Consider the following 57,528-nt stretch of genomic DNA (forward strand, 5'->3'; position numbering starts at 1 on the left):
ACAACAACACATATGACTTTCCTCCCTTAAACACCCATCATCCCTTTAAAGACAGTTTATTGCGGCGTTCCCGACAATAAAATACACGCCGAATTCTATCGACGAGCATAGATCTCTTTCAAGAAAAATACGCCAAGTATTTTTTTATTTTTATTCCCACACACTGAAAAAGGATATCAATAAGCTAAAAATGGTACAAAAATACTACTTGAAAAATCAAAAATAGATTTTCTTCCATTAACCTAAAAGACAGACAAGCTTAGACGAAAACTTTCACACAAAAAAACGAAAAAAATTAAAAACCCAGAAAACCTTGAGCAAATTCAACAGGAACAATTAAACACCCCACTCAAACCACCATCAAAAATTAAGAGACTCCTGCCATTTAAAAAAACCAAAACACAAAAATAATTAACCCGAATAAAAAATATCTTATATTTTCAACACCCTAAAAACATAGCAACATCAAAAAATTATATATAGAACCTTTAAGCACGGAGCAGGCACCAGCACTAAAGTTAATCACACTCAACCTTAAAGATTAAAAAATGTAATCTCATAAATCTTGCAATTAAAACAGCCTTCAGTAGTAGAGAAATGTAGTAGGGAAATACTTCGGGAGAGATACGCGCTACTTAAAAGTAACGCGCAATAAATCTAGCGGCCTAAAAATAAAACCAAAATAGCAATAACCAAACCAAGCAACAACACCCATACTCCTCGAAGCATCAAAGAGCGAGCATACTCCGCTTCTTTATAACGCAACGCATAGGGAATCCCGGTAATAGGGCCAAGAAATATAGTGACAACTCCCCAAACCCAGTGCTTATTACCCAAAGCAGTCAATGCAGCCATTAGGCCCCCAAACCAACACAGGGTTACACCTATGACACATACCACCAAGGCAATGATGGCCCACCACTGATTGGCTAGGAAAATTTCTACTATCTGTGTTTCTGTCATGGCGCTCTGCCACTCCTTATTACCACTTGATCATTCCACATTATTTAGGCCCTTTTCACAGCTTGATAAGACTGCTTCTAGATAGCCAAAATTACCCACGAATTTTACTATGGGTGCAGCCGCCTTTAGACTGCGAGCGCTGTTAGCAACCAATAGTAACCTTAAAGGGGGACAAATGGTCCCCAAAAAAGAAATCAGAAGTATGTGATCACTCACTCTCCGGAAAATTCAGTGACCAATTCCAGGCCGGTTATGTTTCTGGTTTCATTGGCAAAATCGTAATAACCAGGCTTTTCATCAATAAAAATCTGATGCGTCATAGCTACTCCTGGAGGGAGATCTAAAATACCGGCAGGAACCGAGTACTGCTGGGTTTCCTTTAATCGGTAGAAGAGATGGGAGCCACAATTGGAACAGAAACCGCGCTCAGCCCAGTCCGAAGAGTCAAATACAGATACATGCTCTTCACCGGAAATCTCCACACTGGTCTGGCAGTCTACCGCCAACAGTGGACCACCGCTCCACTTCTTACACATGCTACAGTGACAGACTCCAAGGTCAGAGGAAGGCAGCTCAGCCTTAATGGTCACAGAACCGCACAGGCAGCTTCCCTGGACTTGATTAGATTCGTTCATATTTTTCTCTCTCTTCTGTAAAGCTATAGAAGCGTACACTTACTAACTCTTGCCGTGGGGCTATCTAAGATTCATAAGACTTGCAGCGTCGCTTGAACCAATTCATTCTTTTTGTGTGATTCAGCGGGCAATTTTCCATGCACAACCGCCCCAGATCTTCCAGGGTGGTTGCCTCTGGGTAATTTGCGACTTCCTCACCAGCAATAATGTGGCGAAAACCCCGCTCATCCGCTGTAATCAAGAAGTGATTTTCCTTATCACCAATTAAGATCTTCTCCCTGGCCATTGCGTAAACCTGGAATTCCCACATACCCCAGGCACTCCATTTATTCATTACCAAACACGTTGACATAGTTTTCAGAGGCTGCTGCTGTTCAACAGCAAATACAGAGGTTGAAAACAGCAATAGGAAAAACAGGATTAATCTCATATTCATTCCCTAAATACTGATGTTTAATTATGTATAGATAGTGGCAATGTTGGTGGTAAATAGCACTACCCAAAAAGAGGTATTTCTACGCTAACCATGCCATAGAATTAAGAACCGCATCAAGCCAACCTAACATCGTTAAAGCGCTTAATTTTTGGAAGCTGCACGTGCAAAATCATTGCAGAAAATTTCTCACCTGCTTGTCAACACATAGAGTTTGAAATGGTTCTAATTCTGGATAAGAAAACCCATTCCATATAGTAGCTAAGTACATTTTTTCCACAGGGTGTGAGGAGAACTTTATGGAAATGGTGCGTTTCTCAAAATATAATCTGCGTTAATACCTTTTGGTTTCAATGAAGCTTCTTTTCTTTTATATTTTTAGAATCAATTGGAAAATTCCACTCTCGGATCACCAAAATCTCGCCCCATATAATCCGGTGCGCAGGGAATCAGCTCTGCCGCGGGAATGCCTGAATCAATCAAGTATCGCTCAACTTTGCGACTACGCTCCTGTGCAAGTTTCTCAAACTCCTCCCGCAATGTAATGGGCGGTCGGCGATAAAAGTTCGATAGATAGCGGCGGCTACCGCGCAGTCCGATTGTGGAATTTGGATACATTGCATTCCAGTCCCTGGCATTGGCTATTCCACAAACCCCAGGACGGGCATCTGGGTGTTTGTGTAGCACCTCAACCATTTGTTGTAACTGCGCTAAAGCCAAACCATCCAATTCCGCACTGCCCGGCTGGAAATCGATAGTATCAAATGATTTGGCCATAAAACGCCCCCAGGCTAACTTAGCCAATAGATAAACCCCATAAGGGGTAAAGTAACTAAATAGCGCATCCATAATGGCTTTTTGCAGTAGTTCGCTAAATACAAACTCCATTGAAAACTTGGGGTCGCGGATATTTCCGGTGACGGGCATACCAAACTTTACATTCCCTTTTCCATCTTTTAATAACCAAAGGGCCAGGTTTAGGGGAATAAATCGCTTTTTCACTGACAGTTGATCGTCTTTTCGCACTCGCCGAACCTTGATTTTCTCCAGCACGACATCGGCAAAGGCATTCAGCTGGTTTTCGTGTACGTGAATATTCACTACTGCATCCATCTGCCCCTGTAGTATTTTGAAACCCAACAGTTGGGTCATATAAGGGGTTGCCGGGATCAGGTTTACATTGGCCAGGTAACCAGTCAGATCTGCGTTCCACTTTTTATTCCCCAGATAATCGATCGTCCCTCCCACTTGAAGATCGCCAAATCCTCCAGGGCGACCATTGGCCACCACGACCGCAGGAGGATGCTCCCCCAGATTACTGATATCACTCAGGTTAAGATTAATATCGCGCACAGGCAGGCGTGCCCGAAATTCATGTTTACGATCCACCCAGGTAAAGGTGCCGTGGCGCAGATGAATATCACCGACATGGTACAAGAGGGGTGGCCGATCTTTTTTCTTGCTGGGCATATTTCTATGAATTGGCATACCGCGAAGCTCGGCGATTTCCCAGGTTACCGGAAACTGGCCCTGCTCATCCCGCAGTAGGATAAAACGCGGTCGAAAAAAATCGATGAAATCAATCGTTAAGTACTCCCTGCGCCGATCAAAAGATAAGGCTTTTATATGTAATAGCCTGAAATCCCCTATCGTACTATGGCGCTCGAATTCCGGTGCGCTCGGATCTCGGTTAAAAAAATGAAAATGAACGGCTTCACCCCAGGCGAAATACCACTCTTTGGCATTCATAGAAAAGTGCGAGATTTCTACACTCTCCCCTTCTGCTAATAGTTCCCCGCCAGGGGAAAGCACATCAATATTCTCAACTTTGAATAGAGAGAGCGTCAATCCGTGAGTGCCGCTGAAATTGCCATCCAGTCTTACCACATCGAGATTGAAACAGTGACTGCCTTGATCAAAATATTTCGCAGGAATACAACTGGCGATACCCTGGAGTTGCAGCTGGTGTACCCCTACAGAACGGCCACTAAAGCGCAGATTTTCTACTTGAAGCCGCCCGGTTTTCAGTAGCGGTAGAGGCAGGGCCTGTGGAAAACCCGCTTCGTGCATTTGTATATCCGCCACACTGATATCTCTAAGCAGAAAATTCCGCCCTGTAGCCGTTTGTTGACTTTCCATTCCCCCCAAACGCAACTGCCCCAGCTGATAACAGGGGGCAAGTTTTTTGTCTTTAAGCAGTCCGGCGGGTAGACAGCCACTGACATTTTGTATAAGCGCGAGCGCCTCACCCTCAAGAGAAATATTATCTAGCTGAAAACTGGGGAATTTCAGTGGAGGAGAATTTTTTCCTGGAATTGACAGACCGGACATTTGTAGCGATCCCTTAAGTGCAAAGGGCCGATTCAGAGATAGCTGTTGTTTGCCGGGCATATACAGCTCATCGAGTCCGTAGCAGCGCTGTGTGTCCCCGACCCTGGCACCTTCAAGTCGCTCGACATTCACCGACTTACCAGATTCCGGCAGACAGACCCGGGTATTAAGGATTTTCAAATCAATAACGGAAAACTGCTTTCCACCCTTCCAGCTGAACCCCTGCCAACTCAGTTGCTGTAGGCCAGCTTGAAGAAAGTCGCGTCCTTTCTGCCAAAAGGCAATTGGCCCGCTTTGCACCGGCCCCAACCAGAGGCGGTCACGGTGAGGACCAAAACCAATACGGATGGGGTCACTAGTAAAGTTTATTCGTGAGGTCTCAATACAGTCAGCCAAGTTGACTCGATCAGCCTCACTGGGCAATAGGCTCCGCAGACCACAAATCAATATATTGTCCATCGATAAGTCGTAGAGATCGATGGAATCTGTCGAAAAGGACACCTGCGGTATCGCCAGTGTTTCAAATTGCCAGAGAGGCACACCGGAATCTGTTCGGGTGAACGCTGTTTGCCCCAGCGCCACACCACTGCTGCCAATAGAGCGCAGATCTTGACTGAAAACACAGTGCGGTAGCTTTTCTTGCAATCCAGTACGCGCTGGCAAGCAAGCCAGTAATGATTTCGCAGACAGCGCCTCAAACTTTACCTCTGACATTGCGGCCCCATTGCGTGACCAGAGGAATTCCATCACCGGCATGGTGAGGTCTTGTAGATCCAGCACCGGTTTTCCCCCGGCCTTAAGCAGTTGAACCTGAGCCATACTGGAATCGCTCAAGTTCGCCGAAGCCTGCTGAAGGCCAAACTCCAGGTGGAAGGCCTGTCCCAATTGAACACTGTGCAAATCCACACAGCGGATAGGCGTTTTCGACAATCTCGCAATATTCGGTAGGCAGCCATACAGCGCCTCTAGCGCACTACCCGGCAGTGCAATATAGGTACTCAATGCGGCGCTTTCTGCGCGACGGATTCTAACCAGCGGTAAATTCAAGTTTTTGATCTCCAGCAGCGAGCGGTCCTGAGCCGTACGAGCCTCGGCGCGCTCGATGAAAACCTCAGCTGTGGCAATATCCAGCCCGCCCAACCAGGCAATGCGAAGTGGTTGCTCTTGGCGCAGATCGCGCAGGTCAAAGCAGGCTGGCATTTCTTCCACGGGAAGAGTCGCGCGGTAAATTAGTCGGGCCCAAGTGTCGGGCAGGCAACCATCGAGACGCTGAAGGCTGGCATTCTGCAATTTGAAATTTGGCGCATCAACGCTAGCCAGTTGATGGCTGGCCAATGGGCCCTGATCCTGCAGCCTCCCCTTTTCGGTGCCGTAATCTTCTGAGCCAGGTCCAATATCCGATGCCTGTGCGCTGGCGGCCCAGGGATCTTCGACCGGCTCGCGCCGGAAATACCCGGCACCACTGGCCAGTTTTTGTAATAAGAGCCCGCTATTGCCGCTGGTAGAATCCCCCAGCATCAAACGCTGCACCCCCAATTTTCCGAAAATGGCATAACCCTCTTCCCCTCGCTGCCAGGCAAAGTTGCCCCGCCCCTGCAAACTATTCACTTGGGCGCACAATGGCCCCCACCCGTCCGGCAACAGACCTCGCGATAAACAACCAGATAGGGACAGCAGGGAGAAATTCTGAATTGAATAGGGCGTGCCGGATGCCAGTGTATCGATGCTTTGCCATTGCAACTTGCGCAGCCGCAACCGCTCCTCCGCCAGTCCCACCAGCTGCATCTGCGCCAGATGTACCGGTCCACTGGCGAATCCCCAGGGAATTTTCTTCTGTGACGAACCGAAGCGCAGTGCCACTTTCTCTTCTCCGCGCAGACCCGCCAGGCGTACACAATGATCGGGTTTGTGCCACAGCGCACCGGGCACACAGCCGCTAGCACTATCCACCGATAAGCTGCCCACCGACAGAATACGGCTGACAATATCGAATTCCAGCGGACCCAACCGGGCTTGTTGTGCGGTGAGGGGTTGGCGGTGCGGCTGGGCCACATCCAGATAGCGCACCTGTTGCGCACGGCTCGGCCCGGTGGATATCTTTAAACGCTGACTCCAGTCGAATTTGGTGGGGCCGGGAAGATTTAGGGTCGTGGCGCGCACACAAAAATGGCGCTCGCTGTCGCGCAGTTGTTTGGGACACCAGTCAAAAGCGGTGGCGCCAGCGCTACCCCAGCGCAACCGCTTGATCGGACGGACATAATCAAAATCGCGAATAGCGATGGTTTCTGCGCGCCAATCCTGCCAGCGCTGATCGCTGCGCCGCAGCACAACCCCTTCACCACTCGCGAGGCGCCACTGAGCCATTGCCACCCGGCCAAAATCGAACTTCAGATCTCCCGCAGCTTGTAAACGACGCGCTGCCGCGCAGTGACCAATCAAGCGCTGCAATCCCTGAATCGCATCGGCCCACTGCTGTGGCGGGCAGCTGGAGAAAAGTTCTGCACTGAAAGATTCGGCCTCGGTGCGTAAGCTGGGCCAGCGGAAATCCACCGCCTTTAAGTGCACTTCTGCCAAGGTGGTGTTATGTCGCACCGCGCTGCGCTCCCTCGCCAACAGCTCGCGCAGTTGAATCTCCGCGGCGGCAATATCCACCTCTAGGGGAACATCGCCCTTGCGCCGCAATCCCAAGGAAAAATCCCGCGCATCTACATCGCCGACATAAACACAGGAGGCCGTCGACCAGATGGGCCGGTGCAGATAGCAAAGCTCACTATTGCGTATCCGCGCCGAACCGATCATCAGGTGAAAATTCCTGTCCTTGCGCTCGCTTTGGGCCAGACTCCAACCACCCACCTCCCACGCCCTGTGCCGCTCACCGGGGGCGGATTGCAAATCCATATAGGCGCCACTGACCGAGGCCCGCGGCAAGTTGGCGCGGCCGCGCAACAGTTGCCACCAGCTGTAGTCCAGTAGGATTTCCTGAGCAGAAAAGCCCCGCCCCTCGCGGTTTATTGCCCTGGCATCCACAACCAGCACACTCAGATCGAGCAGTGACACGCGAAAGTATTGCGCCTGGAAATCCAGTCCCCGTTCGGCCATCCATGCACTGGCTTTATCGCGCACCAGTCCTGAAACGACCAGGGAAAACCCTTCCAGCAGCAATAATGCACCTATCAACCACCACAGCAGATGGCGAAAGTGATTTTTATGATCGGCAGGCTCTGTTGGCATTGTAAAAATAGCGCCGCGAAATGAGTTGAACGCAAGCTGCAACGACAGCCAAGCCCATAAAGTAAAGACCAGGCCCGTGGTTTTTTTTACCCTGGCGTCACTATTCGCGATAATGAAATCCGACGTCGTGCTATGGGTCTCGCCCCTACCCATGCTGTCTACTATTTATCCAAGAGTGAATTTGCGCGGCGGGAGTATTTGGCTGGCGGGCAAAGGCTTTACCCCGGCGACCGTTCCACAGAAACAGCAGTGAGCGAACATGCAGGAGCACCCTAATTACCAGGATATCGTTCTGGTCGGCGGCGGCCATACCCACGCCATAGTATTGCAAATGTGGGCCATGAATCCGCTGCCGGGCGCGCGTCTGACTCTGGTTTCCCCGCAGATTCAGACAGCCTATTCCGGCATGCTGCCGGGCATGGTCGCGGGACACTATTCCCTGGATGACACCCATATTGACCTGGCACGCCTGTGCCGCGCCGCCGGAGCACGATTTATTCAGGCCTGCGCCCACCATGTCGATGCCAAAATGCGCTCGGTCTCTCTACTCGGGCGCCCGCCTCTGGAATACGACCTTCTGTCTCTCGATGTCGGCGCCACCCCCGTGCGCGAGTTACCCGGCTCTGAGCTGGCCATTCCGATCAAGCCCATCGGGCATTTCTATAACTTTTGGAAAAAATTACAGAGGCACGTGCAGAAAAACCGTACGCCCCTGCGGCTCGGCATCGTCGGCGGCGGTGCCGGCGGTTGCGAGCTGGCCATGGCCATGGCTCACAGCCTGGAGGAGCAAATCTACTCCGGGCGCGTACAAATACACCTGATACACGCCGCCGATAAAATCCCCCAGGGCTATCCATTTCTCGCGCGCAAACTCGTAGCGCGCGAACTGGAAAGGCTCGGTGTGCTGCAACATCACAATTGGCCCGTGGCGGAAATTACCGAACAAGGCGTGCGCAACAAAAGTGGTGAGCTGCTCGGTTTAGACCAGGTTCTCCTCTCGACGAATGCCTGTGCCCCGCCCTGGCTCGCAGACGCCGACCTGGCACTGGATGAAAAAGGCTTCGTTTTGGTGGACCGCAAGCTGCGCGCTCGTGGACACCAGGATATTTTTGCCGCCGGTGATGTGGCCAGCTTCGCCGCCGAGCCACTGCCCAAGGCCGGTGTCTATGCAGTGCGCCAGGGGCCAGTTCTATTCCACAACCTGCGCGCCACTCTCACTGGACGCCCGCTGCAGAGTTACCGCCCACAAAAGCGCTTTTTGAGCCTGCTGTCCTGTGGCGGCAAGCGCGCGGTGGCCGTACGCAATGGCCTTGCCGCGGTGGGCGCGCCTCTGTGGCACTGGAAAGATCATATCGACCGCAGCTTTATGCAGCGCTTCGAAGATCTACCGGTCACCCTGGAAACAATGCCGACGGCCCGACCGCGCGAAGCGCTGGGCCAGCGCGAGGGGATCTCCCTGGCGGGTATGCGCTGCAATGGCTGCGGCGCCAAAGTAGGCCCGGAGGTACTGCGCCGCGCCCTGGCCAAACTACCCGCCCAGCAGTCCGACTTTCTCCTGCGCGGACTCGGTGACGACGCGGCGGTAATGGATCTGCCCGCCTCACAGTTACTGGTGCAGAGTTCTGACCAGCTGCGTGCGCCCGTTGCCGACCCCTGGCTATTCGGGCGACTCGCCGCTCTGCACGCACTCTCCGACCTGTTCGCCATGCACGCGCGGCCAGTCAGTGCGCAGATACTGGCCACCCTGCCCACCGCAGCGGAGGAAATCACCCAGCGGGATTTACAGCAGTTGCTCGCCGGCGCCATTTACGAGCTCAACCGGCATCACTGCGCCCTCTCTGGAGGACACACGGCCGAAGGCGCAGAAATGCAATTGGGCCTCACCGTAAACGGTTTGGCCGAGCGCGATCAGTTGCTGGAAAAGCGCGGAGCCCAGGCGGGAGACTGCCTGATTCTGAGCAAACCCCTAGGCGTGGGTACCATATTCGCCGCCGAGGGAATGGGGGAGGTCCAGGGGCGCTGGCTGCAGAAGGCTCTGGAGTGCATGCTGCACAGCAATGCCGCCGCCGCCGAGGCTTTCGCCCAGCATGGTGCCCACGCCCTCACGGACGTCACTGGGTTCGGGCTGCTCGGCCACCTGCTGGAAATGCTGAAACCCGATGGGCTTAACGCCACCCTGATTGCCGAACAACTCCCGCTGATTCCCGGCGCCAGCCAGTGTATAGAGCGCGGTTGGCTTTCCAGCCTGCAGCCACAAAACGCCAGTGCCTACGCCTTTGTGGAAAATCCACGGGAGTGGCAGTCGCTCCCGCACTGGGCCCTGCTCACCGATCCGCAAACCTGCGGTGGCCTGCTCGCCGCCGTACCCGAAAACACAGCCGAGGCCTGTATGCGCACACTGCTACAAAGCGGTTGCAGCCAGGCCGCCATCATTGGGGTTGTCAGCGCTGGCGGCGATGTTCAGCCCAAGATAAACCTGCGTCGGGAGGGGCACTGGCGGCAATTAATCACCCGCGACAGCGAGGCAGAACACAGCCAGGTGTGATACACAAAATACCCGCCCTGCCTCGGCTTGCCGCCCACCTCTCACCAGTTGCTATCGCCGCCCAAGGGGGAGATACTGACGCCAGAACAAACGCCGACAACCAAGTATTGCGGCGAGAGGTCTTCACAGATTGGGGAGTCGGCTTTTTAGCAATCGACAGGAAGACCACCCACCATGAAAAAAATTGTGATCGTCGGCGGCGGCGCCAGTGGCCTGCATCTAGCCACACGACTCGGGCATTATTTTAGCTTTTCCACCGTGTTGGGGCGCAAACGCGATGCCCCCACTGCACAAGTCACTCTGGTCGATAAAAACCGCACCCACATCTGGAAGCCCCTGCTCCACCAGGTCGCCGCCGGCGCACTCGACGCCAATATGGACGCTCTCAATTACCAGGTACACGCTCGCGCCAACGGCTATGAGTTCCAGCTCGGCGCCCTGCAGTCCCTCGACAGAAAGCACCGGGTTTTAACCTTGGGCGCAGTAATGGATGACGAGGGCAGCGAGTTGGTGCCGGCGCGCGAGCTGGAGTACGACTACCTGGTACTCTGTATCGGCAGTAAGAGTAACGATTTCCACACCCACGGTGTGCGCGAGCATTGTGTCTTTCTCGACAGCAGCGAGCAGGCACAAAAATTCCACCAGCAGCTACTCAATCACTTTCTGCGCCTTGAGACGCACACCAATAAAACGCTGCAGATTGCCATAGTCGGCGGCGGTGCCACCGGAGTAGAGCTATCGGCGGAATTGATTGGTGCAAGTAAACAGATGGGAAACTATGGGCGAATCGGCGCCGATGCCATTGACATTACGGTCGTCGAAGCCGGACCGCACCTACTCCCGGCTCTACCCGCGCGGCTGGGCAACAACGCCGAGCGCGAACTGAGTAAAATGGGGGTCCGTGTACTCACCGGCTGCAGTATCGCCAGCGCCAGCGACAGCGGCCTCACCACCGGCGACGGCAGAGAGATCCCCGCGGCAATTCGCGTCTGGGCTGCCGGTGTCAAAGCACCGGAGTTCCTCACTCGCCTCGACGGCCTCGCCACTAACCGCCTCAACCAGATCGAGGTCAAAACCACCCTGCAAACCCAGAGCGATCCGCATATCTTTGCCATGGGAGACTGTGCCAGTTGTATCGACGGTAACGAACAGCGTGTGCCACCGCGAGCCCAGGCGGCACAGCAAATGGCCAAGCTCACCGCGTCCAATTTGATTGCCCTGATCGAGGAAAAGCCACTGGGACATTTCTATTACCGCGATCGCGGTTCACTGGTTTCCCTGAGTAAATACACCGCGGTGGGCAACCTAATGGGCACTCTGGTAAAAGGCAGTCTCACCGTGGAGGGGCGTATTGCCGGCCTCGCCTATCGCTCCCTCTACCGCATGCACCTGGCGGCTATTCACGGCTGGCCCAAAGCTATGCTGCTCTACCTGATCGGCCAGGCCAATCGCGCGGTCAACCCCCGGCTTAAATTGCACTGATAAAATTATCCCCATAAAAAGGGCGGCCACCTCCGGCCGTCTTTTCCAGTTGGCCTTTAAACTGCAAACTGCGCCCTGGCCACCCAGGGAATAATTGCCTTTAGTGAAACAATACAGCTGTTCAACCTTTAGATGTAAGGTTTATCGCCGTACACTTCCTCAGATACTTAAAATAATTCGACCGCTAATGACGGCAGCTTGGCGAAAGACATCCTTATGCAATATCAACGTATCGTGGTACTCACCGGTGCCGGTATTTCGGCTGAATCCGGCATCCGCACATTTCGCGGGACCGACGGCCTGTGGGAAAACCAGCGTATTGAAGATGTCGCCACGCCCGAGGCCTTTGCACGCAACCCACAATTAGTGCAACGCTTCTACAATGAACGGCGTCGCCATCTGCTGTCTGCGCAGATCAGTCCCAACGCAGCCCATCGCGCCCTGGCCAAATTGGAGAGGGAGTTCACCGGAGAATTTTTATTAGTCACGCAAAATATTGATGACCTGCATGAACGCGCAGGCACTCAAAAACTGATTCATATGCATGGTGAATTGCTCAAAGCGCGCTGTAGTGCCAGTGGCCAATTATTTCCTCAACAAGGAGACTTACACACCGATGATCCCTGTAATTGCTGTAGCCAACTCGGGACTTTGCGCCCCGATATCGTTTGGTTTGGAGAAATGCCTCTACAGATGGATACCATTTACGCAGCCTTGAGCCGTTGCGATCTGTTTATAAGCATCGGCACATCCGGCAATGTTTACCCAGCCGCGGGTTTTGTGGAGTGCGCCAATCAAGCGGGAGCCCAGAGTGTGGAATTAAATCTCGAGTCCAGCAGTGTTGGCGATGCCTTTGCCGAGCATCGCTATGGATTAGCCTCAACAGTTGTCGATCATTTTGTGCGGGAAATCCTCGGCTGAGTAACCCCAGAATAGTTTTACAGGACTCAAAGGTCGCACTTAAATAGCCCACAGAAGCCTAATTACGGTGTCTTCGTATTCACAGTCGCGGGCTTTGCCGTGCTATCAGCACCGTAGCGCTGCAATAAGGTGGTCACTTGGTCGCGATCACGGATAACAATATAGAGGCGATCATATTCATCCGACTCCCTGATTGCTTTCCCCTTCTGCCCGCCGAGCAACGCCACCAGCTGTGGAGTAGTATTGCTATGCCCCACCACCAGTATTCGATCACCGGCCCCGCTCAGCTGCTCGGCCAGTTCTTTGAGTTTGCGGGGGTCATAGGTCTGTATTGATAAGTTACGCAGCTCGGCCAGCGGTCGAGCAGTTTCTTTTGTGCGGATATAGTCGGTGCTGTAAATCGCATCAATACCCACCTCCTCAAGCATCCATGCTAATTGTCTCGCACGCGCTTGGCCCTGCTCAGAAAGATTCGGATTGCTACCGGTGTCGGGCCCCCGCTGTTTTTCCCCGTGGCGCACCAGATAAATAACCTGACTGGCGGACTGCGAAGCGGGTGCTTCGGCCCAAACAAAGACTGCGGGTAAAGCGATAGCGATGCAGGTTAACAGGCGGGCGATACGGGTAAACACAGATACATTCTCACAATCCAATAATCGGTTGGGAGTTATGCAAAAGATAGGCGAGCAAGTAAACCTATATGCGATGAAATACAGGAATATACGTTTAACAAGTAAAGAAAAGTAAATTTTGTAAGGGAAGGGGAAAGCACAACCCAGCACCGGTATTACCGGCGCTGGGTTGAAAGGCAAAGTGGATTAGATTTTCCACTCTTTAACGGTATCGAGGCTGTACTCGTCGATCCACTGACTCAACGCTTTGGGATTGCGCTTTTTCTTTTCTACCGTGGCACCGGTATAAGGGTTGCGATAGTGGCCGGTCTCCAGCTTGGGTTCAGCAGACTTGCTTACGACGCCAGCGCGTCGGCCACGGCGGGGAGAATCGCCTTCTTTCTTCAGATGGCGGGCAACACGCGATTTGAGCGTCTGGATGTAGTCCGGAGCCTCTTCATCGTTCAGTTGAGAAACCAACCATTCAACGATTTGGGGGCCGCGCGCAACGAAGAATTCCTCTTCTTCCATCTGATATTCGGCTGCCAGGTTAACCAACGCCTTATCAAAAGCGATGACGCCATCTTTTTTACGCTCTGCCTGAGCCATTTGCTCCTGTAGTTCTTCTATTCTTGCCTGGTGTTCGGCAATTTGCTGTTCGAGTTGTTCAAATTCCTGGAACATTCAATAAACCTCAACGACGGTTATTAAAAATACAGAGAAAACACTGTGGCGGAAGCCGACACAGAGTCGTGCCCGGTTATTCAAAATATCAAAACTGTTAACCACATCACTAGCCGATTACAGGCGGTTAAGCGATGTTATATTCGGCATATTACGAATTGACCGAATCAAAAAATGAGATATCTCTGCGCCGGTCGACCCCAGCGTTCGATATATTCGGCAAATACATTATTAAAAACTAGCCAACGTCAGCCATTTGCGGCAATGGGACCGAACCACTGTTTATATTTCGCGGCTGAGGTCGCGAATAATAATCCTTCGCCAACAAATATCAACTGTTTACACCCTATCCTTTGAATATAATAGGATTCTCCACTCATATTGCTATCAAAATGTAACAAAGGCGGGGATATTCGCCTCTCTAAAAGGATATTCAAACACTTCTGTTTTGACTATATTGTATTCGTAGTCGCCAATTGCAAATTTATTGCGCTGGCTTTTGTTATAGCGCCCATTGCCAAAAACCATTGGATACCCACCGTTAGCTATGTCGTCCAATACCCACAATATTCATCATATGCCCACTTTGGCAGCACTGATGACGCCTTTTCCCTACCATATCGATATCGATGCCACTGTCGAGGAAGCCCTAGCGCTCATGGCCGAGCACAAGGTGCGCCACTTGCCGGTTACCCGCGCCGGTGACCTGGAAACGGTTATCTCCAAAGGGGATATTGAAAGGGCCAATGCGCCTGGGCACCGCCTGGAAGAACAACAGCTCTATGTGCACGATCTCTGCGCGCGTCGGCCTTTTATTGCCGATATTCACGATCCGTTGGACAAGATACTGATGGCCATGGCGGATACTGGCATTGGCTCAGTACTGGTCATGCGCGAAGGGGAACTGGTGGGCATCATCACCGTGACCGATATCCTGCGTTTTTGCAGCAGCTATCTGGCAGAACTGGCCCAGCCAGTGGATGACTCCGTCGCCTGAACTCAGAGGGGCCAAACCCACAACAACATAGGGATACTCACAATGACCACCAGTATCTCCAGGGGCAGGCCCATACGCCAGTAATCGCCAAAGTCGAAGCCTCCAGGCCCCAAAATCAAAGTGTTGTTCTGGTGGCCCACCGGCGTAAGGAAAGCACAGGAGGCACCGATGGCCACCGCCATCAGGAAGCTGTCTGGGTTGACCGCCAGCTGCTCGGCCGTACTGATAGCGATTGAACACATCACCGCCGCGGTGGCCACATTGTTCATAACGTCAGACAGCATCATGGTGACGATCAATATCAATCCCAGCGCCACCACCGAGCTACCCTGGGCCAGGTTATCCAGTAATAGTTGCGCCACCAGGTCCGCGGCACCCGTGCTCTCCATAACCTCCGCCACCGCAATTAACGTCCCCAACAGAACGATAACCGAACCATCCAAAGCCTCGTACATAGTGCGCAGCGGCACAACTTTTAATGCCATAAACGCCAGCACACAGGTGGCGAATGAGACTGCCGCGGGCACCAAGCCGAAGGCGGCACCTGCCACCCCCAACGCCATGGCTATCAGGGCGATGGCGGCCTTTTCCTTATTGGGCATACCGATATCTCGTTGAGCCAGCGGGACGCAACCCTGCTCCCGCGCAAAGCTGTTGAGATTGTCATCGGGGCCCATCATCAGCAGAGCGTCGCCGGCTTGCAGCGGCGTTGAGCGCAGGCGCCGCACCGAGCGACGCCCGCGCCGGGACAGAGCCAGCAGGTTGATCTGGTAGCGGGTCGAAAGGTGTAAAAACTGAATTGCGCGCCCCACCAAAGACGAGTCGGGCATCACCACCAGCTCGCGCAGTTGCATTTCCTCACCGGCGGGAACACTCTTTTCTTTACTCCGATTTTTGTCTCGCCCATCGGCATCCTGCAGCGGCCGCGCACCGCCATATTGGACCACGACCTTTTTATCCCTCTCGGCCTCAACACCTCCAACCATCTTAAGCCCGAGGCTGGACAGGCTTGCCGCCAGGGATTCCGGCTCTGCCTCAATCACCAGAATATCCCCGCTGCTCACCCGCCGCCAGGGCGCGGCTGCCGTCACCCGCGTATCGTTGTGGACCAAGCCAACCACCTGCGCATCCTCGGCACCCAGCAACTTACTGATTTCCCCCAGGCTCTTGCCCACTGCGGAACTCTTTTCCCCCACCAGCGCTTCGGTGAGGTAGGTTCCGGTGTCAAAACTGGCCACACCCGCCTGGCCGCGGCCGGGCACCAAGCGCCAACCGAGCAGACCGATAAACAACAAACCCACCAGCGTTACCACTAATCCCACCGGGGTGAAATCGAACATGCCGTAACTGCCGGCCCCGGCGCTGTCGCGAAAGCCCGAGACCACCAGATTTGGCGGGGTGCCAATCAATGTGGTCATACCGCCGAGAATCGTGGCAAAGGACAATGGCATCAGTACCTTCCCAGGAGGCAGTCCCTGCCTTTCCGCCAGATCCGCCGCTACCGGCATCAACAGCGCCAGCGCACCCACATTGTTCATAAAACCAGATAACAGGGCGCCGAGGCCGGTGAGCAACAACATAGCAACGGTGATATTGCCGCTACGCGGTATCACCCGCTGTGCCAGGGCGCCCATAGCGCCGGTGTTCTGCAGACCGCGACTGAGAATCAGCACGCAGGCCACGGTGACCACCGCAGGGTGACCAAACCCCACGAAAGCTCTCTCCGGAGGAATTAATCCGCAAAATACACAGGCGAGCAAAGAAGAGAGCGCCACTATATCGTGGCGCCACGGTCCCCAGATAAACAGCGCAATCGTAATCGTGAGAATGATCAAAATCAGCAGCTGGTCGAGGGTCATGGGGGGGGATTTCCTGAAAACCGTGCCTGTGGGAATTCGCACACAGCCACCCATTCAGGGTATACAAGGATCCAAGGTTGAGGAGACAACGGCTGCCAGAACACCCACTCCAGTCAATGACCTTGATGCGAAATCCCCACCAGCTTTTAATAGGAACGATTCTCTACCAGCTTGAATCAAAAGGGGGAGAAGAGTTCTCGCGATATTCACCGATACCGCTCTGAGCGGCCCCCATATCCTCAATACTCCCTTAGAGAACCGGGCTTCTAAAGAAAAGATCAACACCAATAGAGATACCTGTATCCAACTTGCGGATAAATCACCCCAAAAAACTACGCTCGGCGAAACCAGCAAACAGCTTATCCACTCGGACGCTCAGCCAGATTCCAAGGTCGTTTTATATGACGCACCCAACCACAAAGGTATATTTCAGACACCAGAAAGAGTACCTGTATATCACAGCGGTTTAATCATATATGACCATCCCCTGAAGTAGCTTATCGACATTATCGCGGTTAAACGATCCAATAAACTTTTACGTTAAACCCGGCAATCACCACGTATTGCTTGAAAAAACACCATTAAATGGCCGATATAAATACCAAACTTTAAAGTTCCGCGCACTCCCCCACAATCAACAAGAAAATAAAGAATGGATAAAACAATTCACAGGTTTCGTTTTAACCGTCCTCTATTTTTAATCTTTCCTTGAGTGTCAAATGTGACTCTTTTGATTATTACAGGCGAAAGATGTGGAAAAAATGCTTATCCATAAGATAAACAAAAGCACATGAATTTATTACACACAGTTAATACCTTCGCTCCACAAGGTTATCCACAATTCATAGATTTGCGTAATCACCGGTGGTCCTCTGTGCTTACACAGCGATTAACTTGATAGTAAAGTCGATATATCCTCATCAATTTCGCTGCCCAGGATCGATAACCGGAGCAAAAGCCTTACAATCTGGCCCTACGCTTTGCATGACCAAGTCTCAATAGCGAACATCATACGAAATTTTGGAGATCTCCCTTGCGGCAAAATACTGCGGATTACCGCGCACTCTTTCTCAATGATATTCCGCTACTGGATGTGCGCGCGGCGATCGAGTTCCAGCGCGGTGCCTTCCCCTATGCGCAAAATTTTCCACTATTAGATGACCGTCAGCGGGAAATAATTGGTATCGAGTACAAACAAAAAGGGCAGCAAGCCGCTATCGACTTGGGTTGGCAGCTGGCCACTACCGATGTGGTGAAGCAAAGACTAAATAGATGGTGCCAATTTATTCGCCAGCACCCTCAGGGTTACCTCTACTGTTTTCGCGGTGGCCTGCGCTCCCGTACAACACAGCAGTTACTGCGCGATGCAGGGGTGGACTACCCACTGGTTGAGGGGGGCTACAAGGCCATGCGCAATTACCTGCTTACCGAACTGGAAAATCTCAGCCAACAGTTACCAATGATTGTCATTGCCGGACATACCGGCAGTGGTAAAACAGAACTGATTCAGGGAATCAATCGCTCGCTCGATCTCGAAGCCATTGCCCGGCATCGCGGTTCCAGTTTTGGTAGCACCGATGGTAAGCAGCCGGCGCAAATCGATTTTGAAAACCAGCTGAGTATCAACTTGCTCAAATTGTCACAAGCTGCTGGGCCAGTTTTTATTGAGGATGAGAGCCGTCTTATCGGCCGCTGTGCCCTGCCGCCACTGCTGCAAAGTGCCATGAAAAAGGCCCCCAGGGTCCTGGTGGAAGAACCTTTGGAACAACGCGCACAACGTATTGTGCGCGACTATGTCTGCGAAGCTCTGCCACGCTTTGGCGGGGAAGCGATTTCCGCCAAAGCGCTGGGGGATAAGCTGCGCAACAATCTCAACAAAATCCGCAAGCGTCTCGGGGGGCTGCGCTATCAACAGCTGGATGCGCAACTGGTCGAAGCCAATGGCGAGTTAGAGCGCAGCGGTCATCATGACGCCTATATCCCACTGGTGATTAACCTGTTGCGAGAGTATTACGACGGCAGCTACAGCTACCTGATGGAAAAGCGCGAGAGCGCTATTTTATTTCGCGGTAATTATGACGAGGTAAAAGAGTGGCTGGAGAAAGCAGTATTACACGGCATCGAAGAAAGCGCTTAATCAAACACCCCCTCTATGCCGTACTATTTCGTTTACTGATTCATTTGCGAATCAGTAAAACTAAAGTGACAAACCACAGTGCCGGTTAGGGTTTGTGCGCCAGGCGATGCAATTTAAAACGGCGCAATAAAATCCAATCGCATAAATTGCGCGGCAACCAGCGCGCTAGCCAGGGCAGCAGGCTACTGCGATTACCGATACGAACCAGGGTGCGCGGGCGCTTGCGCAACAGTTCCCGCACCAGCTTGCGCGCCAGGGAACTGGCCAGTGTGGCATTTTGCTGGGACTCCTGAGCGCGGGCTCGCACCACCTCTTCCTGGCGCTTATACAGTGAGTCCGGCGGTAAGAGGCCGCGCAGTGATACCTCGGCATGGCGGCCAAACTCCGAGGCGATGGCTCCCGGCTGAACCGTCATTACCCGAATCCCAAAAGGCTTTAATTCGAGGCGCAATACTTCCGACAGCGTGTGCAGAGCGGCCTTGGAAGCACAATAAGCACCGGAAAAAGGCGTCGCCAAAACGCCGGACACAGAACCGATATTACAAATCACGGCCCCTTTACCAGAGCGCATCAGCGGCACACTGGCGCGGGCGAGAGCCAAAGGCGCGAACACATTGGTGCGGAACTGATTCTCCAAGGAGCGGGTATCCAATTCCAGCAGCGGGCCCATCTGCCCGTAACCGGCATTGTTAATCAATATATCCAGGCGTCCATAGGCGGCTTTAAGGGCGTGTAACACACGGTTGATATCCGCCTGGCAATTGACATCCAGGGCCTCGGTGGCGATGCCCTGGTCAGCCAGATCCTGCAGGCTTTCCGGGCGACGCGCGGTGGCAATAACAATGGTGCCGCGGCGGTGCAGCGTCAGAGCCAGTTCGCGGCCGATACCGCTGGAACAGCCGGTGATCAGTGCGACTCGGTCGGGCGCCACATAGCCTCGCCCGATTTGCGCGAGGCTCTCTGCTGCAAAACTATCGGCAGATATTCGAAAACTGGAAACTGGCGGTTTGTTCACGGGGACTGCTCCGTTACTGGTTCGAATCCTCCGGCTGGACCTGTGGTTGCTCGATCAACCCGAAGATATTGCCGTAAGGGTCGAGAAAACTCGCCATAAGCACGCCCTCGCCAACATCCACCACTTCACTGTGTTGTCGCGCACCCATGGCTCCGAGACGCTCAACCTGCGCGGCTATATCCGCAACCGCCCAGTAGGCGATGACCCCATCAGCGCGGCTGATTGCACTGCGGGCATCCGGATTCAGGCCCAGTTCACTGTGGCCGAGCCGAAAACCCACGTAGCAATCACTGTCAAAATAGGGTTCCTGTTGCAGCAGCTGCGCATACCAGGCACGCGCCTCTGTAATATCCGCCACACCGTAAATAACGGTGTGCAGGCCGAGAATCTGCCCCATTTGAGACACCCTGTTGTTGAATTTTTATCCGCTCTCTGAGGCACTCTGGCGTGGCTTACTGCAGCTCCTGCTCCAATTGTTCCAGCAGGTCGATCGGCTCCAGTTCCACACCTTCCAAATCATCATTCCAATTCAGCCCCACCAACAGTACATCCTCGTGCATCCCAGTGAGCCAGTCGTCCATAAATTCTTCCAGGTCGATAGCCACCGCCAGGTAATCCGCCCAGTCGCCCACGCAGTGGGCCTGAGCAAACTCCTGTTGAGACCAGAAAGGCATCACCTCCGTCTGGGCGCGCTTTTCCGATTCGCACAGTGCAAAACCCTCTTCCCCCTGCAGCGCCCAGACACAGCCTTGCTCGACAGCCTCTGGTAAAAAGCGTGCGCAGTTTTCTTCAAAATCATCGGTTAGGGGTTCGCTTTGCATAACATCTTCGCTTAATAGGTTTGTCCGCAGTTTACGTCAGTTTGCCCGCGGCACCAATGCGCAGGCCACTGTGTTGGCACCCGACAAAACCGTTTCATATTTCCGCACCGGGACGTTTTAAATGACATTCGGCCACCTGGAACAAAGGGTTCACCTCACTGGGGGTCCAGCTCAAAGACCGCCATGGATTCCACATGGGCCGTTTGCGGAAACATATCCATCACACAGACTTTTTTGAGCCGGTAACCAAACTGCGCCAGTTCGCCGGCATCCCGCGCCAGCGTGGCCGGGTTGCAGGACACGTACACAATTTTTCGCGCCTTGAAACGGGCGATACCACGCACCGCCTGCAGGGCGCCATCGCGCGGCGGGTCCAGAAGAATTTTATCGAAGCCACCGCTGGCCCAGGCTTTTTTTACCATCTCAGCATTCAGATCCGCCGTGTGAAACTGCACATTATCCAGTCGGTTGAGAATTGCGTTCTCCTTGCCCCGCTGAGTAAGAGCACCGGCGCCTTCGATACCGACGACCACTGCTGCCCGGCGCGCCAGCGGCAGGGTAAAATTGCCCAGTCCACAAAAAAGATCCAGCACGCGTTCGTCCGCTTGTGGATCGAGAAGCTGTACGGCGCGGTTCACCATCAAGCGGTTAATTTCAAAATTTACCTGGATGAAATCCATCGGCTGAAAGCGCAGAGTCAGATCAAATTCCGGCAAGTGATAACTGAGCAAGGCGTCACCACCTTCTGGCCACAAACGCTGCATAGTCGCAGCATCACCAGCTTGTATATACATGTGTATACCAGTATTTTTTGCAAAGGTCAGCCAGGCTTCCCGGTCCCTCTGCGAAAGGGGCTGCAGGTGGCGCAACACCAGGGCTGCCGCATCGTCGCCCACCGCCACTTCCAGCTGCGAAAAATACGCGCGCCCGTCACTCTGCGCCACCAATTGCTTCAGAGTGGGTATCTGCTGCGCAATAGAGGGGTGCAAAACATGGCACTCATCGATATCGGTCAAATCATTGCTGCGCTTCTCACGAAAGCCGAAAATTAGTTTCTTGCCTTTCCCAGCTTTCACCTGGCGAATGCCGATGCGCGCTTTGTGCCGATACCCATAGGGCTCGGCAACCAGAGGGGATAAGATTTCCTCCGGTTCAATACCGCCAAAACGGGCCAGCTGATCCAATAGGATTTTTTGTTTTTCGGCAATTTGCGCATCGGCCTGCAGGTGCTGTAGTGAGCAACCACCGCACAACGCCACGTGAGGACAGCGCGGGGCACAGCGCTGCGGCGAGGCCTGTAAAATGTCGCCGGCAACACCCTCATCGAAGCGGGAGCGATGGGCACTGTAACGAAACTGCACTTTTTCCCCAGGCAGTGCGTTATCGATAAATACCGTTTTCTTGCCCACTCGGGCGAGACCGCGCATATCGTGACTAAATTTTTCCACCGTGGTTTCAGCCTGGGTGGGCAATGGTTTTTTTACTGTTTTACGCGGGGTAATAAAGCGCGGTTTTTTGCTCATAGAAATTGCTGAATATTCAAAACATCTGAAATGTAAGCGCCGCCTACACTGTGAGGCGGTGGCCGTTGTCGCGCAGCCAGCGGCGCAGTTCCTTAAAACGGGGGCAAACGCTCTGCACAAGCTGCCAAAAATCGCGGCCGTGGTTGTGGTGGCGCAGATGGCTAACTTCGTGGGCAACTAAATAGTCCACTACCGCCTCGGGGGCCAGGCACACCAACCAGTTGTACTGTAAATCACCGTAAATACTGCAGTGCCCCCATTTACTTCTGGTACGACGTACCCGCACCGAGGAAAACGGCAAATCTAACTGTGACGCCAGCTGTTGGGATTTTTCGGTTAACAGAGCCAGGGCCTCACGCTGGTAGAGACGCTGTAATGCCCCTTGCACCTGATCTGCCGTCGGTGTGGTGGCGCGTGTATAGAGATGGATCGCCCCCTCAGCGATAGCCGTTTCACGGCTGTACAACGCGCGTTTTAATGGCAGCGATTTACCCAGCCAGGGAAAAAATTCACCAAATTCAAAACAGTATTGCGGTGTCTGCGCTGCGCGCTGATTTGCCGCGAGCAACTGTGCGCGCACCCACTGGATATTTTCCTGCAGGAATTCGTGGCCATATCGCGCGGCGCAGCGCTGTGGAATACGCACTTCCACCCCGGACTGTACCAGTACCAAACCGAGGCGTTTGCGCCGTGTCGAGCGCACCAGGCGATAGGGAATATCTTCAAAAATAAACTCCCGAACCTCACGCACTTAGACCGCCCCCAAATAACTAACCGCCATGAGCCACAACTGCCATAGTGATACGGGAGATACAACTCAACTTGCCATTGGGTGCATAAATCAGAATTTCCCAGACCTGGCTGGTGCGCCCGATATGTACCGGTTTGGCTCGGCCGGTAACTTCACCTTCCGGCACCGGGCGCAGATGGTTGGCATTAATTTCCTGACCCACACAGTAGAACTTGCTGGTGTCCACTAGCAGATTCGCCCCGATGGAACCCAGGGTTTCCGCCAGCACGACATTGGCGCCGCCGTGCAGAATGCCAAAAGGCTGGCGGGTGCGGTGGTCCACCGGCAGTTTTCCCTCCAGATAATCCTCACCGATTTCTGTAATTTCCAGGCCCAGGTGGCCGGGCATACATTGCGCGGTACCCTGATTAATTTCTTCCAGGGTGGGGGTGTCGTGCCAAATTGCCATGGGAATAACTCTCTTGAAAATCTGTAATGGGCTCGCGGGGAACATCGTATTTCTCAGTCCCGCAGAGCCCTTTTATTCACCAGTAAAAAAAACCGGATGAAAAAAAGCCGCGCGGATAGAAACCGGGCGTGAAATATTCGGGGCCGAAAAGCCCGTAGCGGTGCAGCTCCAAGTCCAGCAGGCGCAGCTCCCATTCGAGTCGGCTGTGCTGGAAATGCAGTGCGCGTCTCTGGCTATCGCTATCGCTGTGCCGGAGGGCGTGATGCAGGGAATAGAGCTCGCGCTCTAAATTATCCCGACGCCACAACAAATTGTGGTACTGCTGGGCGACGCGATACTCGGCCAGGCCGCGCTGGTAGTGCTGCATAAAGATATCGGCGCTGGGGCCATTGCATACACCCTCGTATTTACGCCCCTGACGCCCTTGCTTATAACCATTTTCGGCGGTGCAAAACTGTTCCACGCCCTCTTCATGCCCACGCAGCCAAGCCTCACTGTCCACATACACTTCGTGGCCTTGGCATTCCTGTGCGATATCGTAGACCAGGGCCTGAGAGCGCCCGCGGGCTCCGTCGCGAACACCGCGCTCATACCAGAGCCCGGTGCGGCACTCCTCCTCGGAAATTACTGCACAACCACTGCTGACGATGGCAAAAACCAACAGCAATACACTCAGTTTTGCAGGCATGGGAATCGTCTCCCCGGGTAATTATTGTTTTTCCGTGTCTTCGCCGTTACCCAAAACGCTTATCGGCGACAAACGGGTTGGTTTGGCGCTCCTGGCCAAAAGTGGACATAGGCCCGTGGCCCGGCACAAATTGCACTTCATCGCCCAGAGGCCAAAGGCGCTCGGTAATCGAGTGGATCAGGGTATCGTGATCCCCCTGAGGAAAATCGGTGCGCCCGATAGAGCCGGCAAAGAGCACATCACCCACCAGCGCCAGTTTGCTCGGGCGGTGGAAAAAGATCACATGCCCTGGGGTGTGGCCGGGACAGTGATGCACTTCCAGCGTCTGATCGCCGACACTGACGGTGTCGCCCTGTTCCAGCCAGCGATCCGGGGTAAACACCTCGACCGAGGGAAAACCAAACATCTGTGCCTGCATCGGCAACTGCTCAATCCAGAAATCATCGCCTTTGTGGGGCCCCTCAATCGGCAGCTGCAGCTGTTTGGACAGTGCCGCCGTACCGCCTACATGGTCCAGGTGGCCGTGGGTGAGCAGGATCTTTTCCAGCTTGAGTCCGCGCTCCTCGACGGCGGCGAGGATCTTGTCGAGATCGCCACCGGGATCCACTACCGCCGCACGCTTACTGTCTTCGCACCAGAGCAGAGTGCAATTCTGCTGAAAGGGCGTGACCGGAATCGAGTAATATTGCAGCGACATAAGCGAGATCCATCCTGTTGGGAAGCAGTGACTAGTGCCGGGAGTATACCCCGTGTGTCGACCCAGATCGCTGCACGGATGCCAAGGAGACTTCCTTTTCACCAGCCCACAAGGCATCAAGGTGACGAGGTGCCGCAATAAGGTCGCGGCCAGTTATCGCACAGGATTCGCCATAGCAGAAACGGCAGTAACGTGATTTTCCTTATAAAACAGGAAAATCTGAAAACATCATCGTATTCGGTCAGTGTTTTTTTACTAAAAAATACGCGTTTGGGGCACATTGCGGAGATCCAAGATACACCCTCGGCGTAAAAACTCCCGCGCCTACGGCGATGGATACCGGCCGGAAAAGCCGGTGCCTCTGCCGGGTAACTCTGCATCGGTTGCGGCAAACACAGAGCGATGTTCTCCGCGCCGACCGCTCTAGGCATCCATGGGGTTCATTGAATTCACAGCGGGCGCCGAAGCGAATCCAATAGGCAAGAGCAGAGCCCGGTGCAAACCTGTCACAAAAGCACCCCGCTAGTGCATAATACCCTCTGTATAAAAATCAGACGTTTAAAACGATCCTGCCCGCAGCGATGCTATTAACTTCCAAATACAGCCTGCCGGATTGCCCGGAGCATACCCTGGTGCGCCCGCGACTGCTGTCGCTGCTCGGCGACGGCCACAGCGACCAGTTGCTACTGGTAACCGCGCCGGCAGGCTATGGCAAAACCACGCTGGTCACCTCCTGGGCTTCCAATCAAGAAAATCCCGTAGCCTGGTACACCCTGGATGCCAGCGACAACGAGCCGAGCCAGTTTTGTCGCTACCTGGTTGAGAGCGTGCACCGCGCCACCGGCAAGGGTCTGCCACAAACCTGTCGTCTATTGGCGGCACCACAGTGCCCGGACCCGACGACCATCATCAGCCACCTGCTGGCAGAACTGCGCAGCCTGCCCAGTGAGCTGCGCATCGTGCTCGACGATTACCACCATATCGATAACCCGGTGGTACACGACACCACCCGCTTTTTGCTGCGCCACGCCCCCGCCGGCGTCGGGATCATACTCAACAGCCGCAGCCAACCACCCCTGGGGCTCGCAACCCTGCGTGTGCAGGGCCGCCTATTGGAATTGGGCAGCGATCAACTGGCCTTAAATACTGAGGAAATCGCGCGCCTGCTCAAGCAGCGCCTGCCATTTAACCTCGATGCCGATCGCGCCGCACAACTGCATCAACTCAGTGAGGGCTGGCCACCGGCAGTGCAACTGTTCACACTTTCGGTACGCAATCGCGAAGAGGTGGACCGCTACCTGGCGGAACTGGAGCAGGGCCACAGCCATATCCTCGACTACCTGGCCGAGGAAGTAATGGAGCGACTGGAGCCCGAACTGCGCGAACTGCTCGCGCGTACCTCAATTCTCACCCGGGTCAACGCCCAGTTGGCCGAGCGCCTGAGCGGCCGCAGCGACGGCCAGCAGCTTCTGGAGGCGGCGGCTCGGCGCGGTCTCTTCCTGCAAGCACAGGACTCCAGCCGCCAGTGGTTCCGCTTTCACCCAGTATTTGCCCGCTTCCTGCAGCGCCAGCTCACCAATCGAGAGCAGCTGTTGGACCTGCACGCTCTCGCTTGTGATTCCTGGCAGGAAATGGAACAACCGGTGGAGGCCCTGCGCCACGCGCTTGCCGGTGGCGACCGCGCTCGACTGAGCCAATTGCTCAACTCCCGCGGGGAAACACTACTGCGCGGGGGCCAGTCCCGCCTGTTGCGCGATGGCCTGGAATGGCTGGGCAGTGAATCGCTGCAAAAGAGCGCGCGCTTCACACTGCTCTCGGCGAAAATGGCGCGGGAGAATTTTGACTACGACCACTGTGAAAAGACACTCGCTGCCGCCGAGAGCTGGCTGCAAAGGGAGGACTCGCAGCAGTGGCGCCAATTTGAAGGGGCCTTTGCCACCATGCGCGCTCAGGTGGCTATCGCCCGCGGCCAGACTCTGCAGGCCAAGGAGTACGCCGAAGAGGCCCTGGGGCTTTTACAGCCCGAACAGCTGGGAGAGCGCATCTCCGCCCTATTAGTGACCGGCGAAACCAGCTTTTGCCTGGGAGCACTAGAACCCGCCTGCACCCACATGCAGGAAGTGGAAGCCCTAGCGATCGCCGAGGGGGATATTCCCAGCGCCGCTTGGGCCATCTGCCAGCAGACCGAGATCGCCTTCGCCCAGGGGCTTCTGCAAAAGTCAGCCTCGCTGCAGGACAAGGTGTACAACCTGGTGCAAAAACACCACCTCTCCACCCTGCCTATCGCCGAGTTTGTTTGTCGCCTGCGCGGCCAGCTGCAGTGGGAACATGGAGACCTGGAAGGCGCTGAGCAATCCGCCCGGCGCGGAATGCAGATCAACCGCAAAGTGGGCGAACACTGGCTGCTGCCCGAATACACCCTGCTGTTAAAAATCGCCCAGGCGCGCGGCGAAAAAGCGGAGTCGCTCGAATGGCTGGAACGCATAGAGCGCCTACTCTCCGATGGCCGTTATCACCGCGACTGGATTGCCAATGCCGATGCCGCCCGTATCCGCACCTGGCGCGCCCTGGGTTACCAGCAGGCCATCGCCTGCTGGCTGGAACAGGCCGTACCCGTCGCGGACAGGCCAAGCAATCACTTTGAACAGTGTCACGGGCGCAATCATGTTCGCGCGCTGATCGAGTTACATCGCTGGTCTGACGCCAACCGCCTGCTGAGCCGCCTGCAGTTCGTCGCCAAGGAGTGCGGCCTGGTCACCGATCGCCTGCGCAACCGTGTGCTGGAATCCCACCTTCTGTGGCTGCGCGAGCAGCATAACGGGGCGCTAGAGGCGATTACGGAGGCCCTGAAACTGGCGGCCGGAAGGGGTTTCCGTGCCAGTTTCCTTCAGATAGGCAAGCCCCTGATCGTGATCCTCAAAGCCGCCCTGGAACATGGTTTAGATGAAAAATCTGCCAGCAAAGCCCAGACACTGATCAAGCTTGCCCAGCAGCAGCCGGAACTGGACGGCGGTATCCGAATAGAACTGGATGACACCATAATCCGCGAGATTCTCGCCAGTGATGCAGTGCCGGACTTTCTGCGCCACTCCCCCCTGACCCCACGAGAGTGGCAGGTGTTAAACGCGATTCACTCGGGCTTATCCAATGAGCGTATCGCGCGCCACTTCAAGGTGGCGGCAAGTACTATCAAGACCCATATTCGCAGCCTCTATCAAAAACTGGATGTCAAAGACCGCCAGGAGGCCATCACCCTGGCCGAGCAGATGCTGCGCTCAGTACAGGACCGTCCCCAGCCATAAACCATCGCCGTGCCAACGGGGAAGTGCTGGCGCCCATTACCTGTGCCCGCCGGTAGTAATCCGATCAATGCCCGCCAAACGCCCCCTCTCCCCCCCTCTGCGGGGAGGAGGAAGGCGGCCCCACCCTCAGCCATACTCCTCCCATCCTTAATCAGGGTGGGCCCGCCCCACGCATCGAATATTGAAACAAGGCAGTAATCCATGAGCGGCAACAGTACCGAGTGGTGGCGTAACAGCGTTATTTACCAGATTTATCCCCGCAGCTTCTGCGACGCAAATGGCGATGGTATCGGCGATCTCCCCGGTATTACGCAAAAGCTGGATTACGTGAAGTCCCTCGGCGTCGATGCCATCTGGATTTCACCCTTTTTTAAATCCCCCATGGTCGATTTCGGGTATGACGTGGCGGACTATCGCGATGTGGACCCGATTTTTGGCCGTCTGCAGGATTTCGATCAATTGATCGAAGCGGCCCACGCCCGCGGTCTGAAAATCATTATCGATCAGATCCTGAGCCACACTTCCGACCGTCACCCCTGGTTTGAAGAGAGCCGTGCCAGTCGCGACAATCCGAAAGCAGACTGGTATGTATGGCAGGACCCTAAAGACGACGGCAACCCGCCCAACAACTGGGTATCCGTATTCGGTGGCGGCTCCTGGCGCTGGTGCACCCGCCGCCGCCAGTATTACCTCGCCAATTTCCTCAAAGAGCAGCCGGACCTCAATGTGCACAACCCCGAGGTGCAGGAGCAACTACTGGCGGATATGAAATTCTGGCTCGACCGGGGTGTGGATGGATTCCGTCTGGACGCCGTCAATTTTATCTTCCATCAGCAAGCCCTCAACGACAATCCCGCGCGCCCACTCAAGCTGGACGAGAAAGGGCTGCCCCCGGTCAATCACTACGATTACCAATGGCACAAGAACGACAAATCCCAGCCAGAAAACCTGGTGTTTTTACAGCGTGTGCGCAAGTTGCTGGATCAATATCCCGGCACCGTTACCGTGGGCGAGGTGGGCGACGACAACACCCACAAAATCATGGCCGAATACACTACAGACCAGCGCCTGCACATGGCCTACTCCTTCGATTTATTAACCGAGGACTGCAGCGCGCCATTCCTGCGCGAAACCCTGGAAAAGAACCGCGCGGTAATTGAAAAAGGATGGCCCTGCTGGTCCATTAGTAACCACGATGTACCGCGCTCCATTACTCGCTGGAACCGCGGCTTTAGCCCGGCACTCGCGCACAAACGCACGCCTCTGTTTCTGTTGATGCAGCTGACACTGCGCGGCAGCGTCTGTGTGTATCAGGGGGAGGAATTGGGATTAGCGGAAGCGGATATTGCCTTTGAGGATTTAGTCGACCCCTACGGCATTAATCTGTGGCCGGAGTTCAAGGGTCGCGACGGCTGCCGCACACCCATGCCCTGGACAAATACCAGTGCAGATAACGCCGGCTTCACTACCGGCAAACCCTGGCTGCCGGTTTCAGAAGAGCACCAGAACCTTGCCGTAAACCTGCAGGAAGACAGTCAATACTCCATGCTCAACCAGTTCCGTGCGCTGATCGAGTGGCACCGACATCTACCAAACAGCCTGGCGACCGCGCAACAGGAAGTGATCGATACGGACAACGACTTAATGGTGTTCGTACGGCACACCGAAAAAGAAAGACTCCTGGTGGTCCTAAACCTGGGGGCGACGGAAGAGGTATTCTCCTTGCCAGAAGCATTTGTCGGTGCCGAGGATATTACTCCAAACCTGTTTGCCAAGGAGCACAGTGGCAGCACACTGGTTCTCCCCCCCGCCGGCGCCTGTGTGCTGCAAAGCATCCCTTGATCGCAGGCTTTTAACAATTCGGGGAAGAGCTACTTACGCCGGTGCCTATAGCCACCGGCGATCAATTCAGAAAAACGACAGTATCTCTCCCAACGGCTATTGGTTAGTTTTTCTGTCTCTCTGCAGCGTCACTTATCCTTTCGACGTCCGCTTCTTCGCCGGCCCAAAGCCGGCTTTTTTATTTTGCTTAACTTTGCTGTGCGCCTCATAGATCAGATCGCTTCAAGAGCCACCTTAGCCTGAGTTAAGGCCATCTCTTTGTGCTCATCCCTCATATTCAGCCCTTCGGCATAAATGACAGCGACATCGTCGATGCCAATAAATGAGAAAAAATGCTTGATGTAGGAAACATGAAAATCAATGACAGAATCTTTATAGAAACCGCCAGATGTCGTAACCAATACCACTTTGGTATCTCTAATCAGACCCTCTGACCCATTTTCTGTGTACGTAAAAATCACCCCGGCCCGCGCTAAGTGATCAAACCGAGCTTTCAGAGTAGATGGGCTACCAAAGTTATCCATGGGTGCTGTAATCAATACCGTATCTGCATTTTTGACCTGTTCAATAAGGTTGTCCGAATACTCCGTTAGCGCTTTCTGGGCTGCACTTTTCTGTTCCTCAGGGGTGAAGAAGGCGCTTACCATTCCACCGCTCAAATGCGGAACCGGATTAACACTTAAATCCAATTCGGTGACTTCAGTGGCAGTCTGTCGTGACAACCAGTGCTCGGCCAGTGACCTGGAAGTCGAGTGGTCCCCCTACGGCAGAGGCATAAATGGCAAGAATTTTGTGACTCATAGTCTCTCCAGCTAGTAAATAGCAGTGATGCGGAGACCATGATCTCTGCATATTGGCAACTCAATTATCAATTTTTGCAATTAATAATTGCAAAAGCGCAAAATGATGGACTAGAACGATCTTCGATACCCGATAGCCGTGGCAGATCACGGCTCCCTACAGAGCGCAGCCAATGCAAAGCTGGGTTTTGCATTTTACCCGAAGGGGACCAAAAAATGGTGCAACCTTACAAACTAAAGAAACTATGCGAGATTAAAGAGTTCCAAAGCCATTTCTGGTTACTTTCTCATCCTCAAATGCGCAATTCAGCACGCGTTAAAGCCTTTTGGGACTTCAGCCTGGACACCTTTAATAAAGGATGTCTTTAAGCTGATCAAGGTGAAAACTATTAGCTACGGGTGCCCGTCAGATCACAGCCTATAATGTTCAAATAATATGAATACGCCGCCCAATCATTAAAGAATGATTAGCCGTATTTAACCCCAACTGTCGTTGACAGGCGGTCCATTCGACGGGAAATTATTTTCAACAGGCGGAATCAATCCGTGCCAATACCCGGACCAAAATCCGAAAGCGGAAACGCCAATAAAGCCGACTTAAAAGGCTCCCAGGTTGACCTGCAGAAAGCCGATTTTCCCTCCGTATACCAGGCACTCAACACCTCGCCTCAGGGGTTAAGCCAGGCCGAGGCCGAGTCACGGCTGCAACGCTATGGCCCCAATAGCATCCAGGAGAAAGAACAAAGCGCACTACTCAAGTTTCTGCGTTTTTTTTGGGGACCCATTCCCTGGATGATCGAAGCCGCCGCCCTGCTTTCGGCACTTATCGGTCACTGGCCAGACTTCGCCATTATTATGGCGCTACTACTTTACAACGCGATAGCGGGATTTTGGCAGGAACACAAGGCCTCCAATGCTCTGGCCGCGCTCAAGGCCAGTATGGCGCCGCAGGCGGAAGTGTTGCGCGATGGTAGTTTTCATACCATTGACGCTGCCGATGTGGTTCCCGGGGATATAGTGCGAATTAAGCTCGGCCAGGTTGTGCCCGCAGATGTGCGCTTTTTCGAAGGTAAATCTATCAGTATCGATCAGGCTGCCCTTACAGGTGAGTCATTGCCGGTCAGCAAAAAAATAGGTGACATCGGTTATTCCAGTAGTATTGCCAAGCGCGGCGAAATGATCGCCGTTACTATTGGCACCGGGCGCAATACTTTTTTTGGCCGCACCGCAAAGCTGGTAGCCGGTGCCGGTCAAGGCGCCTCCCACTCACAAAAAGCCGTTACTCATATTGGCGATTTCCTGATAGTGCTGTGCCTGGTGCTGGCTTTGTTACTGGTAGGTACCCAGCTCTATCGGGATATAGTGGTGGCCCCCAGTTGGCACTGGTCGGACATTATTAATATTTTACGTACAGTCCTGGTGCTATTAATTGCCTCAATTCCCGTGGCCATGCCCTCGGTGATTACCGTCACTAACGCCCTCGGCGCCCTGGCCCTGTCCCGCAAAAAAGCGATAGTGTCGCGATTAGAGTCTATTGAGGAGCTTGCCGGTGTCGATATTCTCTGCTCAGATAAAACGGGGACACTCACTAAGAACCAACTGAGCCTCCACGACCCCAAATTGTTTGCCGCTGATAATCCAGAGCAATTAACCCTCGCCGCTGCAATCGCCTCAGAAAAAGGCTCAAGTGACCCCATCGATCAGGCGATATTCAGCGGCCTCAAGGATCAGAGTGCGCTGAACAATTACCAACTCAAAGAATTCACTCCTTTCGACCCGGTGAGTAAGCGGGCACAGGCGCAGGTAATAGATGCCAGCGGAAATACCCTGTTTTTTTGCAAAGGTGCGCCCCAGGCTGTGATGGCGTTAAGTCAGCTCAGCAGTGAAGCCAAAGGGAAAGCTTCAGCCTGCGTTCAAGAACTCGCCGCTCGGGGTTTACGCTCTCTGGGCGTAGCGCGCTCCAGTGATGGAAAAACCTGGGAACTTCTTGGCATCTTATCTTTAGAGGACCCGCCTCGTGATGACTCTAAACAGACCATTAGTCGGGCCAGGGAACACGGCCTGCAGGTAAAAATGATCACCGGCGACGATGTCGCCATCGGCAAGGAAATTGCCGCTCAGGTGGGTATAGGTCAAAATATTTATGCCGCCGCCGATGTGTTCACTGACTCAGAAAACATGGACCACTTATCCAAGAAAGTGGTCGATTGTGTCGAACGCGCCGACGGCTTTGGCCGCGTTTTTCCTGAGCACAAATACGCAATCGTAAAAGCTCTACAAGAACGGGGCCACCAGGTAGCAATGACCGGCGATGGCGTGAACGATGCTCCCGCCCTGAAACAGGCCGACTGTGGTATCGCCGTAAGTGGCGCCACAGATGCTGCCCGAGCTGCCGCTGCCATTATTCTTACCGCACCAGGCCTCTCTACTGTTGTGGATGCCATTGATGAGTCGCGCAAAATTTTTGAACGTATTATTAATTATGTGCTCTTCAGAGTGTCCATGACGCTGGATATCATGGTAGTGGTGGTCTTTGCCACCATTCTCTTCGGGTTTTCTCCTCTCACTCCGGTAATGATCGTACTGGTGGCATTACTCGACGATATCCCCATTATGACCATCGCCTACGACAATACCCTCTTACCAAAAGAGCCGGTTCACTGGGAAATGCGCGATTTATTATTGGGATCAACCATTATCGGCGTTTTTTCTATTGCGCAAACTATGGGGTTACTGTTGATTGGTATGGAGTGGCTACAAAACAGTCACTGGCAATCTTGGATTACATTGAGTAAACCCCAAATACAAACAATTATCTTTTTACAGATTGTCGCCGGCGGTCACTTACTACTATTTGTCGTGCGTTCCCGTGCCGCCTTTTTTTCCAAGCCGTTACCCGCAATGAAATTATTTATAGCCATCATCAGCACCCAGATTTTGACGGTATTAATGTGTGGTTTTGGCTGGCTGGTACCCGCAATACCCTGGCGGATTATTGGGCTCGTTTGGCTCTATATGATTTTGTGGATGTTTATACTGGACCTGATAAAAAAACTACTTTATCGCCGTCTACAGGATATCTAACCCGCCGCGAACCACTGAACTATTTAACACAAAATAAAGAATGAAAATTATGAACTGCTTCGAAGCATTCCAGGTAAAACCCGGAAGCAAAATACAACTAGACAATATCGATGCCAATTTTAAAGACTGCTACAGTAATCGAGAAGAAGCGCAACCGATCATTGATCAACTAGATAAAAGGATTCGCGCTCAGCAATACCTGATGTATGCCGAACACAAGCGCTCCCTATTAATTTGCCTACAGGGGCGGGATGCAGCGGGTAAAGATGGCACCATCAACCATGTCCTCGGGGCCATGAACCCCCAGGGGTGTACGGTTACCAGTTTCAAACAACCCTCCAAAGAGGAAGCCGCCCATGACTTTCTCTGGCGCTGCCATAAAGTAACTCCAGCCCAGGGGCATGTAGCTATTTTTAATCGCTCGCACTACGAGGATGTTTTAGTCCAGCGGGTACATAATATGGTACCGGAGAGTATCTGGTCCAGGCGCTATGATCATATCAATCACTTCGAAGAATTGCTCGCAGATCAACAAACACTGGTTCTGAAATTTTTTCTGCATATTGATGCAGATGAGCAGCTTAAACGCTTTAAACAACGCATCGACGATCCCAGTAAACACTGGAAAATTAGTGAAAGTGATTATACGGAAGCCAGCTACTGGGACCCTTATACGCAAGCCTTCGAGGAGGTTTTTAAACGGTGTAGCAAACCCCACGCACCTTGGTTTGTGATTCCAGCTAACCATAAGTGGTTTAGGAATCTGGCTGTTGCCTCTATAGTAGCTGACGCCATGGAATCCTTAAGCATGAGATTTCCAAAACCCAGTGTAGATATTAACGAAATAAAGCGAAAATATTTCAAACTGGACAACTTGGAGGAAAAAGAGGGCCTGTTGGAGAGTTCCACTAAAAGTAGAAAGAACGGCTGACCGTTCTTTTCCAGGTGATTAACTGATGCACTTCAGAGTTGAATGCAGGTACTATGTTTGACACCCTTAGAATGTATTTCAGAACCCAGAATGGAACCCCATATAAACGTAAAGTCCGTAACATCCGACGGAGTGATGATATATTGATAAACATGATATTCAAAGCCAGGAAGCATCCATCGAAAAATATCACCAACCCTTAATATCAACCTTGCATTACGTGGTGTATCGAAAAACCCTTGACCGAAAGATGCTCTAAAAAATAAGAGTAGAAAACACCTTTTCGGTATTTTTATTTCAAGGGGAGCCCTGTAACTATATTCCCCCATCCAACATCTGTAGGTAAACGCTTAGGATTTTTGGTGTAGATTTTCCCTATAAGCAGAAATCTATCGGAACCTGGTGTTGGATAAACATCGAAGGCCATCTCTCCGGGGCAGACAAACAACAACCATAGTGCACACAACCCCTACCCTGCATAAAAATCCCACATCAACATTTATCCACCTATACAGGTAGAACAACATATTTCTAAGTATGACCTTCATGATCTTCTTCGCGGGCCATATTGTAAGTATCTTTTTTATTTAAAAAAAACTCCCAATACTCCTGCAATATCTCTGACTTTTAGAGAGACTTACAGTCCAGGCTCCGCCCCGTAGAAACATCTAGATCTTTAAGAAAAAGTAACACAGCGTGTGAATATCCAGAAAAGCCCCTGAGGTAACACTTACTCCTGCAGACTACACACGCTACACGGAGATATTAGATAATAACTCAGAGACCCCTAAACGCATTAACTATACCAGCAGGTTCCGACTGGAGCCTGCTAGTATATACCTTATAAAACATTGACATTATTAATTAAGCCCGCATCAGCCAACAGCCTAACGAGACTTAAATATTAATATACGATTGTTTCCACTGTCGGTAACAAATAACTTGTCTTGATATCCAACTACCCCCTCTGGCCACTTCAATGTGGATGCACTTGGTAATTCACCTTGGTTATTTGTGCCGTTTTGATCGGTATCATTAAAAGCATTTTTTTCGAAATCACTTTGCCCTATAACCCAATCTGCCGCGGCAAAATTATTCTCTGGCCATTGATCCCAAATCAGTACCCGATGGTTTACACCATCGACCAGGAACAACTGTAACCCATTAGACCAAATTCCCAAATAGGGCTCATTAAAGGTTTTATTGGTCACCGGCCAATCGGCGGCGTCCCCAGTGCCAGATCCACCCTGGTTAACAGAAAAATTTTTCTGTCCGAGAACCACATCCGCTGGTACAAAATTACTCTTAGGAAAAGTATTCCATAGAAGAACTCGATTATTCAAGGTATCAACAACAGCCAATTTCTCTCCATCGCTCCAAATATCATTGGGCTGGGAAAGTGTTCTCGCAGTAGTGGCACTACTAGAGCCATCTTGCTTATCATCATTGGCAAGGCAATGATTAAATGATGACTGACCAAGTACAAGATTTGCAGGGGCCTCATGCTCATTCGGTAACTCATCCCATATCAATATACGAGAATTACCCGTATCCGCGGCAATGATCTTTCCGTTGACCACAATTGAAGACTCTAAAAAGCTAAATTCAGAACTATTGCAAGTATCACCATCACCGTCCCTTAACCCCAACGCCAGATGCGGACTGGCCTCTCCATCTTCTGGAACTTCATCATACAGAAAACTACGCCGAATAAAGGCCTGAGTAACTAAAAGCTTATTTTTCGAAATGCTCACTCTCGTGGGCTTACCATATCCCTTAGTAAGGGTACTGTCATTATTCGATACAGCGCTATATAAATCCTCTTGGCCAAGAACAAAATTGGCTGGAGCACCGTTAACTTTTGGAATTTCATTATAGCCTAGAACTCTATTATTTCCTGTATCACTGATAAAGAGCCTCCCATTATCACTCACTGCTACAGAACCTATAGGATACTCAGCAATATTCTTTTCATTGAGTCCCGATACAGTGCTAGAGAAATCTTCTTGCCCAACAACCACCTGAGCAGCATCAAAATTTTCAAAATATAATGGGACTGTAAAACTTGCCTCAAACTTGGAAAGCTTATTTCCAACGCTATCCTCAACTTCCAGGGCAAAAGTTCGGTCCTTTCCAGATATCCATCCTTTTTTTGGGGAAATACGGAGCGTATCATTTACCCTGCTGCCCTCTAACCAGACGAGATCATATGCATCAACCGTTAACGATCCGGTAAGCTGCAAGCTTTCTTGATTCATAGTCTCAGAAAATTGCACAGTAATTGTGCCTCCCTTCTCCAGGCGTTCTCCGGCTGGTGAAATGCTCACTAGTTCTGGGGCAACCGCCTCAATCTGATAGCTTGCGGTCACCTCCTGCATCCTATTCCCCGCAGCATCTTTGGCATTAATTAGAAGGGATAGAACCTCCCCCTCTTCCCATTTCTCCTTCGGGAAGAGCTTCAAGGTGTCAGCATCGAATTGGGTAAGTACTCCACGTCTCCCCATATCGCCAGATAAAATAACATCGCTAAGAGTAATCGCTTCACTAAAGTCCAAAGTCACACTGCCAGTCAAAGACAGTGTATCGCCACTGGCAGGATTTAAAGTAACACTAGGCGATATTGTATCTATGGAATCATTACTGCCTGAACCACCACTACAAGCTGTAAGCGACGATACAATTGCCACATATAGTATCGCCTTCAAAAAACCAACTTTCATCTAAATACTCCAGGCTAATAATGAAAGGCTTAAAAAGATAGGACCACCAATTAAAATTGTATGGCGCATAAAATTACATTACGCTCATACAATCTAGTGTGAAAGGGAAAATCCTACAATGTCCGAATAGGCTCTAAATGTGGCAGGAATTACTTATTTAAACAAAGGTAAGGATAGTATTTGACCAAGCTCTATAGATATTTAAGATATATCAATGCAATAGAACTTCACTGACGTATTAAATAATCCTGATAAAAAATCACTAGACAACTAAAGAAAAGCAAACAGATATTAGGAATCAAACACGATAGACCGCGCAATTAAAGCACCCGGGAATGGCATTGTGAATATGAATATAGTTGACCGCTGCAGAGCACAATAATTTATTTATCTCTCCCTCCAGCTCCACACCCTCGCATATCGTAGCCATCACCATTAAATCTTCACTGCTATATGCTCTCAGAGACAACTGCCTGTGCCGCAGCATCGTTGGTATTTCATTCATATTCAACGATTGTTCTTTTGCGTTCTCCCGAACAAATATCGGACCCGAAGCACAATAAAAATTCTTTGCCTTCAGGTGGGCAAAAGGCATGCAGAGCACTCGCTCTCCAAGTAAAGCGTCTTGCAGCGAAACTCTGCAGGGATACCCAGGACTACTGTCTACATATTTCCAGCATATATTCTGGCGCTTTAGCTGAGAGTCTGAGAGCGACATCAAGCGGTGAAATTTTTTTGCCGAGAGCGCTCTTATTAAGAAATCCATAGTTCTGCCAATTCTGTATGCTTTAGCTTCCGAGTTTACTGCCTATGCCAGACTTATATTGGCCAAATTCGGAACTAAAACCTATACCCAAATCGCTATACAGAAAAAGCTACCGCACTTATATCTTCAGTCTATATACTCAAGCAGACTGTTCATTTGTAGAAAATGGCCAGCCAAACCGTTGCTATGCCCTGCGCAGTCGCTAGTACCCTATGCTTTTGGCCAGCTTTAATCTCAAGAAAATCTCCCTTTTTTAGACGTACAACCCTGCCAGAACCCAACTCAATATCTCCATACCCCGATAGTACCATTACCCATTCATGCTCATCCTGAGTATACCAACCCTTCTCAGGTGAAGACTGACCAAAGGATACAATTCTTTCAATACGTACATTTTTTGACTTTACTATATCTGAAAAATGTTCGCGGTTAGTGTCTATTGGAAGCTGGGCGAATATATTATTCATCTTGAATTACTTTTGATGGACGAACATAGCAGGGGATTTTTTCAATAGCATCTATTCCTCCCAATCGGAAAAGTAGTCCACCAGATAATCAATAGCCATACGTACACGTATTGGTAGGAAGCGTCGATTCTGATAAACAATCCAACTACTGGCCCCCCGCCCCCAAAAAGACTCCAGTATTGGTTCCAACAAGTGCATTTCTATAGAACGGCTAAAGCTACTTTTCGGCATATAGGCAATACCCAAGCCCTTTTCACAGGCTTCGACCACTGCATGGGCATTATTGCTTCTCCAGCGCCCATCGACCCGGATTGACTCCTCGGCCCCGTTTATATCGAAGACCCAACTTTCATTATTCGCGACAATGCAGCTGTGGGACTTCAGCTGACCGGGGCCCGCCGGCCGGCCAAATTGCTTTAGGTAATCCGGACTCGCAACGGCCATCATCTGCCTGTCAGCTAACTTTCGCGCAACTAGCCCAGAATCTTCCAGGCGGCCATAACGGATAGCAAAGTCGATACCATCCTCTACAAAATTGACCATTCGGCTATTGAAATCCATATCGATCCTCAGGTCTGGATGCTCTAAACCGAATGCCATTAACGCCGGTGCCACATACTGCTCGGCGAAAATTCCCGCGCAGCTCACCCGCAGTGTGCCACTAAGCTCATATTGTTGCAGACTAACCTGCTCATTGGCCTGCTGTAGACCAACCACCAGCTCTTTACAGCGCTGATAATAAACAGTCCCGGCTTGAGTCAAACTGACCAAGCGCGTGGTGCGGGCCAGTAAGGCACTGCCCAGGCGTTCTTCCAGACGCGATACCTGCCTACTGACATGGCTGGTACTACACCCCAAGTGTTTGGCTGCTGCTGAAAATCCCTGGCTCTCTGCTACGGCCACAAATTCGACCACACCGTCAAAACTGTCCATATTGTCAAACCTGATTATTGCTATATAGCAAAGGTATTTCACTGAAAGTGCATATTATCATCTTTACTAGGACAATCTAGAATCCTCCCCACTGATTGATTAGCACAGAGGACAGAGACATGAAGAAAGTACTAATACCCGTAACCAACCACGCAACTCTTGGTGAGACTGACCAAGCCAACGGTACCTATTCCCCAGAGTTGACTCACGTTGTACATGTACTGAATGAAAATGGCATTGATTACGATATCGCCTCCATTAAAGGTGGCAAGGCTCCGCTCTACGGTACCGACATTGAGGGCGACGAGATCAACAGCCAAGTATTTGCCGATGCCGATTTCCAGAATCGTATCAATAACACCATTCCAGTGAGCCAACTGAGTCGCGCAGATTACGATGCGGTTTTCTACCCAGGAGGATTCGGTCTTCTTTCCGATTTGGCGAGCAATGAAGATTTTGCCAAATTAAGTGCAGAGCTCTACGAAAACGGAGGCATTGTTTCTGCCGTTTGCCACGGCCCCGCGGGCTTACTGCCCATCACCTTGAGCAATGGTGAGAGTTTACTGGCAACCAAGTCAGTAACCTCTTTTACCCGCGAGGAAGAGATCGATTTCGGCACTATTGAGGACATCCCGTTCCTACTTGAAGAAGCCGTTAGCAGAAAAGCTGCTCGATTTAACAAAGCGCAACCTTGGCAGGAATTTGTTATTGAAGATGGACGTGTGATTACCGGGCAAAACCCAGCCAGTGCACACGCCGTTGGTAAGGCCATCGCTAAGCAGCTCGCCAGCTAAAAACCGAACAATGAAGACTAGTGCAGGACTCTGCATCAGTCTTCATTGGACCAAACCAACCATTGGCCCGCCATTGATATATTTTTTCAGTCCTCTTTCGATGTTGGGCTAATCCCTTTGCTATGAGGCTCATACAGTGCCAAGCTCTATTATCTATCCATCGTTGATGTTAATGGCTGGTATCGGTATACCGGTGATGGCTACCCTGAATAGTAGCCTTGGCGTCAAACTCGGCAGTTCCGCACTTGCAACTACAGTTTTATTTTTTGTTGGACTGCTTATCTCTGTAATATACCTGCTAAAGACCGAAGGATTTAACGCGAGTATTTTTCAGAAAGAAATCTCGTGGTATTTGTACCTTGGTGGAATTTTAGTCGCTTTTTATATTCTTAGCGTGACCTGGGTATCGCCCAAGTTCGGCGTTGGCAACACGATATCCTTTGTCCTTCTCGGGCAACTTATTGCCATTGCCGCCATTGATCACTTTGGCCTGCTTGGCGCCCAACAAAACAGCCTGGATATTAAGCGTCTTATTGGCTTGGCTATGATGATAATTGGTGTTTTATTTGTTGTTAAACGCAATAGTTGAAGATAGACAGGAGAATTTGAGTGAGTAAATTATTTGTAATGGCAAAAGTCAGTATACTTTCACACCATACCCAGCAAGCTGTAGAATTATTGAAAACTCTGGCCGAAGACTCGGAAAGGGAGAGTGGCTGCCTGAGCTATCAAATCCTACCATCCCGGGAAGAGGACAACACCTTTATTACCCTTGAGGTGTGGGAATCTGCGAAAAGTGAGCAGCAACATTGGGACATGGCACATTTAAAAAATACACTGGGAAAATTACAACCTCTGCTCGCTGAAGCACCTAGGATTGAAAAATACAGTGACGCGCTAAAGAATAAATAAGATTTTTAGGCTAATTATTTCTTATTTATAGAATAAGGAAAATCCAACACGGTTACTATTTATAAGAATTAGATAACCTCTCAATAAGTACACGATAAAATCTCCCTCTCCTGTTCCTTGAGAACATCTTTAATATCTTGCAGAAAAACAGGAGAGGAGAGCGTTTTAACACCTCTAGTTAACCATATCCAAGCTTTACTCAAGTAATTCCGACCAACGTATACGCTCAGCGCGGTATATGGTTGTATCGCTGACTTTTAACTGCCAAGTAACCTCCGGTATCTCATCCTGAGTAACCTCCACTAGATAAGCATTCCGATCACTACCCGTACTGATATCCGATGGACCACCCGCGCACAACAGTATATTTCCACCGGGAAGCTCATCCACATCCCCCAGGGACTGGGTATATTTAGGGGCAACGAACTCCCAGGTTTGCTCAGCCGTCATAGACGCCTTATTTAGTTTAAATTTAACCGCGCGACTATTGTAAATATTGCCACTCAACTCAGATTCATTTCTATTATCATAAATCAGTATTTCATCACTGCCGGTCAACATAGCCGCATGCTGGGAGGCCATCCAGTTACCGCTATCCAAAGTAAAGAATTTATCTGCCAAACCAGCGGTAACATCGATATCCCTTCCCATAACCCAATTCACATCGCCGCTCAGATGATCAATATTGACTACCCAGCTTTGGGAGCGGCTCGAGAGCAGAATAGACTTATTCTCAGGGATGTAATAGAGGGCATTGGAATGAGTCCAGTCAAGCGCCCCGTTAGACAAAATCCTGTTAGCCAACGCACCAGGAAAACGATCTGTATCCATGTGGTCAAATGCGGACCATTCCCAAACCGTATTTCCACTTGTGTCAATTTCTATAATCGCATCGCCCTGCAGAAAGTTTCCAGCGAAGAATCCCGTCTCATTGATTAAGACCAGTAAGTTTCCGTTTTCAAGAAGCTGCACATCGTGGTGATAAGCGGGTAAAGCGAAAGTGGACAGTATCTCTCCTGTATAAGAGATAATTCTCGCTTCCCCATCAAGCAACAAGAGCAGGCGCCCATCGTGTAAATTTCTCGCTACCGGCGCACCTGACAATGGCACATTTCCATGTAGATACCAGACAAGCTCCCCCGCCTCATCGAACCCGTAGAAGGTGCTATCCCGATCTGCAGATGGTGCAAAAATAGTAATCCCGCCCTCACTGCTTGCCGTTTGATTTAGAAGCTCTACTCTCGGCACGCCCGTGGGTTGCGGCCCCGTTTTAAATTCCACCACCTCACTGCGTACCCTTTCACCAGTCTCCAGAAGAGCGACTGCGGTAAATCGGTAAGTCGTATCGGCCCGCAAGCCTACGACCGTCATTTCGTGATCTGTTGCAAGCTCACTGTAGCCCGTACGCTGCTGGTCGGTATTCGTAGATTTAAATCTGATAGCCACCCTTGCATTATCAGAAGTAATTACGCTGGCGTTAACCATTAAAGTATTTTCAGGATGGGTATTGAGTGTTAACTGAACAGTAATACCTTCCTGGCCATAGGTCATCACACTCCCCACCACAAAAAACAGGAAGAAAAATATTTCAAGAACAGCCAAATGGCTAAATTTATTCATTGCAATCCTCACTGAAGATTTCGAACAGCATTGTTAAATGGCGCGATACCAGTGTGGTTTAGGAGACACAAATTTTCTCAATATCTTGTAATAAACTGTAATGGATAGTTATTGACTAAGATCTTTGAATGTTGGAAAATCCGCCAAAATTGAGAGCTGGTACATAAATACCAGTTTTTAAAAGAAATGACTGAGGCAAGCCTCACTCTGCGGGTACTAGCTCCCCCCTGGCCCTCTCAAATTTAAGCCCATTATGTGGCATTTTTACAATGATTTAAGGATATCCTTTGAAAAGATTTATTCTGGCCTCCGCTATCGCTTTCTCAGCATCCAACACTACGGCAATGGAAAATAGCTTCTATCTAAAATCCTCCTATGGAAAGGTAGATACAGATATCTCCGCGCAAGAAGCACGAGACACGTTTGGGACAAAACTCTCCGATCCTAACGGCTGGTCTTTCACACTGGGATACCGCCTAAACAATTTTTTTGCGGTTGAGGGCGGTTATGCTGATCTGGGCGAGGCAGAAGCAAAAGACAGTCAAAATGTCTTCATCCCTGATAGCTACGGAACTTACTATTTCGACTCTAGTTACAAGGCTACCATTGACGCCCAAACTAAAATGTTAGGCGTATTCCTCTCCACCGACACCAGTAAAACTTTTTATGCCGGTCTACGTGCTGGATATCAAGTATGGGATGCCGAATTAAAGCAAAGTGGAAGCTTCAGTGAACGCTTTGAATGGAATGATGAGTTCGACCAAGTGGCAGATGATTTATATTATCAGGGAGATTTCTCTAATAATGAGACCACTGATGGCACCGACCTCTACTACGGTGTTTCCGCTGGCTGGAACTACAACAACTGGAGTCTCAGCCTGGAGCACACTATTTTCGAAATGGATGACAGAAAGCCCAGTCTTTCCTCCCTGGCACTGACATACAACTTCTAAAGAAATCCGTTGTATAATTTTTCTCAGCAGCCAATCCGGCTGCTGAATTTTTCCTCTAAAAAATCACGGTAAAGCTACTTAGCTCCCGCAAACAGAACCTCAAACCAACGCAAATCCTCCGGCCCCAACTGAGCCCTCTTGGCCAGTTTCTTATCCAGATAAACATCCTTATAGACATGGTAAACTGCCCGCTCAGTCAGCTCGCGCCAGCGTTCACTATCCAACTCAGGAATTGAGCCATCGGCCAAATTGGGATCGGTCAATGGGTCGTGCTGAGTTTCAGTAGTTCTCAGTGCTAGTTCCAACTCCTGGAGAATCGGGTTGGTCACTTTCAGGGTATTGGCCTCTGAGAATTGTCTCGCTACATCCTCCTCCGCCTGACGAAGCATTTTCTTACTCTGCAGCTCCGATAATTTTTCTCCGGCTGGGCGCAAGCCGAACTTATTGACCAGGCCACTCACACCGGGCAGTACCGCCTTGGCTACCAGGCCGGCGCCGATGAGGGGATTAAACACCGCAGCGACACCCCCAACCAGCAACATGCCAAGAGTGAGCTTTCTATCGAGACTATCGATATCATCCGCAAGCCTTTCCAGAGAGCTCTTATTGGAGTTATTTCTCTCCAGAGATAACTCTACCGCACTCTCCACCATAAACTTACGCAAACTCCCCTCATAATGCGTATTGGGAAAATGAAAAACTCTGCGCTTGGGCAGATCATTCACCTCGGGGGCATCATCGGGTAAGCAGCGCATGGTATAGAGGGTAAAACCAACCCTTGAAAGTTTGTAAGGAATAATAAAATAGTGCTTTTCATCATAGCTTTGCACAAATTGATTACTGCGCTCTGCCGAAGAAAATAACGGTAGTCCGGCAACCACCTCTTGAAAAATTTTTAAACTACGGGTGATGTCTGTGGGCACTTTACGGGAAAGATCAGCCAGGTTCTTCCTGCCTTTATCGAAATAATCCTTCATATAGTCTTATTCACTGGTAAAAGAACAAAAAGGGTCTGCCCCACTGTTCTCAATTAAATATTTCCTGATGACCAATTTAATTCCACCTATGGAATTTTCCTATTTCACTACATAAAGCTTGCCTATAGGCTCAGGCACTGAAGTACTATTCAGTGTTTTCCGTACATATCCAGGCTTCGGCTGCAGATTTTAACCTGGCTGCTACCGCTGATAGGCATCGGCTTCATAGGTATTAGGCTAAGCGAGCTCTTCGGAAAAATGTCAAAAATCGTACTCGCAACTTCGTCAGAAGGGTTGCCAATCTATTATAAATATGGGCTAGTATACCTTACCGCCAGTTTGGATTACTTGAGGACCTGTAATTCTAGTCTCAGAAGCTATTTACCAGTGAGGGATCTTCCTAACCGTTCAATTTATACCCCAAAATCTCCAGCTGCACACTCGTCTGTCGGGGAGCCCTATGGCAATAAGTACTCCATATTTTACACCCTGATCGCTGGTGTTATTCACTGAGACCGCGAAAATATAAACACTGTAAGCCCAAATATCCTGCCTGTTAAGAGTAACGCTTTCGACCCCCTGGATTGTTCCGTTTGGAAACCTGGCTGGTACTAACCATTCGATTACCAACACATGAGCAACCACCCTGATGGCTTTCAAATTAATAACCAGTAACTCACTTATTCCTTTTTGATGTGACCGGCCTACACCAGCGACCTTACCATCCCATGGACCTGCAATGGTGAAAACCTTTGCTAACGCTTCCCGCAGCCGAGGCCGAGTATACGGCAATCTGCTTTGGGGAAATCTTCAACCTGCGTTGTGCCCTCTTTTATTAGGTGCACAAGGATTGTTGCACCCGGCAGGCAAAGGTTGAAATCAAAATTCACGGTTGTTTACACGGACCACTGGCACTAGAGAGGTGTGTAATGCATAGCCGACCTTCGCTGCAAAATCATCAAACTATATCCATACAACAGAAACTATCCCTGCCATCAGGACAGGGGAATCTTCGCAAAAAAGCTTCATTCGCTGCTGCAGTAATGATAGTGGGTTCAGCAATCCTTGCCCCATTAGCATTCGCAGTGGATTACTCCAACCCCAACTCCCGTCAAGGCCCACTATACGTCGCTCAACAGAACCATGGAGGGCAATATGACAGACATTCCAGATACAACAGGGAATACAGGGGACATTCGAGATACAGCAGAAATCAAAGGGCGAATTCACGATACGGCAGGTACCAAAGGGAACAACCTCGGTATGGTCGACATATGTGGTTTAAAGCTCACGTGCAGGGAACACCTCGCATAGTGATCGACCTCAGCGACCAAATGGCCTACTTCTATAAAGGTGGACGCCTGGCCGGTATGTCCCCGGTTTCTACCGGTAAAGCCGGGCATCGCACTCCGACAGGAAATTTCCGTATTTCCGAGAAGAAATACAGCCATCGCTCAAACCTCTACGGTCATTATGTGAGCCGTCGCGGTTATGTGCTGCGCAGTAATGTGGATGTACGCCGCCACCGCAAGCCTGCGGGGTCTCGATTCCGCGGAGCGTCCATGGATTATATGATGCGAATTAATGGCCCGGTCACCATGCACGCCGGTTATGTGCCCGGCTACCCAGCCTCTCATGGCTGTATCCGTATTCCCTGGCATATGGCGAAGGTCTTTTATCGTCATGCCAGAGTCGGAACGCGGGTATCTGTGGTGCCTTAATGAATACTGGGGTGACGGAAAGAAAGGCGGACTTTTCAGTCCGCCTTTCTTATTTATTATGAGGTCTCAACCCTATTCCGCGAAGCAATATCCATACGGGTAAAATAATCGTGGGCCGCGCGGTTAACGTATCTTGCCAGGAGTAAAGTGGAAATCATGGTGGGCACAGCCATCACCGCGTACATACCAATTATGATGCTGTTTACCGCATTCAGAGAGGCCACTGCACCCAACACAATCAGCACCATATAAATTCCGGTATACAGCCCCTGCCAGCGGCCACCGAAAAGAAATACATAGCACTTCATGCCGTAGTACCAGCAGGTAACGATAGTGCTAAAAGCCAGGGGGAAAACCATAATCAGCAGCAGAATAGGCCCCATTGAACCGAACACCTGAGAAAATGCCTGCGCAGTCAAAGTCACTCCTGCCACGCCCTCACCCTGTTGCCAGGCCCCAGTGAGTAATATCACCAGGGCAGTACAGGTGCAGATCAATAGGGTATCGACGATGGGTCCCAGCATAGCGACCACCCCTTCACGCACCGGCTCGCGGGTTTTCGCCGCACCGTGCGCCAATGACTCGGTACCAATCCCCGCTTCATTGGAAAATGCACCCCGGCTCACGCCAATGGTGATCACTGTGCCCAGGGCGCCCCCGGCAATAGCCTGTCCACTGAACGCATCGGTAAAAATCAGCATAAATGCCGCGGGTACCTGCTCCCAAAAACTGCCTATCACGATCAAAGTCATAACCAGGTAGAACAACACCATTCCCGGCACTATACGCGCGGAGAATTTACCGATGCGCTGGATGCGCCCGGCAATCACATACGCGGAGGCGATTGCGATCAATAAGCCAATGGCGAAATCAAACACCAATGAGCCGCCCGGAGCCACCCAGCCCAGAGGCTCGGCAAAAGATTCACGCAGTAGCTGGGTTGTCTGATTAGACTGGAACACCGGCAACATGCCACAGAGCCCCGCTACCGCAAACAGCATCGCCAACGGCATCCAGCGTTTCCCCAAGCCCTCACGAATCACATACATGGGGCCGCCCTGCAGCTCCCCATTGGCATCGTGACCGCGGTACATCACCGCCAGAGTCGCGGTATAAAACTTGGTAGCCACCCCCACCAGAGCCGTGACCCACATCCAGAAAATCGCTCCGGGACCACCGGCGGTAATGGCGATGGCCACACCGGCGATATTCCCCAAGCCCAGTGTGCCGGAGAGCGCGGTAGAGAGCGCCTGACTGTGGTTGACCTGGCCCGGATCATTCGGGTCATCATAGCGACCGCTCAACAAGCCAATACTATGACCGAGGTGGCGATATGGACGGCCGCGGGAATAAATCAACAGCGCCAGGCCCCCGCCAACCAGCAGTACTAACAGGGGCGGCCCCCAGACAAAACTGGCAAAGGCCTGCAGGGCCCGATCAATGGCATCGAAAAAAGACATAAGCATTGGTTTTCACTGTGAGAGACCGCCAGTCTAGGTAGGCGGATACCGGGCTGTCAAAGCGCGCGAACTTCTTAGAGGGCCGGTCAATATTTAAAGAGCATAAACAGCAATAAAAAAGCCCCTATCAGAGGGGCTTTATACGCTGGGTGCCGGTTTTACTTTCAGAACACCGTGCCGGTCTCTAACTCGGGTTCTGCCTCAGCACTCTCTCGGACAAAAAACACCGAAAACGCCCCAAGCAGCATGCTCACTCCGGCCAGTACAATAATATAAATTGCCTGATTATCGAAAACGGACTTCAGGATCAACCCTGCTAACAGCGCAGAAATTATCTGTGGCGCAGCAATGGTGAAATTAAAGATACCCATATACACCCCGGTCTTATCCGCCGGTAATGCGTCGGACAGAATCGCATAGGGCATCGCCAGAATTGCAGCCCAGGCAATACCCACTCCCACCATTGGCAACAGCAGACCCAGGGCACCGCTGGGTACGGAGACCTCAGTAATCAACAAGTTCACCTGGGTAGGCTCGCCCCCCTGGAACAGCAGGAAACTGATATACCCCAAACCGCCCAGTGCCAGCGACAGGGCATAGATCAGCTTGCGCCCTATCACCTGGGCCAAGCGCGCCAGGGCAATGGAAAAAATCGCAGCGAACAGTGAGTAGGCCGCAAAGATAATGCCCACCCAGTCACCAGCGGCACCTTTAGCCGCAGCAATATGCGCGGGAATCTCGCCGATACTGTCCAGATACGCAGAGTCAAACCACTTGGCCTCCACCCCCCAGACGTGCTGGGTGATAGCAGGAGTGGTGTAAACCCACATAATAAACAGAGCGAACCAGGAGAAGAATTGCACCAGGGCCAACTGGCGCATGGTCCGCGGCATATTCAGCATCAAACGGAAAAAACCAATCAGGCGCTGCAGCAGAGAGCCCTTTCGCTCCTGTTGCTGTTTCTGTGTATCAATCCCCTTGTAGGCATTGTACTGCTCCGGCGGATACTCTTTGGTGCGCATAACAGTCCACAGCACGCTGCCCAACAGTACCGTCGCACCAATGTAAAAGGCCCAAATCACCGAGGGCGCCACCTCACCGGCGCGGGAGGTATTCTCCAGACCAATCACATTGGTAAGGATAAACGGCAGCATCGAACCGAAGATGGCGCCGATATTAATCAGTAGGGACTGAACCGAGTAACCCAAAGTACGTTGCTCAGAGGGCACCATATCGGACACCAGCGCGCGGAATGGCTGCATGGTGACATTAAAAGCGGCATCCATCAGCGCCAACATCACACCGCCAAAAATAATAGGTGCCACGATTGCCACAACAATCCCGGCGTTGGGCATAAACGCCATGCCCAGGGCTGCAGCGATAGCACCGAAAAGGATAAAGGGGTTGCGGCGGCCGAAACGGCTCCAGGTGCGATCCGAGGCAGAACCGACGATAGGCTGCACGATCAATCCCATCAGTGGTGCCACAATCCAAAACAGGGAGAGGGAGTGAAGATCCGCGCCCAGGTCGGACAAGATCCGGCTGGCATTGGCGTTTTGCAGGGAAAAGCCGAACTGCACGCCGAGAAAGCCAAGACTAACATTCCACACCTGCCAGAAAGGCAGGCGCGGCTGCTGAACAGTACTGGTCTCTAATTGGCTCATAAGGTCACCGCATCTCTCGTTATGCTTATTCTGTCATTCTGACACGCCCACCACAGCCCACATCCTCCCCCAACGGGGGGGATGCGGGTCAGAACCAGCCCTTTAGGATAAACTCAGGCCCATGCGTTCGCGCCGGGCCACCGCAAAACCATCAAGCCCAAACAAGCAACTGAAGTCCTGCGCGATGATCCTAAAATTCCCACTCCTGCGTCTGCTGTGCCTTGCCACTGCGCTCTGCCTGAGCACGCAAGCCCTGGCCTCAGAACAACGCACATACCGCGACCACACAATGAGCGAAGACTCACTAACTGTACAGACGAGTGAAGGCGAGGTCACCATCACCCCGGTAGGCCCCTCAGCACTATCGGTACTCTATCGTCGCAAAGGCCTGAAGCAATTGCCCTCCTTTGCCCTAGCGCCGCAGAATACCCAGCAGACAAAGGCCAAGCTCGAACAGCAGGGGGATAAGCTGGTTTACACTACCGGTTCACTCAGTGCTGTCATCCACAAGTCCCCCTTCCGCATTGAATACCTGCGCGGAGCAGAGCAAATCCTGAGCGAGGAGAGCGGCTTCTTCGCCACCGAAACGATGCGCGGCTTCCGCTTTGCCCTGTCGCCCGAGGAAAAACTGCTGGGCGGTGGCGAGCGGGTACTGGGTATGGATCGCCGCGGTCAACGCCTACCGCTCTATAACCGCGCTCATTACGGCTACACCACCGAATCCAACCAAATGTATTTCTCCCTGCCGGCCATATTGTCCAGCAACAAATACATTCTACTGTTCGACAACTCTGCCACCGGCACTCTGGACCTGGGCACCAGTGAAGAGGACATACTGCAGTTTGAAGCTGTGGCCGGGCGCACCGCCTATATCGTGGTGGCCGGCGAGACTTATCCACAGCTGCTGGAAAACTATGTGACCACCACCGGCAAGCAGCCCCTACCCCCACGCTGGGCCCTGGGTAACTTTGCCTCCCGCTTTGGCTACCACAGTGAGGCCGAAGTGCGCGCGACGGTGGACAAATATGCTGAAGAAGACTTCCCCCTCGATGCCTTAGTGTTAGACCTCTACTGGTTCGGCCCAGATATCAAAGGCCATATGGGCAACTTGGCCTGGGATAGAGAAGCCTTCCCCGAGCCAGAGAAGATGATGGCCGACCTGAAAGCCCGTGGTATCAACACTATCCTGGTGACCGAGCCTTTTGTCCTCTCCACCTCCGAACGCTGGCAGGAAGCCGTAGTGAATAATGCCCTGGCCAAAAACCTGGCCGGAGAACCGAAGCGTTTTGATTTTTATTTTGGCAATACCGGCCTGATCGATGTCTTCTCCGAAGACGGGCGCGATTGGTTCTGGAATATTTACGACGGGTTATTGGAACAGGGAGTAGCCGGCTGGTGGGGCGATTTGGGTGAACCGGAAGTTCACCCCTCTGATACCGTTCACGCAATCGGCATGGCCGATGAAATCCACAACGCCTTCGGCCACGCCTGGGCGCAATTACTGCACGAACGCCAAACCGCAAAACAACCGGAGCGCCGCCCCTTTATTATGATGCGCGCCGGTTTTGCCGGCTCCCAGCGCTACGGCATGATCCCCTGGACCGGCGACGTAGCACGCGAATGGGGCGGTCTGCAACCTCAGGTGGAACTGGCTCTGAGTATGGGTCTGCTCGGCTTTGGCTATACCCATTCAGACCTCGGTGGCTTTGCCGGCGGTGAGGAATTCAATCGCGAGCTCTATATTCGCTGGTTGCAATACGGCGTATTCCAACCGGTTTACCGCCCTCACGCCCAGGAGCATATTGCCTCAGAACCGGTTTTTCACGATCGCCGCACCCGCGATATCCTGCGCGAGTATGTAAAACTGCGCTATCGCCTGCTGCCCTACAACTACACCCTCGCCTTCGAAAACAGCCAGACCGGCCTGCCGCTGATGCGTCCACTTTTTTTTGAAAACGAAAGTGACCTGTCCCTACTGGACTACAAGGATGCCTACTTATGGGGTATGGATTTCCTCGTCGCACCAGTAGTAGAGGAAGATCTGGATGAAGTCGCGATAAAACTACCCGGCGGTATCTGGTTCGATTACTGGACTGATGAACAACATTCTGGCGACCAGACCCTGGTAGAAGTGGACCTGAAAACCATTCCTGTACTGGTGCGGGCCGGCGCCATTATTCCCACCATTGACGATATCCACAGCAGCCGTGATTACTCCAGTAAAAACCTGACCCTGGACTACTATGCCCACCCATCAGCAGCAAAGTCCGAGCGCTATGTGTATGAGGATGATGGTGCCACCGCGCAGGCCTTTGAAAAAGGTCAATACGAGAAACTGCATTTTTTCGCTGAAAACAAACAGCGGGGTTTAACCTTTACCTTTAGACGTGAAGGCGAGGGTTATACCGGTATGCCGGAATCCCGCAGGGTCACTTTAAAAATTCACAACTGGCAGCAGGAACCATCGCAACTGGATATTACCGGCGAACCCCTGCCTATTTTCGACAGTGAAAAAGACTTTACTCAGGCTAACCGTGGGGCCTGGTACCACGAGCGCAAGCAGCAACTGCTAGTGAAATTTAACTGGTCTAAAGAGCCGCTGGATTTATTGCTCACAAATCCATAATCCAGCAGCCTGCTTATCACTGACTAAGAAATTTAAAGTTACCAGGAAACCATGAAGAAGTTACATTCCCTGTTTATTGCCAAACTCTTTTCGGCTTCCCTCTTGAGCGCTGCTCTATTTAGCGCTGGGGGCTGCGGACAGGAAAAAAATCCGAAAGAGATAACACCCTATCAAGAAACCGCCGGAGAAAAAGCGGTTATCTACCAGGTGTTACCGCGTCTGTTTGGCAACACTAATAGCACGAACAAACCCTGGGGCACACTCGAAGAAAATGGTGTGGGTAAGTTCTCCGACTTTACCCCAAAAGCACTGAGTGAAATTCATGCCCTGGGCGCCACCCATATCTGGTTTACTGGCGCCCTGCACCACGCACTCGTTGGCGACTATACCGAATATGGAATCAGTCACGACGACCCAGACGTGGTCAAGGGCCGCGCCGGTTCCCCCTACGCCATCAAGGATTACTACAGCGTAAACCCGGACCTGGCCGATAATCCCGCAGAGCGCTTGCAGGAGTTCCGGGCACTAGTGGCCCGCAGCCACGAGGCCGACCTGAAAGTGATTATTGATATAGTGCCTAACCATGTAGCCCGCGCCTATCACTCCCTGCACAAACCCCAAGGCGTGCAGGATTTTGGAGCCGAGGACAATACCCTGGTCACCTACGCCCGCAACAACAATTTTTACTATGCAGTGGGTGAAGACTTTCGCGTGCCCGTTACGGAGAAAGGCTACCAACCTCTTAATGGCGAAGCCAACGATCTTGTCGATGGGCAGTTTACCGAGAGCCCAGCCAAATGGACCGGTAATGGTGCACGCAGCGCTCAACCGGCCATGCACGACTGGTATGAGACGGTAAAAATTAATTTTGGCGTTCGCCCCGACGGCAGTAATCATTTTTCCGAATTACCCCAGGAATATGCTGAGCTTGACTACCGCGCCCACGCCCAATTTTGGGCGAACAAGGAAGTACCGAATACCTGGAAAAAATTCCGCGATATTGCCCACTACTGGCTGGATTTTGGCGTAGATGGATTCCGCTACGATATGGCCGGCATGGTCCCCGTGGAATTTTGGAGTTATTTGAACTCCTCAATCAAAATGCGTAATCCCGACACGCTGCTACTCGCCGAAATCTATACTCCAGAGCGCTACCGTGATTACCTGCGTCTGGGGAAAATGGATTACCTCTATGATAAAGTCGGCACCTACGATGCGATTCGCGCGGTCATAGAGAACAAGGGCAGTACAGATAAAATCGCAGAGGTACAGGCGAGCCTGGTAGATATTTCCTCTTATATGCTGCGCTTTATGGAAAACCACGACGAACAGCGTATTGCCAGCCCACAATTTGCCGGCAACCCAGAAGCGGGCAAACCCGCAATGCTGGTGTCTGCCGCACTCTCTCCAGCCCCTACACTGGTGTACTTTGGCCAGGCGTTAGGAGAACCCGCCAAAGAAAATGCCGGTTTTGGTAAAGCCAGCTGCACCACCATTTTCGACTACTGGTCAGTACCCAGCGTGCGCCGCTGGAACAATGGGGGCACTTTTGACACCGCTCTGCTAACAGAAAATGAAAAGGAATTACGCCGCTTCTACCAGCGTCTGCTCAACTTCTCCAAACAGAGCCCGGCCCTGCGTGGCGAGTATCTGGACTTGCATAGCTACAACCGCAAGCAAGGTACAGGCTATGGAGAAAAACAATTTGCTTTTGCGCGCTGGGATAAAACGGAAAAACTCTTAGTCGTTGCAAATTTTGATCAAGAGAACACCGAGTTCGAATTATTTATCCCCAGTGAGTTACTTAAGCAGTGGGCACTAAAAGACGGTAGCTATCGATTGAAGGGGCAGATCGGAGGCGCAGAGCAGCAACTGATTATCCACAATGGCCTGGGGCGAATAAAACTCAACCTGCTTCCCTTTGAGAGTCACCTCTTCAGGCTTGAACATTGACCATCGAATGAAACTATCTAATACAGAAAACCCGGCTTACAGCCAGGTTTTCTGTTTCAACATCAGTTAATTATCTACTGGGCGATTAAACGATACGTCATCGTCTGATCATTTACCTGCACTGTGTAGCTGCCTACAACAGAAGTGTAAATATCAGAACCACCCTGCTCAAGATGAGCATCGGCATTGTTATCACCATAGTTCTCACTCCAATCGCCGGTAACATCAAATTTAAAACGCTGTTGGGATTGGCCATCAAAGTTAACCTGAACTTCCCAAACATTATCCGATACCAGTTGCATGGGCACGGTGCCCCAATGGTTCGGTGTCCCACGGAAATACAATGAGGCAAAATTGGCAGCGTGGCCGCCGCAGTCTGCGCAGGTCAGGATATAGCTGAGTGTTTTATCGTTCACCTCAACGATATAAGTACCAACCACATTGGTGTAAATATCGTTACCACCCGACTCAAGAATGCCGTCGGCGTTATTGTCCCCGTAGTTCTCGCTCCAGTCAGTACCCACATCAAACTTGAAGCGCTGATTATGGCTCCCATCAAACATCACCGTAGTACGCCAAATATTATCGTCTATCTGAGTCATCGCCTGAGTAGCCCAATTATTGGCAGTACCGCGGAAGTAAAGGCTGGGGAAGCCAGGGTCGGTGCAATCGTTACAGGGTGTCGCCAACTGTCCACCATGGATCGCCGCAGCAGAGTTGGCAGGCACATTAAAGGTCGCGTAACCGTTGCTCTCTACGCTAATCACATCACCACCGCACTCATTATCGCCAGCCAGTACATTGCAGTAGTCGCCCGCGGGCAAGCCGGTGTAGAGCATTTGGCTTATGGGGTCACTCTCATTATTGATCACCACAAAGCCTTTATTCCCACGACCAAAGGCAATCTGGTTATTGCCATTGTCCCACCAGTTATCCATAGAAGTGCCGTGGGTATAGTTACGGAAGCCCACCATATTGGCAATATTACCCCAGCGATGTTGACAGACCCACTCACTGTTCTGGCAATTATTGGGACCATTACTGGGAGGACCCATATCGGTATTGGAAAAATCATATCCCGACATTACCTTGGGATAGCCATAAGGATGTGCCAGCATAAAAACATTGGCCAGATTGTATTTGGCCCCTTCGTGATAGGTTAGATTCCCACCACCGCCGTGGCCCCGCTCGCGGTCGTGGTTATCGATAAAATGCACAGCATCGCCAGAGGAGAGCAGCCCCCAGCTCTCACCAATAGTGGCAAGATTTTTAATCTGACCATTAAAGTTACTAGCCACATCGGTGCCATACTTGAATTCGGTGACACGGCCTAGGAAGGTATAATTGTATGGCTGAATTTCCGAAGCCTCGCCGGCAGCGCCAATAACCTCAGAGAAGACCCAGGGATTGCCAGCTTGATTCACAATAGCCTGCAAATCGCCGGGGGACATATGCTTGACCGCATCAATACGGAAACCATCAATTCCCATGCCTTTTAATTTACTCAGGTAACCGGCTAGTTTCCCTTGCACATAGCCAGAACCGGTATCCAAATCCGGTAAACCACTCAAACGACAACTCCACACATGATTGGCATCATTGTAGTTATTGATGGTGCAATCGGAGTGATAATCGTTAGAAGAAAACTCCGGATGGTCCAGTAATGTCCACTGGGTACCTCCCCAACCGGTGCCGCCACCATTCCAGGCCGCTGTGTGGTTAATCACCGCATCGGCATAAACTTTCACACCCGCTGCGTGGCAACGGTTGACCATGCTTTGCAGTTCCTGCTCGGTGCCACTGCGGCTGGTAAGGTTCGTATAGGTCACTGGCTGATAACGAGCCCACCAGGTGGAGTGGCTGATATGTTCATTGGGTGGTGATATTTGCACCGCATCGAAGCCCTTGGGGCCGAGAAAGTTCTCACACTCGCTGGCAATATCATTCCAGCTCCACTCAAATAAATGGACAAAAGCGGTACCGGCATTAACGTTGGCACTAGATAGTGTACCAAGCACAAGGCCAGTACTGGCCAATAGCCTTTTTAGGGGAAAGGGGTTGTTCATTATTGCTTTCTCTTAGTCATCTTTTCGCTGTTATTGTTTAAGTATCAGGCCTCTTAACCCGCAAGCACACAAGCCGTTGATCGAGGATTAAGATTTCCCGAATCTGAGCACCAGAATCGCTAATTTAGAAACAGTACCCCTAAAGGTCAGAAAAGCTTCAATACAGGAAATAAAAGAAGCCAATACCACAACAATTAACTTCAGATTCAAGTCGCTATTCACCCACAGCAACAGCTCAGCAGCTCCCCCTAATCAAGCGGATGCCTTGTATTAGTGAGTGCAAATGACTGCCAGAGAAAGGCGACCAGAGAGATCTATAAACCTAGTTATTGTTGTTATATCTAATCCGAATGCGCGCTTCTAACCCAGTGACTCCGGAACAAAGGACCACCCTCTCTGGGGTATGACCTGTAGCAGGGTAAAGAAATGGTACTAACGCACACATCCCCCTTCAGGGGGGCGTAGTGGCTTTCCCTGCAGAAATTTGAACTTAGCGTCAAGTGAAGAGATTTAGTGTTCAGAAAAACAACACACTTAAATTTAAACGACAGCCCACTGGTTACGATAAACCCATGAAACGGAAAGGGGAGAGCCCCTTTAAACATAGCTGTGCAGGGCTTGAGCCAATATCACTTTAACTTGATCATTCTCAGCCCCTGGTAGCTGGAGTAACTACAACCCTACCCCCATAAAGTCTACGAGATTCAAGCGCTATAAGTGGGTTGGCTACTAGTTAAGTCCGGCCCTCAAAATTATCTGCTCTCTATTTTCCAGACGACCCTATTCCGCTTAAAGCTAACGGTTTCAGCTCTACCCGAAGAAATCAGCCCCTGTCACGTTTGTGACCAAATTGGCCTAGAGTTTTTGTACACCGTGACTGTTATTTCTGAATCTGACGAAGTTGAAGAAAAAAGATGATTAAATTCAACATAATAGAACTTCAAGAAAATATTGGGATAGTCGTAACGATGACCACTATCCCAAATGTGACATACGTACCAAGTTTATGTAACCAATTGATTTAACTAAGTTTTGAGGAAGCTGACGTATAATTGCTTCCAGGATAGTTATCAGGATAATAGTAGTCATGATGACCACTATATAAATGTTGTACAAACCCGCTGCGCGGGAGTGGTGCCACTTTTAAATTATAAGAGGCATTTTA

The 57,528-nt window shown here is 51.4% G+C and carries 41 protein-coding genes; 16 read left to right on the forward strand and 25 right to left on the reverse strand.

Annotated elements, in window-relative coordinates:
• Positions 1–657: 657 nt before the first annotated feature.
• From ACCI51_RS01915 to ACCI51_RS01930, 4 genes are all read right to left on the reverse strand, one after another.
• Positions 658–963, reverse strand: a complete 306-nt coding sequence (locus ACCI51_RS01915; RefSeq protein WP_299586709.1) for a hypothetical protein — start codon at positions 961–963, stop codon at positions 658–660.
• Positions 964–1,175: 212 nt separating this feature from the next.
• Positions 1,176–1,598, reverse strand: coding sequence for a GFA family protein (locus ACCI51_RS01920; protein WP_299586706.1), 423 nt, complete (start codon positions 1,596–1,598; stop codon positions 1,176–1,178).
• 64 nt (positions 1,599–1,662) lie between these two features.
• On the reverse strand, positions 1,663–2,028 hold the full coding sequence (locus tag ACCI51_RS01925) for a hypothetical protein (RefSeq protein ID WP_299586703.1): 366 nt from the start codon (positions 2,026–2,028) through the stop codon (positions 1,663–1,665).
• Positions 2,029–2,415: 387 nt separating this feature from the next.
• On the reverse strand, positions 2,416–7,593 hold the full coding sequence (locus ACCI51_RS01930; RefSeq protein ID WP_371842403.1) for a DUF748 domain-containing protein: 5,178 nt from the start codon (positions 7,591–7,593) through the stop codon (positions 2,416–2,418).
• Between the two features lie 259 nt (positions 7,594–7,852).
• Here ACCI51_RS01930 and selD point away from each other — a divergent pair, with 259 nt between their 5' ends.
• The 3 genes from selD to cobB all read left to right on the forward strand — a co-directional run bounded on the left by selD (position 7,853) and on the right by cobB (position 12,541).
• Positions 7,853–10,138, forward strand: coding sequence for a selenide, water dikinase SelD (gene selD / locus ACCI51_RS01935; protein WP_371842404.1), 2,286 nt, complete (start codon positions 7,853–7,855; stop codon positions 10,136–10,138).
• Positions 10,139–10,312: 174 nt separating this feature from the next.
• Positions 10,313–11,620, forward strand: coding sequence for an NAD(P)/FAD-dependent oxidoreductase (locus ACCI51_RS01940; protein WP_299586694.1), 1,308 nt, complete (start codon positions 10,313–10,315; stop codon positions 11,618–11,620).
• A gap of 216 nt (positions 11,621–11,836) precedes the next feature.
• Positions 11,837–12,541, forward strand: coding sequence for a Sir2 family NAD+-dependent deacetylase (gene cobB, locus ACCI51_RS01945; protein WP_299586691.1), 705 nt, complete (start codon positions 11,837–11,839; stop codon positions 12,539–12,541).
• 62 nt (positions 12,542–12,603) lie between these two features.
• Here cobB and ACCI51_RS01950 read toward each other — a convergent pair whose 3' ends face one another.
• A complete protein-coding gene (locus tag ACCI51_RS01950) occupies positions 12,604–13,173 on the reverse strand; it encodes a SixA phosphatase family protein (protein WP_371842405.1) in 570 nt (189 codons plus the stop codon).
• Positions 13,174–13,359: 186 nt separating this feature from the next.
• The gene (locus tag ACCI51_RS01955; RefSeq protein WP_299586687.1) at positions 13,360–13,836 is read right to left on the reverse strand and encodes a hypothetical protein; all 477 of its coding nucleotides are present in this window, start codon (positions 13,834–13,836) and stop codon (positions 13,360–13,362) included.
• A 547-nt stretch (positions 13,837–14,383) separates the two neighbouring features.
• Here ACCI51_RS01955 and ACCI51_RS01960 point away from each other — a divergent pair.
• Entirely contained in the window at positions 14,384–14,833 is a 450-nt protein-coding gene (locus ACCI51_RS01960; RefSeq protein WP_299586685.1) for a CBS domain-containing protein, read from the forward strand.
• A 2-nt stretch (positions 14,834–14,835) separates the two neighbouring features.
• Here ACCI51_RS01960 and ACCI51_RS01965 read toward each other — a convergent pair whose 3' ends face one another.
• Positions 14,836–16,692, reverse strand: coding sequence for an SLC13 family permease (locus ACCI51_RS01965; RefSeq protein ID WP_299586683.1), 1,857 nt, complete (start codon positions 16,690–16,692; stop codon positions 14,836–14,838).
• Between the two features lie 1,033 nt (positions 16,693–17,725).
• Between ACCI51_RS01965 and mnmH the strand changes: the two genes are divergently transcribed.
• Positions 17,726–18,829 (forward strand): tRNA 2-selenouridine(34) synthase MnmH, encoded by a 1,104-nt coding sequence (mnmH, locus tag ACCI51_RS01970; protein ID WP_371842406.1) that lies wholly within the window; start codon positions 17,726–17,728, stop codon positions 18,827–18,829.
• 85 nt (positions 18,830–18,914) lie between these two features.
• Here the strand turns inward: mnmH and ACCI51_RS01975 are convergent, their stop codons facing one another.
• The 8 genes from ACCI51_RS01975 to ACCI51_RS02010 all read right to left on the reverse strand — a co-directional run bounded on the left by ACCI51_RS01975 (position 18,915) and on the right by ACCI51_RS02010 (position 24,772).
• Positions 18,915–19,844, reverse strand: a complete 930-nt coding sequence (locus ACCI51_RS01975) for an SDR family oxidoreductase (protein ID WP_371842407.1) — start codon at positions 19,842–19,844, stop codon at positions 18,915–18,917.
• A 13-nt stretch (positions 19,845–19,857) separates the two neighbouring features.
• Positions 19,858–20,241: a VOC family protein gene (locus tag ACCI51_RS01980; RefSeq protein ID WP_299586675.1), complete on the reverse strand. Its 384-nt coding sequence runs from the start codon at positions 20,239–20,241 to the stop codon at positions 19,858–19,860.
• A 55-nt stretch (positions 20,242–20,296) separates the two neighbouring features.
• The gene (locus ACCI51_RS01985; protein ID WP_299586672.1) at positions 20,297–20,665 is read right to left on the reverse strand and encodes a DUF2750 domain-containing protein; all 369 of its coding nucleotides are present in this window, start codon (positions 20,663–20,665) and stop codon (positions 20,297–20,299) included.
• A gap of 155 nt (positions 20,666–20,820) precedes the next feature.
• Positions 20,821–22,188, reverse strand: coding sequence for a 23S rRNA (uracil(1939)-C(5))-methyltransferase RlmD (gene rlmD, locus ACCI51_RS01990; protein WP_371842408.1), 1,368 nt, complete (start codon positions 22,186–22,188; stop codon positions 20,821–20,823).
• A gap of 43 nt (positions 22,189–22,231) precedes the next feature.
• On the reverse strand, positions 22,232–22,939 hold the full coding sequence (locus ACCI51_RS01995) for a M48 family metallopeptidase (RefSeq protein ID WP_371842409.1): 708 nt from the start codon (positions 22,937–22,939) through the stop codon (positions 22,232–22,234).
• A 19-nt stretch (positions 22,940–22,958) separates the two neighbouring features.
• Entirely contained in the window at positions 22,959–23,387 is a 429-nt protein-coding gene (locus ACCI51_RS02000) for a hotdog fold thioesterase (RefSeq protein WP_371842410.1), read from the reverse strand.
• Positions 23,388–23,463: 76 nt separating this feature from the next.
• A complete protein-coding gene (locus ACCI51_RS02005) occupies positions 23,464–24,075 on the reverse strand; it encodes a DUF2799 domain-containing protein (protein WP_371842411.1) in 612 nt (203 codons plus the stop codon).
• A gap of 46 nt (positions 24,076–24,121) precedes the next feature.
• On the reverse strand, positions 24,122–24,772 hold the full coding sequence (locus ACCI51_RS02010; protein WP_371842412.1) for an MBL fold metallo-hydrolase: 651 nt from the start codon (positions 24,770–24,772) through the stop codon (positions 24,122–24,124).
• Between the two features lie 581 nt (positions 24,773–25,353).
• On the opposite strand from ACCI51_RS02010, the gene malT reads away from it, so the two are divergent.
• Both malT and ACCI51_RS02020 read left to right on the forward strand, forming a co-directional pair.
• Positions 25,354–28,074 carry an HTH-type transcriptional regulator MalT gene (malT, locus tag ACCI51_RS02015; RefSeq protein WP_371842413.1) on the forward strand — a complete coding sequence of 907 codons (2,721 nt, stop codon included), beginning with the start codon at positions 25,354–25,356 and terminating at the stop codon, positions 28,072–28,074.
• A 201-nt stretch (positions 28,075–28,275) separates the two neighbouring features.
• The gene (locus ACCI51_RS02020; protein ID WP_299586654.1) at positions 28,276–29,916 is read left to right on the forward strand and encodes an alpha-glucosidase; all 1,641 of its coding nucleotides are present in this window, start codon (positions 28,276–28,278) and stop codon (positions 29,914–29,916) included.
• A 212-nt stretch (positions 29,917–30,128) separates the two neighbouring features.
• On the opposite strand, the gene ACCI51_RS02025 is transcribed toward ACCI51_RS02020, so the two are convergent.
• On the reverse strand, positions 30,129–30,638 hold the full coding sequence (locus ACCI51_RS02025; RefSeq protein ID WP_371842414.1) for an FMN-dependent NADH-azoreductase: 510 nt from the start codon (positions 30,636–30,638) through the stop codon (positions 30,129–30,131).
• A 624-nt stretch (positions 30,639–31,262) separates the two neighbouring features.
• Between ACCI51_RS02025 and ACCI51_RS02030 the strand changes: the two genes are divergently transcribed.
• Positions 31,263–33,800 (forward strand): plasma-membrane proton-efflux P-type ATPase, encoded by a 2,538-nt coding sequence (locus ACCI51_RS02030; RefSeq protein ID WP_371842415.1) that lies wholly within the window; start codon positions 31,263–31,265, stop codon positions 33,798–33,800.
• A gap of 49 nt (positions 33,801–33,849) precedes the next feature.
• Complete coding sequence (locus tag ACCI51_RS02035; RefSeq protein ID WP_371842416.1) at positions 33,850–34,731, forward strand: polyphosphate kinase 2 family protein; 882 nt, start codon at positions 33,850–33,852, stop codon at positions 34,729–34,731.
• Positions 34,732–35,618: 887 nt separating this feature from the next.
• Here the strand turns inward: ACCI51_RS02035 and ACCI51_RS02040 are convergent.
• The 4 genes from ACCI51_RS02040 to ACCI51_RS02055 form a co-directional block, all read right to left on the reverse strand.
• Positions 35,619–37,451 carry an Ig-like domain-containing protein gene (locus ACCI51_RS02040; RefSeq protein ID WP_371842417.1) on the reverse strand — a complete coding sequence of 611 codons (1,833 nt, stop codon included), beginning with the start codon at positions 37,449–37,451 and terminating at the stop codon, positions 35,619–35,621.
• A 298-nt stretch (positions 37,452–37,749) separates the two neighbouring features.
• Positions 37,750–38,217 (reverse strand): DUF1203 domain-containing protein, encoded by a 468-nt coding sequence (locus ACCI51_RS02045; RefSeq protein WP_371842418.1) that lies wholly within the window; start codon positions 38,215–38,217, stop codon positions 37,750–37,752.
• A gap of 152 nt (positions 38,218–38,369) precedes the next feature.
• Complete coding sequence (locus ACCI51_RS02050; RefSeq protein ID WP_371842419.1) at positions 38,370–38,684, reverse strand: cupin domain-containing protein; 315 nt, start codon at positions 38,682–38,684, stop codon at positions 38,370–38,372.
• Positions 38,685–38,735: 51 nt separating this feature from the next.
• On the reverse strand, positions 38,736–39,617 hold the full coding sequence (locus ACCI51_RS02055) for a LysR family transcriptional regulator (protein ID WP_299586640.1): 882 nt from the start codon (positions 39,615–39,617) through the stop codon (positions 38,736–38,738).
• 119 nt (positions 39,618–39,736) lie between these two features.
• On the opposite strand from ACCI51_RS02055, the gene ACCI51_RS02060 reads away from it, so the two are divergent.
• The 3 genes from ACCI51_RS02060 (at position 39,737) to ACCI51_RS02070 (ending at position 41,323) form a co-directional block, all read left to right on the forward strand.
• On the forward strand, positions 39,737–40,411 hold the full coding sequence (locus ACCI51_RS02060; protein WP_371842420.1) for a type 1 glutamine amidotransferase domain-containing protein: 675 nt from the start codon (positions 39,737–39,739) through the stop codon (positions 40,409–40,411).
• A 136-nt stretch (positions 40,412–40,547) separates the two neighbouring features.
• Complete coding sequence (locus ACCI51_RS02065; protein WP_371842421.1) at positions 40,548–41,000, forward strand: DMT family transporter; 453 nt, start codon at positions 40,548–40,550, stop codon at positions 40,998–41,000.
• Positions 41,001–41,020: 20 nt separating this feature from the next.
• Positions 41,021–41,323 (forward strand): putative quinol monooxygenase, encoded by a 303-nt coding sequence (locus ACCI51_RS02070; RefSeq protein ID WP_371842422.1) that lies wholly within the window; start codon positions 41,021–41,023, stop codon positions 41,321–41,323.
• Between the two features lie 195 nt (positions 41,324–41,518).
• On the opposite strand, the gene ACCI51_RS02075 is transcribed toward ACCI51_RS02070, so the two are convergent.
• On the reverse strand, positions 41,519–42,943 hold the full coding sequence (locus ACCI51_RS02075) for an aryl-sulfate sulfotransferase (protein ID WP_299586630.1): 1,425 nt from the start codon (positions 42,941–42,943) through the stop codon (positions 41,519–41,521).
• Positions 42,944–43,230: 287 nt separating this feature from the next.
• Here ACCI51_RS02075 and ACCI51_RS02080 point away from each other — a divergent pair, with 287 nt between their 5' ends.
• Complete coding sequence (locus ACCI51_RS02080) at positions 43,231–43,896, forward strand: outer membrane beta-barrel protein (protein ID WP_299586627.1); 666 nt, start codon at positions 43,231–43,233, stop codon at positions 43,894–43,896.
• 74 nt (positions 43,897–43,970) lie between these two features.
• Here the strand turns inward: ACCI51_RS02080 and ACCI51_RS02085 are convergent, their stop codons facing one another.
• Positions 43,971–44,873, reverse strand: a complete 903-nt coding sequence (locus tag ACCI51_RS02085) for a 6TM ABC transporter family protein (RefSeq protein WP_371842423.1) — start codon at positions 44,871–44,873, stop codon at positions 43,971–43,973.
• Positions 44,874–46,147: 1,274 nt separating this feature from the next.
• Between ACCI51_RS02085 and ACCI51_RS02090 the strand changes: the two genes are divergently transcribed.
• Positions 46,148–46,594 carry a L,D-transpeptidase family protein gene (locus ACCI51_RS02090; protein WP_299586620.1) on the forward strand — a complete coding sequence of 149 codons (447 nt, stop codon included), beginning with the start codon at positions 46,148–46,150 and terminating at the stop codon, positions 46,592–46,594.
• 56 nt (positions 46,595–46,650) lie between these two features.
• On the opposite strand, the gene ACCI51_RS02095 is transcribed toward ACCI51_RS02090, so the two are convergent.
• On the reverse strand, positions 46,651–48,054 hold the full coding sequence (locus ACCI51_RS02095) for an alanine/glycine:cation symporter family protein (RefSeq protein ID WP_371842437.1): 1,404 nt from the start codon (positions 48,052–48,054) through the stop codon (positions 46,651–46,653).
• A gap of 164 nt (positions 48,055–48,218) precedes the next feature.
• Positions 48,219–49,718, reverse strand: coding sequence for an MFS transporter (locus ACCI51_RS02100; protein ID WP_371842424.1), 1,500 nt, complete (start codon positions 49,716–49,718; stop codon positions 48,219–48,221).
• Between the two features lie 121 nt (positions 49,719–49,839).
• On the opposite strand from ACCI51_RS02100, the gene ACCI51_RS02105 reads away from it, so the two are divergent.
• A complete protein-coding gene (locus ACCI51_RS02105) occupies positions 49,840–52,344 on the forward strand; it encodes a glycoside hydrolase family 31 protein (RefSeq protein WP_371842425.1) in 2,505 nt (834 codons plus the stop codon).
• A gap of 51 nt (positions 52,345–52,395) precedes the next feature.
• Positions 52,396–54,297 carry an alpha-amylase family protein gene (locus tag ACCI51_RS02110; RefSeq protein WP_371842426.1) on the forward strand — a complete coding sequence of 634 codons (1,902 nt, stop codon included), beginning with the start codon at positions 52,396–52,398 and terminating at the stop codon, positions 54,295–54,297.
• Between the two features lie 74 nt (positions 54,298–54,371).
• Here the strand turns inward: ACCI51_RS02110 and ACCI51_RS02115 are convergent, their stop codons facing one another.
• Complete coding sequence (locus ACCI51_RS02115) at positions 54,372–56,363, reverse strand: alpha amylase C-terminal domain-containing protein (RefSeq protein WP_371842427.1); 1,992 nt, start codon at positions 56,361–56,363, stop codon at positions 54,372–54,374.
• Positions 56,364–57,528: the final 1,165 nt, after the last annotated feature.

The organism is Microbulbifer echini, from assembly GCF_041447225.1.
Lineage (GTDB): Bacteria > Pseudomonadota > Gammaproteobacteria > Pseudomonadales > Cellvibrionaceae > Microbulbifer > Microbulbifer echini.

What these genes read in the sequence shown, in the direction of transcription:
- ACCI51_RS01915 (WP_299586709.1), bottom strand. Translation starts at nt 963, where the DNA reads ATGACAGAAACACAGATAGTAGAAATTTTCCTAGCCAATCAGTGGTGG.
- ACCI51_RS01920 (WP_299586706.1), bottom strand. Translation starts at nt 1,598, where the DNA reads ATGAACGAATCTAATCAAGTCCAGGGAAGCTGCCTGTGCGGTTCTGTG.
- ACCI51_RS01925 (WP_299586703.1), bottom strand. Translation starts at nt 2,028, where the DNA reads ATGAGATTAATCCTGTTTTTCCTATTGCTGTTTTCAACCTCTGTATTT.
- ACCI51_RS01930 (WP_371842403.1), bottom strand. Translation starts at nt 7,593, where the DNA reads ATGCCAACAGAGCCTGCCGATCATAAAAATCACTTTCGCCATCTGCTG.
- selD (WP_371842404.1), top strand. Translation starts at nt 7,853, where the DNA reads ATGCAGGAGCACCCTAATTACCAGGATATCGTTCTGGTCGGCGGCGGC.
- ACCI51_RS01940 (WP_299586694.1), top strand. Translation starts at nt 10,313, where the DNA reads ATGAAAAAAATTGTGATCGTCGGCGGCGGCGCCAGTGGCCTGCATCTA.
- cobB (WP_299586691.1), top strand. Translation starts at nt 11,837, where the DNA reads ATGCAATATCAACGTATCGTGGTACTCACCGGTGCCGGTATTTCGGCT.
- ACCI51_RS01955 (WP_299586687.1), bottom strand. Translation starts at nt 13,836, where the DNA reads ATGTTCCAGGAATTTGAACAACTCGAACAGCAAATTGCCGAACACCAG.
- ACCI51_RS01960 (WP_299586685.1), top strand. Translation starts at nt 14,384, where the DNA reads ATGTCGTCCAATACCCACAATATTCATCATATGCCCACTTTGGCAGCA.
- ACCI51_RS01965 (WP_299586683.1), bottom strand. Translation starts at nt 16,692, where the DNA reads ATGACCCTCGACCAGCTGCTGATTTTGATCATTCTCACGATTACGATT.
- ACCI51_RS01980 (WP_299586675.1), bottom strand. Translation starts at nt 20,241, where the DNA reads ATGGGGCAGATTCTCGGCCTGCACACCGTTATTTACGGTGTGGCGGAT.
- ACCI51_RS01985 (WP_299586672.1), bottom strand. Translation starts at nt 20,665, where the DNA reads ATGCAAAGCGAACCCCTAACCGATGATTTTGAAGAAAACTGCGCACGC.
- rlmD (WP_371842408.1), bottom strand. Translation starts at nt 22,188, where the DNA reads ATGAGCAAAAAACCGCGCTTTATTACCCCGCGTAAAACAGTAAAAAAA.
- ACCI51_RS02000 (WP_371842410.1), bottom strand. Translation starts at nt 23,387, where the DNA reads ATGGCAATTTGGCACGACACCCCCACCCTGGAAGAAATTAATCAGGGT.
- ACCI51_RS02005 (WP_371842411.1), bottom strand. Translation starts at nt 24,075, where the DNA reads ATGCCTGCAAAACTGAGTGTATTGCTGTTGGTTTTTGCCATCGTCAGC.
- ACCI51_RS02010 (WP_371842412.1), bottom strand. Translation starts at nt 24,772, where the DNA reads ATGTCGCTGCAATATTACTCGATTCCGGTCACGCCCTTTCAGCAGAAT.
- malT (WP_371842413.1), top strand. Translation starts at nt 25,354, where the DNA reads ATGCTATTAACTTCCAAATACAGCCTGCCGGATTGCCCGGAGCATACC.
- ACCI51_RS02020 (WP_299586654.1), top strand. Translation starts at nt 28,276, where the DNA reads ATGAGCGGCAACAGTACCGAGTGGTGGCGTAACAGCGTTATTTACCAG.
- ACCI51_RS02035 (WP_371842416.1), top strand. Translation starts at nt 33,850, where the DNA reads ATGAACTGCTTCGAAGCATTCCAGGTAAAACCCGGAAGCAAAATACAA.
- ACCI51_RS02040 (WP_371842417.1), bottom strand. Translation starts at nt 37,451, where the DNA reads ATGAAAGTTGGTTTTTTGAAGGCGATACTATATGTGGCAATTGTATCG.
- ACCI51_RS02045 (WP_371842418.1), bottom strand. Translation starts at nt 38,217, where the DNA reads ATGGATTTCTTAATAAGAGCGCTCTCGGCAAAAAAATTTCACCGCTTG.
- ACCI51_RS02050 (WP_371842419.1), bottom strand. Translation starts at nt 38,684, where the DNA reads ATGAATAATATATTCGCCCAGCTTCCAATAGACACTAACCGCGAACAT.
- ACCI51_RS02055 (WP_299586640.1), bottom strand. Translation starts at nt 39,617, where the DNA reads ATGGACAGTTTTGACGGTGTGGTCGAATTTGTGGCCGTAGCAGAGAGC.
- ACCI51_RS02060 (WP_371842420.1), top strand. Translation starts at nt 39,737, where the DNA reads ATGAAGAAAGTACTAATACCCGTAACCAACCACGCAACTCTTGGTGAG.
- ACCI51_RS02075 (WP_299586630.1), bottom strand. Translation starts at nt 42,943, where the DNA reads ATGAATAAATTTAGCCATTTGGCTGTTCTTGAAATATTTTTCTTCCTG.
- ACCI51_RS02085 (WP_371842423.1), bottom strand. Translation starts at nt 44,873, where the DNA reads ATGAAGGATTATTTCGATAAAGGCAGGAAGAACCTGGCTGATCTTTCC.
- ACCI51_RS02090 (WP_299586620.1), top strand. Translation starts at nt 46,148, where the DNA reads ATGTGGTTTAAAGCTCACGTGCAGGGAACACCTCGCATAGTGATCGAC.
- ACCI51_RS02095 (WP_371842437.1), bottom strand. Translation starts at nt 48,054, where the DNA reads ATGTCTTTTTTCGATGCCATTGATCGGGCCCTGCAGGCCTTTGCCAGT.
- ACCI51_RS02100 (WP_371842424.1), bottom strand. Translation starts at nt 49,718, where the DNA reads ATGAGCCAATTAGAGACCAGTACTGTTCAGCAGCCGCGCCTGCCTTTC.
- ACCI51_RS02105 (WP_371842425.1), top strand. Translation starts at nt 49,840, where the DNA reads ATGCGTTCGCGCCGGGCCACCGCAAAACCATCAAGCCCAAACAAGCAA.
- ACCI51_RS02110 (WP_371842426.1), top strand. Translation starts at nt 52,396, where the DNA reads ATGAAGAAGTTACATTCCCTGTTTATTGCCAAACTCTTTTCGGCTTCC.
- ACCI51_RS02115 (WP_371842427.1), bottom strand. Translation starts at nt 56,363, where the DNA reads ATGAACAACCCCTTTCCCCTAAAAAGGCTATTGGCCAGTACTGGCCTT.